Consider the following 56,411-nt stretch of genomic DNA (forward strand, 5'->3'; position numbering starts at 1 on the left):
CCGCCGCCCTGCCGCTGGAGGCCTCCCTCACCGTCGTCACCCACAGTCTGCCCATCGCCGCCCGCCTCGCCGACCACCCCGGCATCCAGCTGCACCTCGTCGGCGGCCGCGTACGGCACCGCACCCGCGCCGCCGTCGACGCCTGGGCGCTGCGGGCGTACGCGGAGATCCGCGCCGACGTGCTGTTCGTGGCCGCCAACGGCTTCTCCGCCGAACACGGCCTGACCACCCCCGACCTCGCCGAGGCCGCGGTGAAGCGGGCGGCCGTGGCCGCCGCCCGCCGGGTGGTGCTGCTCGCCGACTCCTCCAAGCACGGCCAGGAGCACTTCGCCCGCTTCGGCGACCTGGGCGACGTCGACCTGCTGATCACCGACAGCGGGCTGAGCCCCGAAGACGCCGTCGCGATCGAGCGCGGCGGCACGGAAGTAGTGCGCGCATGATCCTCACCGTCACCCCCAACCCGTCCCTGGACCGCACCTACGAGGTGCCGTCCCTCGACCGCGGCGAGGTCATCCGCGCCACGGCCGAGCGGATGGACCCCGGCGGCAAGGGCGTGAACGTCTCGCGCGCGGTCGCCGCCGCCGGGCGGCGCACGGTGGCGGTCCTGCCCCTGGGCGGCGCCCCGGGAGCGCTCGTCGCCGAGCTGCTCGACCAGCAGGGCATCGAGGTCGCCCCCGTCCCGGTCGCCGGAGCCACCCGCTCCAACATCGCCCTCGCGGAGTCCGACGGCGTCCTGACGAAGATCAACGCCCCCGGCCCGGAACTGTCCGGCGCCGAGCGCGAGTTGCTCCTGGAGACCGTACGCCGGCAGTCCCGCGAGGCCGCCTGGATCGCCTGCTGCGGCAGCCTCCCGCGCGGCCTCGCCCCCTCCTGGTACGCCGACCTGGTCGCCCGCAGCCACGCCGCCGGGGCCCGGATCGCCCTGGACACCTCCGGACCGGCCCTCCTCGCGGCCCTGCGCGAGCGGCCCGACGTGGTCAAGCCCAACGCCGAGGAACTGTCCGGGGCGGTGGGCCGCCCCCTGGCCACCGTCGGGAACGCCGTGAAGGCCGCCGAGGAACTGCGCGAGCGGGGCGCCCGGGCCGTCCTGGCCAGTCTCGGGGCGGACGGGCAGCTGCTCGTGTCGGAGCAGGGCACGTGGTTCGGCAGCGCCCGCGTCGAGGCGGTCCGCAGCAACGTCGGCGCCGGCGACTCCTCCCTCGCCGGGTTCCTCATCGCCGGCGGCAGCGGCTCCGAGGCCCTCGCCTCCGCCGTCGCGCACGGCGCCGCCGCCGTCCGGCTGCCCGGCAGCGTCATGCCGACGCCCGGCGACCTGGACCCGGCGGCGGTGACGGTCACCTCGGACGTCCCCTTCGACCGCGCGCTCCAGGAGCCGGTGTCATGACGTCGGCCCGGCAGCCCGTACGGACCCGGGAGCGGCGGGCCTCCCCGTCACTCGCCGCACCCGTCCCCCGCACCCCCCACCGCACCCCCGTCCCCTCCCCGCCCACCCCACCCACCGGGCGATACGCGTGCTAAGGAGCCCGCGATGAGCGACATGATCACGGCGGAGCTGGTCGACCTCGACCTGTCCGCCGACACCAAGGAGGCGGCGGCCCGCGCCCTCGCCGAGCGCATGGTGGCCCTGGGCCGGGTGACCGACCTGGACGGCTTCCTCGCCGACGTGGCCGCCCGCGAGGCCCAGATGCCGACCGGCCTCGACGGCGGCATCGGCATTCCGCACTGCCGCAGCGCGCACGTCACCGAGCCGACCCTCGCCTTCGGACGCAGCGCCCGGGGCATCGACTTCGGTGCCGCGGACGGCCCCGCCGACCTGATCTTCCTGATCGCCGCGCCCGCCGGTGCCGACGACGCCCACCTGACGATCCTGTCGTCGCTGGCCCGGCAGCTGATGAACAGCGCGTTCACCGACGCGCTGCGCGCCGTGGGCGACGCGGCCGCGGCGGCGGCGCTCATCCGCGGCGACGAGCCGGAGCCGTCCGCCGAGGCGGCTTCCACCGACCCCGTGGCGGCGGCGGGAGCGGCCTCTCCCACCGCCGCCACGGTCAGCTCCGACACCGGTGCCGAGGGCGGTGCCGGTGCTGACGACGACGATGGCGATGGTGCTGGTGCCGGTGCCAGCAGGGCTGCCGGTGCCGACGGGGAAGCGGGGACCGGGGGCGGCGAGGGCGCCGCGTCCGAGCCCACCGGGTCGCCCGGTCAGGCTCGCGAGCCCGCGTTCCGGATCGTCGCCGTCACCTCCTGCCCCACCGGCATCGCCCACACCTACATGGCGGCCGAGGCCCTGGAGAACGCCGGCCGGGAGGCGGGCGTCGACCTGACCGTCGAGCCGCAGGGCTCGGCCGGCTTCACCCGCCTCGACCCCGCGGTCATCGCCGCGGCCGACGCCGTGATCTTCGCCCACGACGTGCCCGTACGGGAGAAGGAACGCTTCGCCGGCAAACCGACCGTGGACGTCGGGGTGAAGGCGGGCATCAACCGCCCCGCCGAACTCATCGCCGAGGTCCGCGCGAAGGCCGCCCGCGGCGAGGTCACCTCCGGCTCCGCCCCGGCCACCCCGGTCGAGCGCGCGGGCGACTCCCACGAGGGCTACGGCACCAAGCTGCGCAAGTGGCTGATGTCGGGCGTCAGTTACATGGTCCCGTTCGTCGCGGCGGGCGGTCTGCTCATCGCCCTCGGCTTCGCGATCGGCGGCTACGAGATCAACAAGGCCCCGTCGGTGATGGACCACTTCGTCTGGACGCAGGCCGACAGCTGGGCGGCCCTGCTCTTCCAGATCGGCGCTGTCGCGTTCGGCTTCCTCGTCCCGGTCCTGGCCGGCTACATCGCCTACGGCATGGCCGACCGGCCCGGCCTCGTGCCCGGGTTCGTCGGCGGCTCGATCGCCCTCACCATCAACGCCGGGTTCCTCGGCGGTCTCGCGGCCGGTCTGATCAGCGGCGGTGTGGTGTTGGCGATTCAGAGGGTGCGGATCCCCGCCGCCCTGCGGGGCATCATGCCCGTGGTGGTGATCCCGCTGATCTCCTCGGCGATCGTCGGGTTCCTGATGTTCGTCGTGATCGGCAAGCCCATCGCCCAGGCGCAGAAGGCCATGACCGACTGGCTGGGCGGGCTGTCCGGCTCCAACGCCATCCTGCTCGGCGCCCTCCTCGGCCTCATGATGTGCTTCGACCTCGGCGGCCCGGTGAACAAGGTCGCCTACACCTTCGCCACCGCCGGCATCGCCGTCGCCACGCCCAGCGACTCGGCCATGAAGATCATGGCCGCGGTGATGGCGGCCGGCATGGTCCCGCCGCTGGCGATGGCCCTGGCGACGACCGTGCGCGGCAAACTCTTCACCCGGACCGAGCGTGAGAACGGCAAGGCCGCCTGGGTGCTGGGTGCCTCCTTCATCTCCGAGGGCGCGATCCCGTTCGCCGCGGCCGACCCGCTGCGCGTCATCCCCGCCTCGATGGCGGGCGGCGCGATCACCGGCGCCCTGTCGATGGCCTTCGGCGCCACGCTGCGCGCCCCGCACGGCGGCATCTTCGTCGTCCCGCTGATCGGCAACCCGCTGCTCTACCTGGTCGCCATCGCCGCGGGCGTCTGCGTCACGACCGCCCTGGTGATCGTCCTGAAGGGCCTGCGCAAGCCCGCCCCGGGCGGTACGACGGCCCAGGGCGAGGACGCAGCCGTCCCGGCCGCGCAGGCGAAGGAGCCGGTCGCGGCATGAGAGCCGGGAGTGTGACCGGGCTCGGCCCCCTTCGGCCTGTCTGAACGGTTCATGCCATCTGCGAGATAGATCACGAACATCACGGCCCGGGACCGGAGTTCCGGGCCGTGGTGTTCACTGGGGCGCATGCCCGAGCACGTCTCCCGATGGCCCGAAGGACGACCGCTCCCCGCCCTGCCGCAGCAGCGGCAGACGGGGCACCGGTCGGAGTCCGTGGAACTGACCCGCGAGGAGCGGGACGCCTTCGCCGAACTGGCCCGCCGCCTCGGCAACCGCCCCGCCTGAAGCAACCCGATCGCCTGAGACGCCCGGACCGCCCGGGGAACCGGACCGCCCGGCAAAGCCGTACGGACTGCCCGGGAAAGCCGGACCGCCCGAGGAACTGCGGAGCCGGACCGCCTACGAGAAGCGGCCCGAGTCGGAGGGGTGGTCGGTCAGCGCACGGTCCGTCACCGCACGGTCGTCCGTCATCGCACGGTCGTTCGTCACCGCACGGTCCGTCAGCGACCGCCCCGGCCAGGCGAACTCGTCCGCGCGGCGCTCCATCGCCTCCCGGGCCGCCTCCTCGCCGGCGTACACCTCGCACATGTGCCGCCCGTCCGGCGTCGCCGTGTGCTCGACCTCCCAGAGGGAGACCTCCTCGCCGTCGCGCAGCAGGAACGCGTGCTCGTACAGCGTGAAGGCCACCGTCGCCCGGCCCGCCCGGCTGGGGCGGCCGAAAGCCTGGGTGATCTGGTGACCGGCCGCCGTGGCCAGCAGGGCCGCCACGTCCGCACCCGGCCGGTCCGGGTTCTCCGCCCGGCGCAGTAAACGGCGCGCGTGGTCCGCCGAGCCCTCCCCGGCGTACGCGTGCCGCGGCGCGGCGACCGCCGACAGCTGGATGGCCACCGGCAGTTCGAAGTCGGGGGTGTCCGGCCGCAGCGGCAGCCGCGCGGTCGCGGCGCGCAGCTCCTCCTCGTCGGCGTACACCTCGTGCTGCGGCTCGCTGCCCGGCGTGGTGTTGTGCACCAGCTCCCACAGGGTGAGCGCGGAACCGTCCGCCAGCAGCCAGGTGTGGCGGTACGTCTCGCGGTGCAGGCCCTCGCTGTGGTGCGCGGAGTGCAGCGAGCCGTCGTGCGCCAGCGCGCAGTCGAGCAGCCTTATCGTCTCGTCGGGCAACTCGAAGGAGTTCAGGGCGCGGCCGAGGAGCCGCGCGAGGTGCTCCTCCGGAGACTCGGGCGAGTCATGGCCTTCGTACGCTGCCGTCTCGTACGGAACGCTCAAGGTTTCTCCCGGCGTTGCTGCATGTCACCTTGTGGGTGCATACCGTAGCCCCTCGGTCGGACATCATGTCCGGGAACCGAGAAAACGTACGTCCGGGAAAACGCGCGAGCCGCGCGAAAAGTTCCCGCGCGGCCCGGCCGATGCGTCAATAACCCCAGTCTGGGCGGTCGTTCACCCGGTCAGGAGGCGCTGCCCGCCACCCACTGGCTCCACGCCATGTTCCAGCCGTTGAGCCCGTTGTCCGGTGCCACCGTCTTGTCGGGGGAGTTCTTCACGATCACCACGTCCCCGATGAGGGAGTTGTCGTAGAACCACTTGGCGGGCGTGTCGCCCCCGGCGCCCCGGACGTCGGCGAGACCCACGCAGCCGTGGCTGGTGCCCTGGCGGCCGAACGGCGGGTTGCCCTTGTTGTACCAGTAGTTGCCGTGGAGGAACGTCCCCGAGGTCGTCAGGCGCATCGCGTGCGGCACGTCCGGGATGTCGTACTCGCCGCCCAGCCCGACCGTCCGGCTGTTCATCCGGGTCTGGGTGAACTTCTCGGAGATCACCATCTGCCCGTTGTACGTGGTGTGCTGCGCGTCGCCGGTCGAGATCGGGACCGACTTGAGCGTCTTGCCGTCCCGGACCACCGTCATGGTCTGGGTGTTCGCGTCGACCGTGGATACCTGCGAACGCCCGACGGTGAAGGTGACCGTCTTCTTCTGCACCCCGTACACGCCGTCGGCGCCCTCGACCCCGTCCAGGTCGATGTTCATCGTGACCTTGGAGCCGGCCCGCCAGTACTCCTCGGGCCGGAAGTCGAGCCGCTGGCCGTTGAACCAGTGCCCGACGACCTTCTGCCCGCTGCTGGAGGTCACCGAGATGTGCGACTGGACGGCCTTGCGGTCCGTGATCGCCTTGTCGAAGGTGAACGACACCGGCATGCCCACACCCACCGTGGTGCCGTTGTCCGGCGTGTACGTCCCGATGAAGCTGTTCGCGGTCGACACCGTCGTGAAGATGGAGTTGGCCGCGGCCGTCCTGCCGTCGGCATCCTTGGCGGTCGCCGATATCCGGTACTTCGTGCCGCGCTCCAGCTGCTCCTTCGGCTTCCAGACCTTGCCGTCGGCGGAGACCGCACCCGCGACGGCCTCACCGCTGTCCGCGACCGTCATCTTCACCTCGGTCAGCTTGCCGCCGCTGACCTTCACGCCGGTCTTGTTGATGGACGCGCCGGTCGCACCGTCCTTCGCCGAGATGGCGATCTTCGCCACGGACGTCTTGGCGCCGTTCCCGCCGTCCTTCTCGTCGTCCTTGGCGGTGGCGCTGCCCCCGCAGGCGGTGAGCGTGAGGGCGCCGACCATCAGGGCGGCACAGGCCCCCAGAGTGCGCCGCGCTGAAATGTTCGGCGTTGTCACGGGCTGCTCCCAGTTCGTGTGATGTGCGTGATCCGCTCCGGTACGCCAGGGAAGAGGGCCCGGGCCGCCGACCGGGTTCCGCCCGTGCGCGGTGAAGGCCATCACGTGACAGAACCGCGACAAAGTCCGGCTCTCCGGTCCCGACGGCCCCACCCAGCGGCCCTGCTTCAGCGACCTCCGTACAACTCCCCGTACGAGGGCCACGCCCCGCCCGGTCCGTCCACCGGCTCGGCGGCGCGCACCGCCCGCACGATCGCCCGGGTCACCACGTCCGCCCCGGCCGCGAGGATCTCGTTCAGGGCCAGCGGGTCCGCCGCGTCCAGGGCGCGCCCGCCCGTCGCCAGCGCGAAGACCGTGTCCCCGTCGTTGAGCAGGTGCACCGGCCGTACCGCCCGGGCGATCCCGTCGTGCGCGGTGCCCGCCAGCTTCTGCGCCTGCGCCTTGGTCAGGTCCGCGTCCGTGGCCACCACCGCCAGCGTGGTGTTGAGCGGGGGAGGCGCGTGGCGCGCCGCCGTCTCGGCCAGCCGCCCCGTCGCCGCCGCGTGCACGTGCGCCTCGGGGTACTCCACACGCCCCTGGAACAACTCCCCGTACAGCACCCCCGTCTCCGGATCCACCGTCGATCCCGCCGCATTGGCCACCACCAGCGCCGCCACCGTGACACCCGAGCCGAGCACCCTGCTCGCACTGCCGACGCCGCCCTTCACCACCCCCGTGACCGCGCCCGTGCCGGCACCCACGCACCCCTGCGCCACGGGAGCACCGGCCTCGCTCGCCGCCGCGGCCTCGACGGCGGCCCGGCCCGTGGCCGCGTCCGGCCGGGCCCGGAAGTCACCGCCCCGGCCCAGATCGAAGACACAGGCGGCGGGGACCACCGGCACCACGTGCCCGGGATCCGGTCCGACGCGGACCCCTCGCCCCCGTTCCTCCAGCCAGGCCATCACCCCCGACGCGGCGTCCAGCCCGTAGGCGCTGCCCCCGGTGAGCACGATCGCCTCGACCTTGCGCACCACGTTGCGCGGGTCCAGCGCGTCGGTCTCCTTGGTACCGGGGCCACCGCCGCGCACGTCCACCGCGGCCACCGCCCCGCCCTCCGGGGCGAGCACCACCGTGGTCCCCGTGAGCCAACCGTCACCGGCACGCGTCGCGTGCCCCACCCGCAGACCGGCGACATCCGTCAGAGCGTCAACTGTCATGGCCGACAGTCTTGTCCAGGCGCCCGCCGGTACACCGGTACGCGGTACGTCGGGTGTGCCGGTACGCCGGTGGGCCGGCAGGCGGCACCCGGCTGGGGCACCGTGCGGGCTGCTGCCCGCTGCCGGGCGGGGGGCGAGGGCGAGAGGACGCCGTCAGGCCGTCCGGGGCGCCGCTCCGCTGCTCCGCGTGTCCCGGCGCGTGGCCAGGACCTCTCCCGCCACCACCGACAGCGCGCACACCACGCCCGCCGCGAAGACCGCCCAGTCACCGAGGAACGTGCAGCAGATGACCAGCAGGGCCGTCGTCGGCAGCACCATCTGCTGGCCGATGCCCCGCTTGAAGTGCCGCGAGTGCAGGGCCCACAGCGCGAGCAGATAGAGCGCCGTCGGCAGCGTGACGGCCGCCGACGCCGACAGTGTGGAGATGTGTGCCTCGCCCACCGTGTGCTCCACCGCCACCTCCAGACCGGCGCCGATCGCGGCCGCCGAGGCCAGGATCACGTAGTGGCCGTAGCCCCACAGGAACGCCTGCCGGCTGGAGCGCAGGTGCCCGTGGATGGGCACCACGAAGTACAGCCACCACGCGGCGAAGATGATGAGCAGCCCGCCCGCCGCGATCGGGAGGAGCTCGCCCAGCGCGTCGTTCTCGTCGATGCCGGACTTCACGGCGACCGTGGCCGCGGCGATCGTCTCGCCCAGCACGATGATGGTGAACAGCCCGTACCGCTCGGCGATGTGACGCGGATGCCAGGTCGTGGAGCGGTGCCTCTCCGCGAACGGCGGTACGCACATCTCCAGCAGGGCCATCAGCAGGAACCACCACGGCCGGGCGTCCCCGGGCAGGAACAGCAGCCCCAGCCAGCCGACCTGGCAGACCAGCACCCCGCCCGCGTACCGCAGGGCCGTCGCACGCTCCGGGCCCTCGCTCGCACGCGCCACCCGCAGCCACTGCCACACCAGGGCCAGCCGCATGATGGCGTAGCCGAGCCAGACGACGAGGTAGTCGTGCTCCTCGAAGGCCCGTGACACCCCGGCCGCGAGGACCAGCACACCGGCGACCTGCACCAGGGTGACGAGCCGGTAGAGGACGTCGTCGTTGTCGTAGGCGGAGGCGAACCAGGTGAAGTTCATCCACGCCCACCACAGCGCGAAGAACACCATGGCGTAGTCGCGGATCCCCTCGCCCGCGTGCCCCTCGGCGACCGAGTGCACCAGCTGGAGACCCGCCTGGGCGACGGCCACCACGAAGCACAGGTCGAAGAAGAGCTCCAGCGGCGAGGCCGCCCGGTGCGCCTCGCCGCGGTCGCGCGCCCGGAGCGTGCGCAGCGGACCGCGACGGTCCGAGTCGCTTGTGCCGCCGGAACCGGCGGAGCCGCCGGAGGGGTCGGGTGGGGGAGCGGAGCTGGAGGTCATGATCCCCAGCACAACAGAAGGCGCGGGGATTTTCTCCGCGACCGTACCCTGGACGCATGAGTACCGCCCCCGAGTCAGCGCCCGAGCGCGAGCCGCGCGAGCCGAAGCCCGCGCTGGTCTTCGACGACCCGCTCGACCAGCAGTCCTCCGACGACACCGACCGCGGCTGGGGCGACCGCACCGACTCCGGCGGCGCCGCCGCCGACCTCCGCCGCTTCCTGGACGAGAAGCCGCCCCACCACCTGTGAAGCAGCCGGACCGCCGCCCGGCCCGCTACTGCCGGTCGTGTCCGGAGCCGCGTTGGGCGACCAGCGCGTCGCGGATCTCCTTCAGCACCTCCAGCTCGGTCACCTCCATGACCTCCTGCGCGCCCTCCTTCGCCTTGCGGCGGGCCTCCTGCCGGGCCAGGAACTTCGCCATCGGCAGGACCATCAGGAAGTAGACGACCGCCGCGGTGATCACGAAGCTGAGCGCGGCACCGAGAACCGAGCCCCACAGGATCTGGATGCCCTGCTCGCCCTCGCACGAGGAGCTCAGGCACGAGCTGTAGTGGTCGAGGTTCTTGGTCCCGATGGCCCCGACGACCGGATTGATGATCCCCTTCACCACCGCGTTGACGATGTTGGTGAACGCGGCACCGATCACGACCGCCACCGCCAGATCGACGACGTTCCCGCGCATCAGGAAGGCTTTGAAGCCCTGCCAGACGCTCGGTTCCTTCTTCTCGCTCACCTCGGGGCCTCTCCTCGCACACGCAGCCTGTGGAACAAAACGCTCCGCAACCTACGTCAACGCTGGGCCGAACGGCGCACTCGGGTCCCTCCGACGAGGGACGTGACGCGGGAGTCGACGAGACCCTGCACGAGACCTCCGCGGACATCACCACAACGTCACCGCCAACCGTCCGGCGGCACTCGCCCCGGCCAGCCGGGCGGCGGTGTCCCGCGGCACCGAGAGCACGACCAGGGCCCCCGCGTCCGGGGTGTCCTCCAGGGGCTCGGGAACCTTCGTCACCCTGACCCCGCGCGCGACCACCCGGGCATCACCGCCCCCGGCGGTCTCCGCGGCGGCGATGACGTCGACCCGGTCACCTGGCCGCAGCAGCCGCACGGTGGCCGCGTCGGCGATCCGGACGGGCGCCGTCACCCGCCCCGCGGCGGGATGCGCCGGCGCGGCACGGCTTCCGGACACCGGCGCCGTGTGCGCGGGAGGGCGCGCCCCGGGATGACCACGGGCCCCGTCGGCGTCACGCGCGCCCGCCACGGCGAAGGCGATCGCGATGAGCGCGAGCACCGCCGCGAGGAGCCGCCGCCGCTGCCGCCCGGGCCGGCCCGAGAGGCACATGCCGCCGCGCACCCGCACGGGGTCGAACCGCGGCACCTCACTAGTCGCGGGCACCTGCGCCTCCGGCGGCCCCGTGGCAGCGGCCCAGGAGGGGACCGTGGGAAACCTCGGGAGCGGACCGGAGGGGCGAGGGACAGCGCCGCCGGACAGTGGCGCACGGCCGGCCGGCGACGATCGTCCGGACGGCGAGTGAGCGGACGGCGAGTGAGCGGACGGCGAGGACGCCAGGGACACGGGAACCACCACCTGCGACGAGGGACCGGCTTGCGCTCCCACGATGAGGCTCCGCAGCGCCGCCCGCTCCCGCCTGTGGATGTACCATCGACCTGTGGACAACCCGCTCACCGGAAGGGTGACTTCCGCCCCCTCCCGTCCCGACCGGTGGCTCCCGACCTCGCAACAAAGCCTCGCGGCCCCAGCAGCGCCTCGTGGCCACAGCAAAGCCTCGCGGCCCCACACAACGCCTCGCGGCGCCCCAGCCAGCCGCAAACGCCGCCGACTACGGCAGCACGACCCCGGATCCCGCCGACTACGGCAGCACGATCCCCGGATCCATCCCACCCAGCGCCCCCACGCACAGGCAGTCCCGCTCACCGTTCCCCGGCAGCCCGGCCACCGCGTCGAACAGCACCCCGCGCATCCGGTCCACGTTCGCCGAGAACACCCGCAGCACCTCCTCGTGCGAGACGCCCTCCCCGGTCTCCGCGCCCGCGTCGAGGTCGGTCACCAGCGTCAGGGACGTGTAGCAGAGCTCCAGCTCGCGGGCGAGTGCCGCCTCGGGGTGGCCGGTCATGCCCACCACGGACCAGCCCTGCGCCTGGTGCCACAGCGACTCGGCGCGGGTGGAGAAGCGCGGCCCCTCGACCACGACCAGCGTGCCGCCGTCCACCGGCTCCCAGTCCCGGCCGCGCGCCGCCTTCAGCGCGACGGTCCGCCCGGCGGGGCAGTACGGGTCGGCCAGCGACACGTGGACCACGTTCGGCACCGACCCGTCGGGCAGCGGCAGTCCGTCGAAGTAGGAGTTGGCGCGGGCCTTGGTGCGGTCGACCAGCTGGTCCGGCACCAGCAGCGTGCCCGGGCCGTACTCGGGGCGCAGCCCGCCCACCGCGCAGGGGGCGAGGACCTGGCGCACACCGACCGACCGCAGGGCCCAGAGGTTGGCGCGGTAGTTGATGCGGTGCGGCGGCAGATGGTGGCCCCGGCCGTGCCGGGGCAGGAAGGCGACCCGGCGCCCGGCGACCTCGCCGAGGAAGAGGGAGTCGCTGGGAGGCCCGTACGGGGTGTCGACCTGGACCTCGGTCACGTCGTCGAGGAAGGAGTAGAAGCCGGAGCCACCGATGACCCCGACGTCCGCGCCCGCCCCCTCAGCCGCACCCGCGGAGCCCACCGCACCCGCGGACCCCGCGGAGCCCACCGCACCCGTCGCCTTCGCCTTGTTCGCCATGCCCGCACCCTAACCGCACGCGGAAACGCCGAGGACCCCGTCGCCCGGGGGCGACAGGGTCCCGTAAGAAGTGCGGTGAGGGCCGGGCCCTACGCGGCGGTGGTGCTGCTGCTGGACGAGCTGCTCGTGCTCGACGACGAGCCGGAGCCCGAGCCGGACGAGCCGGAGTCCGAGGAGGACGACGACGAGCTCGACGACTTCGACGCGGCCGGGGAGCTGCTCGACGAGGAGCCGCGGCTGTCGTTGCGGTAGAAGCCGGAGCCCTTGAAGACAATGCCGACCGCCGAGAACACCTTCTTCAGGCGGCCCTGGCAGTTGGGGCACTCGGTCAGAGCGTCGTCGGTGAACTTCTGCACCGCCTCGAGGCCCTCGCCGCACTCGGTGCACTGGTACTGGTAGGTGGGCACTGTCTTCCTCCTGGCACTCTCACTCGATGAGTGCTAACGACGGTCCATAGTGACGTATTCCGGCCGCTCAGTCCACTGCCACCGGCACGCGGTGACCCACGCCACGTGCCACCGTCCGTCCGGAGCCGCGTACGGACAGCCGGGAGCGCAGGGACAGGAGGGTCAGCAGGGCCAGGACCGTGCCGCCCATCGGCACCAGGAAACCGGCGCCGTCCCACAGGCGGTCCTCCAGCTGCCCGGCGACCGTGACGGCGGCGGCCTGGCCCAGCGCCACCGCGCCGGTCAGCCAGGTGAAGGCCTCCGTGCGGGCGCCGGCCGGCACCAGCGTCTCGACCAGCGTGTAGCCGGTGATCAGGGCGGGCGCGATGCTCACGCCGACCAGCAGGCCGAGGCCCGCGAGGACCAGCACCGAGTGGGCGGCCCACAGGCCCGACGCCGTGAGCGCGAGCGCGGTGTAGCCGACGACCAGGCGCCGCTGCGGTGCCACCTTCCAGGCGATCGCGCCGCACACCAGGCCGGAGAGCATGTTGCCCGCGGCGAAGACGCCGTAGAGGACGCCGTTCAGGCCCGGCTCGCCGATCGACTCGGTGAACGCGGCCAGCGAGACCTGCATGCCGCCGAAGACGGTGCCGATGCCCAGGAAGGTCACGATCAGCACGCGCACGCCGGGCACGCGCAGGGCGGAGGTGTGCTCCACGCGCGCGTGGCCGCCGCCGGAGACCGTCGGCTGGGTGCTCCTCTGCGCGGCGAACAGCAGACCGCCGACCAGGGTCAGGGAGGCCTCCGTGACCAGTCCCGCGGCCGGGTCGACAGCGGTGCACAGCGCGGTGGCCAGCAGCGGTCCCAGGACGAAGGTCAGCTCGTCCGTGACCGACTCGAAGGCGGCAGCGGTGGTCATCAGGGGGGAGTCGCCGAGCTTCACGCCCCAGCGGGCCCGCACCATGGGGCCGACCTGCGGGACGGAGGCGCCGGTCGGCACGGCGGCCGCGAAGACCGCCCACAAGGGCGCGTCCATGAGGGCGAGCGCGGTCAGCGTCAGCCCGGACAGGGCGTGCAGCAGGACTCCGGGCACCAGCACCGCGCGCTGCCCGTAGCGGTCGGCGAGGCGGCCGCTGTAGGGCGCGAACAGGGCCATGGAGACCCCGGTGGCGGCCGCGACGGCGCCCGCCGCCCCGTAGGAGCCGGTGGTGTGCTGCACCAGCAGCACGATGGAGATGGTGAGCATCGCGAACGGCTGGCGTGCCGCGAAACCGGGGAGCAGGAACGTCCAGGCGCCGCGGGTGCGCAGCAGCCGGCCGTATCCCGGGCGGGCGGAAGCCGTCGAGTTCTTCGACTGCTCCGAGGTGACCGTGGACTCCACGGCCCGTGCCTTTCTGCCGCCTGGTAGCGCCGGCCCCGTCGTGGGCCGTGCCGAGAGCTGTCCTCTTGCGCGGAACTGCGGTAGATGCCGGGGCCCGGTGAGGAGGGGTGTCCCGACCGCCATACGGTCGCGCCAGCTCTGCGTCAGGCAGAGTTGGTTCGATCTGGGTACGCCTTCATCTTACAGGGATCAAGAACAGGGCAGCCTGTGAAAGTGAGCACCATCGGCCGCCCGCCCTGCGATACCGAATCGGACAAAGCGTCCTCTCGTCCTCGGCGTGTCGGGCGGAGGGCCGCGGGCCCTCAGGTCGCCGGTCCGCCCGTGCCCAGCCAGCCGGCCAGCTTGCCGCCGTGCCCCACGGCCCGCAGCCGGCTCTCGGCCGCGTCCCGGACGGGGTCCGTGGCGATCACCAGGAGCTCGTCGCCGCGCTGCAGGATCGTCGTCGGCAGCGGCACGAAGGATTCGCCCCCGCGCACCACGAGCGTCACGGCGGCCCCGTGCGGCAGCCGCAGCTCGGCCACCTCCACGCCGTGCATCTTCGATCCCCGCGGGATCGCCACGGACAGCAGGTGCCCGCGCAGCCGCTCCAGCGGTGCCGACTCGATGCCGAGGTCCGCGGCCTCCGCGTCCTCGCCGAGGCGCAGCGTGCGGCCCAGCCAGGGCAGGGTCGGCCCCTGGACCAGGGTGTAGACGACGACCAGGACGAAGACGATGTTGAAGATCCGGTCGCTGCCGGCGACACCCTTCACCATCGGGATGGTCGCCAGGATGATGGGCACCGCCCCGCGCAGGCCCGCCCAGGACATCAGCGCCGACTCCCGCCAGGGCACCCGGAACGGCGTCAGGCAGGCGAACACCCCGAGCGGTCGCGCCACCATGGTCAGGACGAGCCCGATGACCAGCGCGGGCACGATGTCGTCGCCCAGTTCGTGCGGGGTGACCAGCAGGCCGAGCATGACGAACATGCCGATCTGGGCCAGCCAGCCGAGCCCGTCGGCGAAGCCGCGGGTGGCGGGCCAGTGGGGCAGCCGCGCGTTGCCCATCACCATGGCGGCCAGGTACACCGCGAGGAAGCCGCTGCCGTGGGCCAGCGCACCCGCCGCGTAGGCGACCACGGCGATGGCCATGACGGCGATCGGGTACAGGCCGGACGCGGGCAGCGCCACGTGCCTGAGCCCCCAGGAGCCCAGCCAGCCCACCGCCAGTCCGATGGCCGCGCCGATCGCCAGCTCCAGCAGGATCACGGCGAGCAGCACGTACCAGTGCTCGACCGGTCCGGCGGTGGACAGGGAGACGACGAGGATGACCACGGGGGCGTCGTTGAAGCCGGACTCCGCCTCCAGCGTGCCCTTCACGCGCGCGGGCAGGGGAATCTTGCGCAGTACGGAGAACACGGCGGCCGCGTCGGTGGAGGAGACCACCGCCCCGATGATGAGCGCCTGCCGCCACTCCAGCCCGACCAGGTAGTGCGCGGCCGACGCCGTCACCCCGACGCTCACCGCGACACCGGCCAGCGCCAGCGCCGTGGCGGCCGGCATCACCGGCTCGATCTCCTTCCACTTCGTGCCCAGGCCACCCTCGGCCAGGATCACGACCAGGGCCGCGTACCCGATGACCTGGGTCAGCTCGGCGTTGTCGAAGTGGATGTCGCCCACGCCGTCCTGGCCCATGGCGACACCGATCCCCAGGTACACGAGCAGGCTGGGGAGCCCGCTGCGCGAGGAGATCCGTACCGCTGCGACGGCGACGAGCAGGACGAGCGAGCAGACGAGCAGGAGCTGGTTGAGGTGGTGGACAGTCAGCGGCCGAATCCTTCCCTGGCCCGCACGCACGCGCGTGTGGGCTCTCGTACATCGCACATGACGCAGTGACGCATCGCGCCGACTACTTCGTTACCTTACCTAACTCTTGACGATTTCTTGACGCTCGAGAGGGCAAGATCGAACGCCCGTCCGTTCCGGTTCCCGACTCCGCGTCAAGCGGCGCAAGGCCCTGCGCCTATCGTTGCTCCAGCGCTCAGTTAAAAGCACAGCCGAACCTGCCGCTCGCGTTAGGACAGCAAGGACAGCGATGCCCACCGACACCACCGCCTCAACGGGTCAGCAGCCCGGCAAGTCCGGCAGGAGAAAGGGGCGCAAGGTCCGTCTCCTCGTGCTCGTCCTGGTGCTGGCCCTCCTCGGGGGCGTCGCCTTCGGCGCGTACTGGACCATCAGCACGGTCCGGGCCTCCTTCCCGCAGACCAAGGGCACCCTCACGCTCAAGGGCCTGTCGGGACCGGTCGAGGTCAAACGGGACGGCTACGGCATCCCGCAGATCTACGCCTCCTCCGACGCCGACCTGTTCATGGCGCAGGGCTACGTGCAGGCGCAGGACCGGTTCTACGAGATGGACGTGCGCCGCCACATGGCCTCCGGCCGGCTCTCGGAGATGTTCGGCGAGAGCCAGGTCGACAACGACGAGTTCCTGCGCACCCTCGGCTGGGACCGGGTCGCGGAACGCGAGTACGCGACCAAGCTCTCGGCCGACACGAAGAAGTACCTCCAGGCCTACGCCGAGGGGGTCAACGCCTACCTCGAGGGCAAGGACGGCGAGGACGTCTCCCTGGAGTACGCGGCGCTGGGCTTCACCAACGACTACAAGCCGCAGAAGTGGACCCCGGTCGACTCCATCTCCTGGCTGAAGGCGATGGCCTGGGACCTGCGCGGCAACATGCAGGACGAGATCGACCGCGCCCTGCTGACCAGCCGTCTGGGCCCGAAGCAGATCGCCGACCTGTACCCGCAGTACCCGTACAGCCGGAACAAGGCCATCGTGCAGGAGGGCCAGGTCGACCAGCTGACCGGCGCCTTCTCCCCGGGCGGCTCGGCCGCCGCGTCCGGCGGCGGAACGGCCGGGACCTCCGGCGCGGGCGGCACCGGCGGGACCGGCGGCACCGGCTCGGGTACGGGGGGCACTTCGGGCACGGCGGGCACTCCGGGTGCCTCCGGCACGGCGGGCACCTCCGCCGGGACGTCCGGCCCGTCCGGCACCTCGGGCGTGGAGAGCCAGCTCTCCGGCCTCACCCGGGTCCTGGACGACCTGCCCCCGGCCGTCGGCGTGAACGGCGACGGCATCGGCTCCAACTCCTGGGTCGTCGGCGGGGACCACACCATCACCGGCAAGCCGCTGCTGGCCAACGACCCGCACCTGTCGCCCTCGCTGCCGTCCGTCTGGTACCAGATGGGCCTGCACTGCCGCAGCGTCTCCAGCACCTGCCGGTACGACGTCAGCGGCTACACCTTCGCCGGCATGCCCGGCGTGATCATCGGCCACAACCAGGACATCGCCTGGGGCATGACCAACTCCGGCGTGGACGTCACGGACCTCTACCTGGAGAAGATCACCGGGAACGGCTACCAGTACGACGGCAAGATCAAGCCATTCACCACGCGCGAGGAGACCATCAAGGTCGCCGGCGGGACGCCCAAGAAGATCGTCGTCCGCGAGACCAACAACGGGCCCCTGCTGTCCGACCGCGACGAGGAACTCGTGACGGTCGGCCGCAAGGCCGCCGTCGACACCGCCGCACCCGACCGGGGCGACGGCTACGGCGTCGCGCTGCGCTGGACCGCCCTGCAGCCGGGCCGGACCATGGACGCCGTCTTCGCCATGGGCAGGGCGAAGGACTGGACCGGCTTCCGCAAGGCCGCGGCCCTGTTCGAGGTCCCCTCGCAGAACCTGGTCTACGCCGACACCGAGGACAACATCGGCTACACCCTGCCCGGGAAGATCCCCACGCGCGCGAAGAATCACGACGGGTCCGTCCCCGCACCCGGCTGGGACCCCGACTACCGCTGGACCGGCTACGTCCCGCAGGACGCGCTGCCCTACGAGTACAACCCGGAGCGCGGCTACATCGTCACCGCGAACCAGGCCGTGATCGACGCGGACACCTACCCCTACGCCCTCACCAAGGACTGGGGCTACGGCGCGCGCAGCCAGCGGATCACCGACCTGATCCAGTCGAAGATCAAGGACGGCGGCAAGGTCTCCACCGACGACATGCGGCAGATGCAGCTGGACAGCAGCAGCGAGGTCGCCCGGCTGCTGGTGCCGACGCTGCTGAAGATCGACCCGGAGAACAAGGACGTCCGCCAGGCGCAGAAGCTCCTCGAGGGCTGGGACTACACCCAGGACGCCGACTCGGCGGCCGCCGCGTACTTCAACGCCGTCTGGCGCAACGTCCTCAAGCTCGCCTTCGGCAACAAGCTGCCCAAGGAGCTGCGCCCCAAGGGCCAGTGCCTGTGGGTCAAGCCGGTCAACACCACCGGCCCCGCCGACGAGGCCGGTGAGGTCCGCGAGTGCGGCCGGCGCGACCCCGACCGGGCCCAGCCCGACGGCGGCGACCGCTGGTACGAGGTGGTCCGCAAGCTGATGGACCAGCCCGACAGCGACTGGTGGAAGACGCCCGGGGCGGGCACGCGCGACGGCGCCGCCGACCGCGACCAGCTGCTCAAGCGGGCCATGATCGACGCCCGCTGGGAGCTGACCGCCAAGCTCGGCAAGGACATCGACTCCTGGAGCTGGGGCCGGCTGCACCGCCTGTTCCTGAAGAACCAGACCCTCGGCACGGCCGGTCCCGGCTTCGTCCGGTACGCCCTCAACCGCGGCCCCTGGGAGCTGAGCGGCGGCGAGGCCACGGTCAACGCCACCGGCTGGAACGCCGCCGGCGGCTACGGGGTGGTGTGGGTGCCGTCCATGCGGATGGTCGTGAACCTCGGCGACCTCGACAAGTCCCGCTGGATCAACCTCACCGGCGCCTCCGGGCACGCCTACAGCGCCCACTACGTCGACCAGACGGACAAGTGGGCCGACGGCGAACTGCTGCCGTGGTCCTTCTCGGACCGGGCGGTGGAGAGCAGCACGAGCGACAAGCTGGTGCTCAAGCCCTGACCCGGCGGCACCGCCGGCACGACGGCCCTCCACGCACGCGTGGGGGGCCGTCCGCCGTCAGGGCGGCCGGCTCCGCCCCCGGCCGCCGTCCGGCGTCGCGGCCGACCGGGTCAGCCGCGTCGGCCGAACCGCCGCACCCCCGACGGTGTCACCACCGCGTGCACCGGGCGGTCGTGCGGCTCCTCCGGGACGTGCGCGACGACTTCGCTGTCGTACAGCAGCACCACCAGCGCCGGATGCGCGCCCGCGCGCTCCAGCCGTGCGAGCACCCGGTCGTAGGAGCCCCCGCCGCGCCCCAGCCGCATCCCGCGGGCGTCGACGGCGAGCCCCGGCAGCAGCACGGCGTCCGCCGCGGTCACGGCGTCCGGCCCGAGGCGCTCGCCCGCCGGCTCGTACAGGGCCATCCGCCCGCCGTGCCGGACCCGCGCCAGCGAGGCCCCGCCCTCGTACGCGCCCCAGTCGAGGTCGTTGTCCGGCAGCAGCACCGGCAGCAGCACGCGCACGCCCCGGGCGCGCAGAGCATCGAGGAGCGCAAGCGTCCCCGGTTCACTCCCCACCGATACGTAGGCCGCCACCGTCCTGGCGTCGGCCAACTCGGGCAGCTCCCCCGCCCACCCGGCCAGCGCGGCCGACGTCTCCCGCAGGTCATCGGCTGTCAACCTGCTTCTCATCTCAAGGAATCCACGTCGCAAGGCGCGCTTGCTAGCCTCGCCCGCACGTGCGAAGTCGCTCAATGGTTGCTCCCGTACCGTCGCAATCTGTTCATATGAGTGCCAATGAATCGGAGCCGCAGATTCCAGCACAATGCAGCGGCTAGGGTGTCCGGCATGACACAGTCCCACCCTCGGATCAGCAAGGCTGTCATCCCCGCGGCAGGCCTCGGCACCCGGTTCCTGCCGGCCACCAAGGCCACGCCCAAGGAGATGCTGCCGGTCGTCGACAAGCCGGCGATCCAGTACGTGGTCGAGGAGGCCGTCGCAGCGGGTCTCGACGACGTCCTCATGGTCACGGGCCGCAACAAGCGCCCGCTCGAGGACCACTTCGACCGCAATTACGAGCTGGAATCGGCGCTGCTGAAGAAGGGGGACGAGGACCGCCTCGCCAAGGTCCAGCAGTCCAGCGACCTCGCGACGATGCACTACGTCCGCCAGGGCGACCCCAAGGGCCTCGGCCACGCCGTCCTGTGCGCCGCTCCGCACGTCGGCGACGAGCCCTTCGCCGTCCTCCTCGGCGACGACCTGATCGACCCCCGCGACCCCCTGCTGCAGCGCATGGTCGAGGTCCAGGAGCAGCGCGGCGGCAGCGTCGTCGCCCTCATGGAGGTCGCCCCGGAGCAGATCCACCTCTACGGCTGCGCGGCCGTGGAGACCACCGAGGACAGCGACGTCGTCAAGGTCGGCGGCCTGGTCGAGAAGCCCGACCCGGCAGACGCCCCCTCCAACTACGCGATCATCGGCCGGTATGTCCTCGACCCGCACATCTTCGACGTCCTGAACCGCACCGAGCCCGGCCGCGGCGGCGAGATCCAGCTGACCGACGCCCTCCAGCAGCTCGCCGAGGACGAGAAGATCGGCGGCCCGGTGCACGGCGTCGTCTTCAAGGGCCGCCGCTATGACACCGGCGACCGCGGTGACTACCTGCGTGCCATTGTCCGCCTGGCGTGCGAACGTGAAGACCTGGGCCCGGAGTTCCGGACCTGGCTTCGCAGTTACGTAGCCGAGGAGATGTAGCACGTTGAGCAGCGCCGCGCCCCGCGTCACCGGCCACGACCACACCGGCCCCGGCCACCTGTGGTCGGTGGACGAGCACCTGGAGGACATCCTCGCCACCGTCCGGCCCCTGGAGCCCATCGAGCTGCACCTGCTCGACGCCCAGGGCTGCGTCCTCGTCGAGGACGTCACGGTGCCGGTGTCCCTGCCGCCCTTCGACAACAGCTCGATGGACGGCTACGCGGTGCGGGTCGCGGACGTGGCGGGCGCGAGCGAGGAGTTCCCGGCGGCCCTGGAGGTCGTCGGGGACGTGGCCGCCGGCCAGGCCGAGCCGCTCCACGTGGGCCCCGGCCAGGCCGCCCGCATCATGACTGGCGCCCCCCTGCCGCCCGGCGCCGAGACCGTCGTGCCCGTGGAGTGGACCGACGGCGGGCTCGGCGAGGGCCCGGTGCACGGCATGCGCGCCCGCAGCCTCGCCCCCGAGGGCGCCACCGGCACGGTGCACGTCCACCGCCCGGCCGGCCCCCGCGCGCACGTGCGCGAGAAGGGCAGCGACGTGAAGGCCGGCGACCGCGCCCTGGAAGCGGGCACGGTCCTCGGCCCGCCGCAGATCGCCCTGCTCGCCGCGATCGGCCGCGGCACCGTCCGCGTCCGCCCCCGCCCGCGGGTGGTGGTGCTCTCCACCGGCAGCGAACTCGTCCAGCCCGACACCGAACTGCGCACCGGTCAGATCTACGACTCCAACAGCTTCGCCCTCACCGCGGCCGCCCGGGACGCCGGCGCCCTCGCCTACCGCGTGGGCGCGGTCGCCGACGACGCCGAGACCCTGCGCTCCACCATCGAGGACCAACTGGTCCGCGCCGACCTCGTGGTCACCACCGGCGGCGTCAGCGTCGGCGCCTACGACGTGGTCAAGGAGGCGCTGTCCCACGTCGGCGACGAGGACGAGCCCGGCAGCGGCGTGGAGTTCCGCAAGCTCGCCATGCAGCCCGGCAAGCCCCAGGGCTTCGGCTCCATCGGCCCCGACCACACCCCGCTGCTGGCCCTGCCCGGCAACCCGGTGTCGTCGTACGTCTCCTTCGAGCTGTTCGTCCGCCCGGCCATCCGCACCCTCATGGGCCTGGACGACGTGCACCGCCCCACGACCCGGGCGACGCTCGTCGCGGACAAGGCCCTGACCTCGCCCAAGGGCCGCCGCCAGTTCCTGCGCGCCACCTGCTCCGGCGGCCGGGTCGCCCCCGTCGGCGGGGCCGGATCCCACCTGGTCGCCGCCCTCGCCCACGCGGACGCCCTCATCGTCGTCCCCGAGGACACCGAGTCCGTCGAACCGGGCACCGACGTCGAGGTGGTCCTGCTCGGCCGATAGCCCCAGGTTGGGGGTACCGTGTCGCGCACAGCAGGCCCCGCGCCGCACCGCGACGGGCCCGGACCGGGAGCGCCACACAGCATGAGCACGCAGGATCCACCCAGGCGGGACGGCCCCGCACAGGACCGGCTGACGCACATCGACGAGGCGGGCGCGGCCCGCATGGTCGACGTGTCGGACAAGGACGTCACCGCGCGCACCGCCCGCGCCAGCGGACGCGTCCTCGTCTCGCCCCGCGTGATCGAACTGCTGCGCGGCGAGGGCGTCCCCAAGGGCGACGCCCTCGCGACCGCGCGGATCGCCGGGATCATGGGCGCCAAACGCACCCCCGACCTCATCCCGCTCTGCCACCCCTTGTCGGTGTCCGGTGTGAAACTGGACCTGTCGGTCGCGGACGACGCGGTGGAGATCCTGGCCACCGTGAAGACGACGGACCGCACGGGCGTCGAGATGGAGGCCCTCACCGCGGTCTCCGTTGCCGCGCTCACCGTGATCGACATGGTCAAGGCGGTCGACAAGGGAGCGGTCATCACGGACGTGCGGGTGGAGGAGAAGACGGGCGGCAAGTCGGGCGACTGGAGCCGGGCATGACACACGACGCGCCCACCGGCGGCGCCACGCCGGCCCCGTACCGCGCCCTGGTCGTCACCGCCTCCAACCGGGCCGCCGCCGGCATCTACGAGGACAAGGGCGGCCCGCTGATCGCCGACGGCCTGAAGCGCTTCGGTTTCGCCGTCGACGGCCCCCAGGTCGTCCCCGACGGCGACCCCGTCGAAGCGGCCCTGCGCGCCGGGGTCGAGGCCGGCTACGACGTCATCGTCACCACCGGCGGCACCGGCATCTCGCCCACCGACCGCACCCCCGAGGCCACCCGCCGGGTGATCGACCACGAGGTGCCCGGCATCGCCGAGGCCATCCGGGCGTTCGGCCGCGACAAGGTGCCGACCGCGGCCCTCTCCCGCGGTCTGGCCGGAGTGGCCCGGAGGACGCTGATCGTCAACCTGCCCGGATCCAGCGGCGGGGTGAAGGACGGCCTCGCCGTCCTGGAGCCGCTGCTCGTCCACGCCGCCGACCAGCTGCGCGGCGGCGACCACCCGCGACCCGGCACTGGGGGTGCGAGCTGAACCGCCCGTCCTGGCCCGTCGAGCTGGTGGACGGCGACATCGTCCTCAGGCCCATAAAGCTGCGCGACCAGCGGGCGTGGCGCGAGGTCAACCGGCGCAACCGCGACTGGCTGCGCCCCTGGGAGGCGACGATCCCGCCGCCCACCCCGGGCGGGCCCCTGACCCACCGCCCGACCTTCCGCCAGATGGTGCGCCACCTGCGGTCGGAGGCGAACGCCGGCCGGATGCTGCCCTTCGTGATCGAGTACCGGGGCCAGCTCGTGGGGCAGCTGACGGTCGCCGGGATCACCTGGGGCTCGATGTGCTCGGGGCACATCGGCTACTGGGTGGACGAGGCGGTGGCCGGCCGCGGGGTGATGCCGACGGCGGTGGCCCTCGTGACGGACCACTGTTTCCGCTCCGTCGGTCTGCACCGCATCGAGGTCTGCATTCGCCCGGAGAACGGTCCCAGCCGCCGGGTCGTGGAGAAACTCGGATTCCGCGAGGAGGGACTGCGGCCGCGTTATCTCCACATCGACGGGGCCTGGCGCGACCACCTCGTCTTCGCGCTCACGGCCGAGGAAGTGCCGGACGGGCTGCTCAGGCGCTGGCACCGGGCGCGCTCGCAGAGTAATCCGGGAATGCGCCACCGCCCCGGAAATTGAATAAGTGTTCGAAATTGATCGTCGGATGACCGTCTCGGGGCCATGAATTCCCGGCCCGAGCGGTCCGCTGATCGCATCGGTCACAAGAAAAGTTCGAAATATCAGCCAGATCGTGCGACACACCGGCTCAATTGGCAGATGGCCTCACGCAAACCCCTCTACGGTGTGAGACGTGAGCAGCAGCGGCCTCATCTACGCAGTCATTGTCGGGGCCTGGGCCGCCTACTTGGTGCCGATGTGGCTCCGTAGGCAGGACGAGCTGAACGAGGCCCGTCCGACGGAACGCTTCAGCACCGCCATCCGGCTCCTGTCCGGAAAGGCGGCCATGGAGCGCCGGTACGCCAAGGACCTGCGGGCGCGCTCCGCCGAAGAGGAGGAGCAGGACGCCGACGACCTGGACGCCGCCACCGAGTCGGTGGACGTCCGGGCCTTCGCCGTGTCCACCACCCGTCCGCACACCCAGGTGCCCGTACCGCAGCCCGCCCCCGAGCAGCCGGCCCACCCGGATCCCGCACCGGAACCGGCCGGCCGCGACCTCGCCCCCGACCGCGCGCGCGTACCCGCCGCCCGGCGCGCCTCGCCGCAGGCCGAGGCGGCCGCGGCGCGGGCCCGGCGCTCGAAGGTCCTCGCGCGCCGCCGGCGCACCACGATCATGCTCTTCCTCGCCTTCACCCTCGGCGCGATCGTCGCCGCCGTCGGAGGGCTCGCGTTCCTGTGGGCCCCCGGGGTGCCCGCGGTCATGCTCAGCGTGTACATCGCCTACCTGCGCTCCCAGGAGCGCCGGCGGTTCACCTACCAGATGGACCGCCGCATGGCCGAGGCCGCGGCCCAGCGGCTGCGCGAGCGCCAGCGCCAGCCCCGCAGGCGCCTCGCGGCCGACGAGGAGGCCGGCGAGCCGGAGGCGGGGCCCGACCCGGTCGCCGACCCCGGCCTGTCCGCCCTCGCGGCCGACCGGCGCGCCCTCGTCGAGCAGACCGACCACGCCGAGTGGGTCGACCAGCAGCGCGAGCGCCAGCGGCGGCCCGGTCAGGGCGGCGACAGCTGGGAGCCGGTGCCGGTCCCGCTGCCGACCTACGTGACCGCCCCGGTCGCCCCGCGGGCCACCAGCGACGTGGACCTCGGCGCCCCCGACACCTGGAGCGCGGCACGCTCCAGCGCGGTCGCGCCGGACGCCGAGCAGGAGACCGCCGCCCCGGAACCGGCCGGGGCGGACCCCCGCCCGCAGGACGCGGCCGACGACGACGGGCGCAGCGACGCCCGCCGCGCCGCCTCCGCGCGCCGGGCCCGGGAGCGCGGCCGCACGCCGCTGTTCGATCAGTACGAGGACGGCGAGCGCCCCCGGGCGGCCAACGAGTAGTCCCGCGAACCCGCAGGTGGCCGCCCCTCCGGAACGGATTTCCAAGCAGGCCGATCGGGGTGCTAAAGTTTCACTCGTTGCAAGGGCCTGTGGCGCAGTCCGGTAGCGCACCTCGTTCGCATCGAGGGGGCCAGGGGTTCAAATCCCCTCAGGTCCACGCAGCTCAGAGCCCGGTCGGGAAACCGACCGGGCTCTGACGTATGTTCAGGGCCCGACCGGTCGGTGGGTGACCGCAGCCGGTCCGCGCCAGAGGTGACACGGGCCACAGCCGGGCCGCTCGCTGAGCCCCCGTCAGGCGCCCTCGGCGCCCGGCCGCAGGTCCTTGGCGAAGCAGCGGCTCGCCTCGTGATGGCGGTAGTAGCCGAACTTGGTGCAGGGCGCGTACCCACTGGACGTGTACAGGGCGATGGCCTCGGGCTGCTTCGTGCCGGTCTCCAGGACCATGCGGACCCGGCCCGCCGCGCGGGCGTCCTCCTCCAGGGCGGCCAGGATGCGGCGGGCCAGACCCCGGCCGCGCATCTGCTCGATCACGTACATCCGCTTGAGCTCGGCGTCCCCGTCGAGGTTGCCCTCGCCGTTGGCGTCCTGCCTGCGCCAGCCGCCCGAGGCGACCGGTGTGCCGTCGGCGTCGTAGGCGACCAGGTAGGTGCCGTTCGGCGGGTCGAAGTCCGCGGCGGCCATGGGGGTGGCGTCACCGTCGTCCCCGTAGCGGACGGCGTACTCGGCCTGGACCTGGTCGTTCAGCTTCATGGCGTCGGGGTGGTCGAAGGAGACCCGGCGAATGTGCATGACAGACACGGTATGCGATCCGGAACTGGACTCTGTCCAGGGTGCCGGTATCGTGCCGGGGTGCTGACTGTGACCTCTGTGAATGTGAACGGGCTGCGGGCCGCCGCGAAGAAGGGCTTCGTGGAGTGGCTCGCCGGGACCGCGGCCGACGTGCTGTGCCTGCAGGAGGTGCGGGCCGAACCGGAGCAGCTGCCCGAGCACGTCCGGGCGCCCGAGGGCTGGCACGTCGTGCACGCGCCGGCCGCCGCGAAGGGCCGGGCCGGGGTGTCGCTGTACAGCCGCCGCGAGCCCGACCGGGTGCGCGTCGGCTTCGGCTCCGCGGAGTTCGACGGCAGCGGCCGGTACGTGGAGGCGGACCTGCCGGGCGTCACCGTCGCCTCGCTGTACCTGCCCTCCGGTGAGGTCGGCACGGAGCGGCAGGACGAGAAGGAGCGCTTCATGGGCGAGTTCCTCGCCCATCTGAAGGAGCTGCGGCAGCGGGCCGCCGCCGAGGGGCGCGAGGTGCTGGTCTGCGGCGACTGGAACATCGCGCACGAGAAGGCCGACCTGAGGAACTGGCGCGGCAACCAGAAGTCCTCCGGCTTCCTGCCCGCGGAGCGCGCCTGGCTGACCAGCGTCCTCGACCCGGCCGACGGAGGCTACGTCGACGTGGTCCGGGCCCTCCACCCGGACACGGAGGGCCCGTACTCGTGGTGGTCGTACCGGGGGCGGGCCTTCGACAACGACACAGGCTGGCGCATCGACTACCACGTCTCCACGCCCGGGCTCGCCGAGCGGGCGGTCAAGGGGTTCGTGGAGCGGGCCGCCACGCACGCCGAGCGGTGGTCCGACCACGCCCCCGTCACCGTGGTCTACGACCGCTAGGCCGCGCCCCTCAGGGGCCGTTCTCGCGCATGCGGCGGTCCAGGGCCAGGGAGAGTTCCGCCTCGACCACGCTGCGGGCCAGGGGGCGCAGGCGGGGGAGGTCCTTGTGGTCGGCGTGGCGCAGGACCAGGGCGGTGAAGAGGTCGGCCAGGGCGTCGGTGTGGGTGCGGACCTCCTTGGCGGCGGCCAGGACCTCCGCGAGGGGGATGCCCTCGCGGACCAGGGCCGAGGAGACCTCCAGCAGGCGGCGGCTGATGTGGACGATCTCGCCGCCGTCGGTCCCGAGGTAGCCGAGGTCCATGGCGGCGGCCAGGTTCTCGGGGGTGGCCTCGCCGGCGAAGTGGTCGGCGAGTTCCTCGGGGGTGAGGTGGACCGGCTCCTCCTCGGTGGGCGGGCCGACGCCGAGGAGGTCGCCGACGTCCCGGCCGTGGTCGAAGGCCTCGGCCAGTTCCGCGATGCCGCTGAGGGTGTGGCCGCGCTCCAGCAGGGCCGTGATGGTGCGCAGGCGGGCCAGGTGGTCGTCGTCGTACCAGGCGATGCGGCCCTCGCGGCGCGGTGGCGGGATCAGTTTGCGTTCGCGGTAGAAGCGCAGGGTGCGCACCGTGATCCCGGCGAGGCGGGCCAGCTCTTCCATGCGGTATTCACGCTTCTCGGCCACCTGGGCACCTTAAGGCGTACCGGCGGTAACTTCCTCGTCCTGCCCCCTACCCATCGGTACGCTCCTGCCCTACGCTCCCATTGCGCCAGTGTTCACTGGCATGGTTCTCGTGGTGTGTGGAGGTGTCGGCATGGGCGAGCGCGAACGCGAGCACGTACGGGTCGCGGTGATCGGATCCGGGTTCGGCGGGCTGGGGGCCGCCGTGCGGCTGCGCCGGGAGGGCATCACCGACTTCGTCGTGCTGGAACGGGCGGGCAGCGTCGGCGGCACCTGGCGGGACAACAGCTACCCGGGCTGCGCCTGCGACGTGCCCTCGCACCTGTACTCCTTCTCCTTCGCGCCCAACCCGGACTGGCCGCGCACCTTCTCCGGCCAGGAGCACATCCGCGCCTACCTGGAGCACGTGGCGGACACCTTCCGGCTGCGCCCGCACATCCGCTTGGACACGGAGGTGAAGCGGATGGCCTGGGACGCCGAGCGGCTGTGTTGGGACATCGAGACCAGCAGCGGGAGCCTGTCCGCCGACCTCGTCGTGTCGGCCACCGGGCCGCTGTCGGACCCCAAGGTGCCGGACATCCCGGGCCTGGAGTCCTTCCCCGGCAAGGTGTTCCACTCCGCCCGCTGGGACCACGACTACGACCTGCACGGCAAGCGCGTCGCCATGGTGGGCACCGGCGCCTCGGCCATCCAGATCGTGCCGTCGATCCAGCCGCAGGTCTCCCGGCTCACCCTGTTCCAGCGCACCCCGCCGTGGGTGATGCCCCGGATGGACCGGGCCATCAGCGAGGCGGAGCGGTGGCTGCACCGGCGGCTGCCCTTCACCTCGCAGCTGCGCCGGGGACTGCTGTGGGGCATCCGGGAGCTGCAGGTCCAGGCGTTCACCAAGCGCCCGAACGAGCTGGGCTTCGTCGAGCAGCTGGCGAAGCGGAACATGGCCCGGGCGATCAAGGACCCGGCGCTGCGGGCCAAGCTGACCCCGGACTACCGCATCGGCTGCAAGCGGATCCTGCTGTCCAGCGCTTACTACCCGGCGATCGCGCGGCCGAACGTGGACGTCGTGGCGAGCGGTCTGGCCGAGGTGCGCGGGTCCACCCTGGTGGCCGCCGACGGCAGTGAGGCCGAGGTCGACGCGATCGTCTTCGGCACCGGCTTCCACGTCACCGACATGCCCATCGCCGACCGGGTCGTGGGCGCCGACGGGCGGACGCTGGCCGAGACGTGGCAGGGCGGCATGGAGGCCCTGCGCGGTGCGTCCGCGGCCGGCTTCCCCAACTGGATGACGATCATCGGGCCCAACACGGGACTGGGGAACTCCTCGATGATCCTGATGATCGAGTCCCAGCTCAACTACCTGGCCGACTTCGTGCGCCAGCTCGACGTCCTCGGCAGGCGGGTCGCCCTCGACGCGCGGCCCGAGGCCGTGCGGAGGTGGAACGACCGCGTGCAGGAGCGCATGAAGCGGACGGTGTGGAACACCGGCGGCTGCACCAGCTGGTACCTCGACGCGAGCGGCCGCAACACCACCATCTGGCCCGGGACGACCGCGGAGTTCCGGCGCGCCACGCGGCGGGTGGACCTCGCCGAGTACGACGTGCTGCGGCCGCCCGCGGCCGGCCGGGGGGAGACGCAGGACGCGGCGAAGGCGGAGGTGGACGCGTGAGCCGTCTCCTCCACGTCGACTCCGGGCCCTACGCCCCGCCCGCCCCGGTGCGCGAGCTGACCGCCGTCTCCGCCGACGGTGCCCGGCTGCACGTGGAGGTCCACGGCCCCGAGGGCGCCCCCGCGGTGGTCCTCGCCCACGGCTGGACCTGCTCCACCGCCTTCTGGGCGGCCCAGATCCGCGACCTGGCCGCCGACCACCGGGTGATCGCCTACGACCAGCGCGGTCACGGCCGCAGCCCCGCGAGCCGGGCGTGCAGCACCGACGCGCTCGCCGACGATCTGGAAGCCGTGCTGGAGGCCACCCTCGCCCCCGGCGAGCAGGCCGTGATCGCGGGCCACTCCATGGGCGGGATGACCGTCATGGCGGCCTCCGCCCGGGCCGGTTTCCGTGCCCGCGCGGCCGCGGTCCTGCTGTGCAGCACGGGCAGTTCGCAGCTGGTGGCGTCCTCCACCGTCGTACCGCTGCGGCCCGGGCGGCTGCGGACCTGGCTGACCCGGCGGATCCTCGGCTCGCGCGCCCCGCTCGGGCCGGTCACACCCCTGGCCCGCCGGATCCTCAAGTACGGGACCATGGGCCCCGCTTCGGCGCCGCACATGGTCGAGGCGTGCGCCCGGATCGTGCACGCCTGCCCCCGCGCGGTCCGGCACACCTGGTCGCAGGTGCTGGACCTGCTCGATCTCGACCACGCGGTCCGCGAGTTGCGGGTGCCGACGGCCGTCGTCGTCGGCGCGGCGGACCGGCTGACGCCGCCGTCGCATGCGCGGGCCCTGTGCGAGGCGCTGCCGCAGTGCACCGGGGTCACCGAACTGCCCGGCGTCGGCCACATGGCGCCCATCGAGGCGCCCGAGCCGGTCACCGGCGCGATACGCGAGCTCGTCACCACCCACATCCAGGTCGTCACCGAGGAGAGCGCATGAGCAGGGTCAGCCTCGAAGGCAAGGTCGCCGTGGTGACCGGAGCGGCGCGCGGCGTGGGGGAGTTGCTGGCGCGCAAGCTGTCCGCCCGGGGCGTGAGGGTCGCCCTGGTCGGGCTGGAGCCGGACGCCCTCAAGCAGGTCTCCGCGCGGCTGCACGGCGACAGCGACCACTGGCACGCCGACGTCACCGACCACGAGGAGATGGCCCGGGTCGCCGCGGCGGTGAAGGAGCGCTTCGGCCGGGTGGACATCGTCGTCGCCAACGCCGGTGTGGCGAGCGGCGGTCCGTTCGCCGACTCCGACCCGGAGTCCTGGCGGCGGGTCATCGAGGTGAACCTGATCGGCTCGGCGGTGACCGCCCGGGCCTTCCTGCCGGCGCTGCTGGAGAGCCGGGGCTATCTGCTGCAGATCGCCTCCCTCGCCGCGATCACCCCGGCGCCGATGATGACCGCGTACTGCGCGTCGAAGTCGGGCGTGGAGGCGTACGCGCACAGCCTGCGGGCCGAGGTGGGGTACCGGGGCGTGGGGGTCGGGGTCGGGTACCTGTCGTGGACCGACACGGACATGGTGCGCGGGGCCGACCAGGACGACGTGATGCGGGAGTTGAGGCAGCGGCTGCCCTGGCCCTCCAACAAGACCTATCCGCTGGGCCCGGCGGTGGACCGGCTGGTGGCGGGGATCGAGCGCAGGTCGAGCCACGTCTACGGGCAGTGGTGGCTGCGCGGGATGCAGGGGGTGCGCGGCTACCTGCCCGCGGTCATCGGGACGGTGGGCCAGCGTGAGATGCGGCGGTTCGCGGACCGGCTGACGGGCATGCGCACGGGCCTGGTCGGGGCCGGCGGCGCGGCCGACGAGCAGCGGCGCACTACGCTCCGTGAGTGATCGACATGCGCAGGGTCACCGCCCGTGTGAATCTGATCGAGCCAGATCCCCTCACCCCCAACGGGAGTGAACCCACATGGGTATGAAGGACCAGTTCCAGGAGAAGTCCGAGCAGTGGCAGAACCAGGCCCGTCAGAAGGCGGACCAGGCTCGCGAGCAGATGCAGGGCCGCGGCCGCCGGCGCGACGAGGAGATGAACCCCTCGCAGCCGCAGCGCGACCGTGAGCGTGAGCGCGAGCAGGAGGACCGCTTCGACCAGGACTTCGACGCCTGACGTTGCGTGCTGAGCGGACTGGGGCGCCCCGTGCGGGGCGCCCCTTTCCCGTGCCGGTCAGGGCCGGGGCGGCAGCTTCGGGCGGGAGCGGTCCGGCACGTCGCGGTAGGTGGGAGGGGTCGCGGGCGGGTTCGTCTCCAGCAGTTCCAGGGCGAGTCGGACCGCGTCGGTGAGCTGGGCGTGCCGTCCCTCGGCCCAGTCGAGCGGGGTGCGCAGCACGTCGATGTCGGGGGCGACGCCCTGGTTCTCCACCGACCAGCCGTAGGCGTCGAACCAGGCCGCGTTCATCGGCACCGTGATCACCGTGCCGTCGCCCAGCAGGTGCCGGCCGGTCATGCCGACGACCCCGCCCCAGGTGCGCTGCCCCACCACGGGCCCGAGCCCGAGCAGTTTGAACGCGGCGGTGATCATGTCTCCGTCGGAGGAGGTCGCCTCGTCGGCCAGGGCGACCACCGGGCCGCGGGGCGCGTTGGAGGCGTAGGACACGGGCTGGGCGTCCCGGGTGAGGTCCCAGCCGAGGACGGTGCGGCTGAGGGTCTCGACGACCAGTTCGCTGATGTGCCCGCCGGCGTTGCCGCGCACGTCCACGATCAGCGCGGGCCGGGAGACCTCCATGCGCAGGTCGCGGTTGAACTGCGCCCAGCCCGAGCCGCCCATGTCGGGGATGTGCAGGTAGCCGCAGCGGCCGCCGCTCAACTCGCGCACCACCTCCCGGCGTTTGGCCACCCAGTCCTGGTAGCGCAGTGGCCGTTCGTCGATCAGCGGCACCACCGCGATCCGCCGGGGCGGGCCCGTGCCCTCGGCGGGGGTGAAGGTCAGTTCCACCGTGGTCCCGCCCGCACCGGCCAGCAGCGGGTAGGGGCCCGTGCCGGGGTCCACCGGGCGGCCGTCGACGTGGGTGAGGACCGCGCCCTCCCGGATGCCCGTGCCGGCGAGGGGGGAGCGGGCCTTGGAGTCGGAGGAGTCGCCGGGCAGGATCCGCCTGACCGTCCAGCCGCCGTCCCGGCGTTCGAAGTTGGCGCCCAGCAGGCCTTGGCGGCGCTGGTAGTGCGGCGGGCCCTCGTTGCGCCGGGCCGCCGTGACGTAGGCGTGGGAGGTGCCGAGTTCGCCGAGGACCTCGCGCAGCAGGTCCGCGAACTCGTCGGGGGAGGCGACCCGTTCGACCAGCGGGCGGTACTGGTCCAGCACCCCGTCCCAGTCGATGCCGCACATGCCGGGGTCCCAGAAGTAGGCCCGGATCAGCCGCCCGGCCTCCTCGTACGCCTGCCGCCACTCGGCCGCGGGGTCGACGGTGTGCAGGATGCGGCGCGCGTCGATCCACACCGTGGAGTCGGAGTCGCCGGGCTCGTGGGACGGTACGGCGCGCAGTTCGCCCTCGTCGACGACCACCAGTCTGCTGCCGTCGCCGCTGACGGCGAACCAGTCGAGGTGCTGGGCGAGTTCGGACTTCCTGGCCTTGGTGAGGGCGAAGTGCTCCAGGGTCGGCCGGCCGCTGGTGTCGTCCGGGTTGGCGAAGGTCTCGCCGAGCGCGCCGGAGATGGGCCAGCGCAGCCACACCAGTCCGCCGCCGGCCACGGGGTGCAGCGCCGAGTACTTGGAGGCGGCCACGGGGAACGGGGTGACCCGGCTCTCCAGGCCCTCGACCTCGACGGTCACCGCCCCGTTGTCGCCGTTGGCGTCGTCCTCCACGGGATCCAGGCCCCCGGCGGCCGGGCGGCCCTCGGGGTTCACCGCGAACGGGGAGGGCGTCGCGGACGACAGCGGCACCAGGTAGGGGCGGCAGCCCAGGGGGAAGGACAGGTCGCCGGTGTGCACGTCGTAGACGGGGTCGAAGCCGCGCCAGGAGAGGAAGGCGAGGTAGCGGCCGTCGCGGGTGAAGACCGGGTTCTCGTCCTCGAAGCGGCCGTTGGTGACGTCGGTGACGAACCGGTCGGCGATCCGGGCCAGTTTGATCTGCCGCAGGGTCCGCCCGATCCCGGGGTGCGACCAGGTCAGCCATGCCCCGTCCGGGGAGAACGCGAGGTCGCGCACGGGGCCGTTGACCGACCGGATCAGCTCGGTGACCTCGCCGCCGGAGTCCTCGCCCACGTCGACCAGCAGCAGCCGGCCGTCGTGCGCGGCGACCGCGAGCCGCTCGCCCTCGGGGTCGGCGACCAGCTCCCGCACCCGCCCGAGCGCCCCGGACGCCAGCCGCCTGGGTGGCCGGGCACCGGTCGCCCGGGGCAGGAAGGCGATCTCGACGGCGTCCTCGCCCTCGGCGTCGGTCACGTAGGCGACCCGGCCGCTGCCGCCGAGCATCTCCGGCAGCCGCACCCGCACGCCCGGGGTGTCGGCGAGGGTGCGGGCGGGGCCGTCGCGGTGGGTGAGCCAGTACAGGGAGCCGCGCACGACGACCGCGCTGGCCCGCCCGGTCTCGTCGACCGCGACGCCGTCGACGTGTTGCGCTGCCGCCACCTGGTACGGGCGCCGTCCGGCCCGCGGTCCGCTCAGCCGGACGTCCAGCCGGCGCGGCACGGCGTCCGGCGACAGGTCGTCCACCAGCCACAGGTCGCCCGCGCACTGGTACACCACGCGGTGGCCGTCGCTGGAGGCGTGGCGGGCGTAGAAGGAGTCGTGGTCGGTGTGGCGGCGCAGGTCGGAGCCGTCGTGGGCGCAGGAGTAGAGGTTGCCGACGCCCTCGTGGTCGGAGAGGAAGGCGATCCGCCCGGCGACGAGCATGGGGGAGTGCAGATGGCCGTCGAGGCCGTCGAGCAGCCGTTCGCCGTGCAGCCAGAGCCGGCCGGTGGCCCCGCCGCGGTAGCGCTTCCAGGAGGCGGGTTCGTGCGGCGGGGTGCCGGTGAGCAGCAGCGACCGGCGCTCCCCGGCCAGGTCGGCGACCTGGATGTCGGAGACCGGGCCCCAGGGCAGTCTGCGGCCCGGGTCGTCCTCGGGGGCGAGCTTGTAGGCCCAGGTGAAGAACGAGAAGGGCTCGCCGTGCGAGGCCACGGCCAGGATGTCGCCGTCCGGGGTCCAGCCGCAGACGCGGGTGTCGGCACTGCCCCAGTGGCTGATCTGCCGGGCCGGGCCGCCGTCCACCGGGGCGAGGTGGACCTCGGGCACGAGGGTGCGCCAGCTCGTGAAGGCGATGCGGCGGCCGTCGGGCGAGAAGCGCGGGTGGCCCGCCTTGGTGCGGTCCACGGTGAGCCGCCAGGCGCGCCCGGGGCCGTCGAGGGGGGCGAGCCAGAGGTCGTCCTCGGCGACGAAGCACAGCAGGTCGTCGTGGAGGTGCGGCAGACGCAGATAGGTCACCCGACCATGCTTTGCCCGGGCAGGGGCACCAGCAAGTCGTGGCCGTCGCGGTGGCGTGGCCCACCACACGTACGAAACGGTTTCGTTTTTTTAGGGACTGGGGTACCGTGGTGGTGTACGAAACCGTATCGTTCCGGATCAGGAAGGTGAGCACGATGGCCGATGCCGTCGCCGCGCGTCGCAGCCGGATCACCCCCGAGCGCGAGGCCGAGCTGTACACGGCCGTGCTCGACCTGCTCCGCGAGGTCGGCTACGACGCCCTGACCATGGACGCCGTGGCCGCCCGCACGCGGTCCAGCAAGGCCACGCTCTACCGCCAGTGGGGCGGCAAGCCGGAGCTGGTGGCGAAGGCGATCCGGCACAACAAGCCGGGCGGCACCGCCGACGTCGACACCGGATCACTGCGCGGCGACCTGCACGCCCTCACCGCCCGTGAGGACGACTGCGCCATGCAGCAGAACGCCGCCCTGATGCGGGGCCTGTTCATGGCGGTCCACGGCAATCCCGACCTGCTCCAGGCGTTCAAGGAACTGCTCATCGAACCCGAGATGGCGGAGTTCCAGCTGGTGGTGCAGCGGGCCGTCGACCGCGGCGAGATCGAGGCCGGCCGCCCGGCCCTGGACTACATCGTGCACATGCTGGTGGGCGCGTTCGCCACCCGCACGCTGATCGACGAACAACCGCCCACCCGGGCCTTCCTCACCTCGTACATCGACGCCGTGGTCCTCCCCGCCCTCGGCGTCCCCACCACCGACTAGTCCCCCCGGCTGGCCCTCCACCTGACGTCACCGCTCACGTCGTCGGGCTGGTCCTCCCTGCCCTGAAGACCCCACGACCTGACCGGGAGTACGTTCTCGTGGCCACATTCCTCTACAAACTCGGCCGGCTCTCGTTCCGGCGGCGGCACCTCGTCGCCCTGATATGGGTGGCACTGCTGGCCCTCGCCGGGGCCGGCGCGGCCAGTGCCCCCACCGCGGGCAACAGCTCGTTCTCCATCCCCGGCACCGAGGCCCAGAAGGCCTTCGACCTGCTGGAGCAGCGCTTCCCCGGCACCAGCGCCGACGGCGCCACCGCCCGCGTCGTCTTCAAGGCGCCCGGCGGCGAGAAGATGACCGACCCCGGCAACAAGGCGACCGTCCAGGACACCGTCAAGGAGCTGTCCGACGGCTCCGAGGTCGCCGCCGTCACCGACCCCTACCGGGCCAAGGCCGTCAGCAAGGACGGCACGGTCGCCTACGCGCAGGTGTCCTACAAGGTCTCCGGCATGGAGCTGGACGACGCCGCCAAGGACGCCCTGGAGGAGAGCGCGCAGCACGCCCGGGAGGCCGGGCTGACCGTCGAGATCGGCGGTGACGCGCTGCAGGCGGTGCCGCACACCGGCTCCAGCGAGGTCATCGGCATCGCGGTCGCCGCGGTCGTCCTGGTCATCACCTTCGGCTCGCTGGTGGCCGCCGGACTGCCGCTGCTGACGGCGCTGATCGGCGTGGGCATCGGCGTGTCCACCATCACCGCCCTGGCCAGCGCCCTCGACCTGGGCTCGACCACCTCCATCCTCGCGATGATGATCGGCCTGGCGGTCGGCATCGACTACGCCCTGTTCATCGTCTCCCGCTACCGCGCCGAACTGGCCGAGGGCCGCGAGCGGGAGGAGGCGGCGGGCCGGGCCGTCGGCACGGCCGGCTCCGCGGTGGTCTTCGCGGGCCTCACCGTGGTGATCGCCCTGGTGGGCCTCGCCGTGGTCAACATCCCGATGCTCACGAAGATGGGTGTCGCGGCGGCGGGCACGGTGGCCATCGCCGTGCTGATCGCCCTGACCATGGTCCCGGCGCTGCTCGGCTACGCGGGCCGCAGGGTCAAGCCGATGGGGGAGAAGAGCAGGCTACGGGGCCGGGCCAAGGGCCGGGACGCCTCCGACCGGCCGGCCGAGCCCGCCAAGCCCAACCTGGGCACCCGCTGGGCCAGCTTCGTCGTCCGCCGCCCCCTCGCCGTGCTGCTGCTCGCCGTCGTGGGCCTCGGCGCGGCGGCCGTCCCGGCGGCCGACCTGGAGCTGGGCCTGCCCGACGACGGCTCCCAGCCCACCTCCACCACCCAGCGCCGCGCCTACGACCTGCTCTCCGAGGGCTTCGGCCCGGGCTTCAACGGCCCGCTGATGGTCGTGGTCGACGCCAAGGGCAGCGACGACCCCGAGGCCGCCTTCACCGCGGTCGGCGACGAGATCAAGGGCCTGAAGGACGTCGTGACGGTGACGCCGCCCGCGCCCAACAAGGCCGGCGACACCGCCACCATCACCGTGATCCCCGGCTCCAAACCGTCCTCGCTCTCCACCGAGAACCTGGTGCACGGCATCCGCGACGCGGGCGCCGGCATCAAAGCCGACACGGACGCGACCGTGCTGGTCACCGGCAGTACCGCCATGAACATCGACGTCAGCCAGAAGCTCAACGACGCACTGGTGCCCTACCTGGTCCTGGTGGTCGGCCTGGCCTTCCTGCTGCTCATCGTGGTGTTCCGCTCCATCCTCGTCCCGCTGAAGGCGGCCCTCGGCTTCCTGCTGTCGGTGACGGCGGCGCTCGGCGCGGTCGTCGCGGTCTTCCAGTGGGGCTGGCTGTCGGGCCTGATGGGTGTGGAGCAGACCGGCCCGGTCATGTCGATGATGCCGATCTTCATGGTCGGCGTGGTCTTCGGACTGGCCATGGACTACGAGGTGTTCCTGGTCACCCGCATGCGGGAGGCCTACGTCCACGGTGAGAAGCCGGCCCAGGCCGTGGTCACCGGCTTCCGCCACGGCGCCCGCGTCGTCACCGCCGCCGCCGTGATCATGATGGCCGTCTTCGCCGGCTTCATCGGCTCCTCCGAGTCGATGGTCAAGATGATCGGCTTCGGCCTCGCGATCGCCGTGCTGTTCGACGCGTTCGTCGTCCGCATGGCCATCGTCCCGGCGGTCCTGGCCCTGCTCGGCCGCAGGGCCTGGTGGCTGCCGCGGTGGCTGGACCGGGCCCTGCCCAACGTCGACGTGGAGGGCGAGGGCCTGCGCGCCTCCTCCGGTGACGACGACGGCGACAGGGAACTGGTCCGGGTCTGACCCGGCGGGACCGGCGAGGCCGGTGAGGGCACTGCCCTCACCGGCCTCGCCCGTGTCTCGGTGTGCCGGTCCTCAAGCCGCCTGCGGGTGCAGGACGACCTTGGTGTAGCCCTCGACGCGCTTGTCGAACTTCTCGTACGCCGACGACGCCTGGTCGAGCGGCAGTTCGTGCGAGACGACGAAGCTGGGCTTCGCGCGGTCCTCGATGATCAGGTCCCGCAGGTGCCGGTTGTACCGCTTGACGTTGCACTGGCCGGTGCCCATGCGCAGCCCCTTCTCGAAGAGGCGCCCGACGGCGACCACCAGCATGCCCTTCTTGGCCTGCTCGTCCGGACCGCCCGGGTCGCTCGGCACGTACAGGCCGGGCACACCGAGGGCACCGGTGGGCCGGACCGTGTCGACCAGCGAGTTCAGCACGACCGCCGGTTCCTCGTGGTCCCCGCTCTGCCCGTGCGCCTGGGCCTGGTAGCCCACCGCGTCGATGCCCTTGTCGGTTCCCTCGCCGCCGGTCTGCTCCCTGATCTGCTCCGCCGGGTCGCCCTGCGTGAAGTCGACCGGGACGGCGCCGATCTCCTCGGCCTTCTGCAGGCGTTCCGCCACCCGGTCGACGACGAACACCTTGCTCGCCCCGCGCAGCACCGCGGAGTAGGCCGCCATCAGGCCCACCGGACCGGCGCCGTACACGGCGACCGTGTCACCGGGGCGCACGTCGGCCAGCTCGTTGCCGTGGTAGCCCGTCGGGAAGATGTCCGCGAGCAGGACGAAGTCCGTCTCCTTCTCGGTGCCCTCCGGCAGCTTCAGGCAGTTGAAGTCGGCGTACGGGACGCGGACGTACTCCGCCTGGCCCCCGGTGTAGGGGCCCATCGCGACGTAGCCGTAGGCGCCGCCGGCGAAGCCCGGGTTCACCGTCAGGCAGAAGCCCGTGTAGCCGGCCGAGCAGTTCTTGCAGAACCCGCAGGCCACGTTGAAGGGCATGACCACCCGGTCGCCCTTGCTGAGTGTGGTGACTCCTTCCCCCGTCTCCTCGACCACCCCGAGGTTCTCGTGACCGAACACGATGCCCGGCTCGGCGGCCGTGCGGCCCTCGTACATGTGCAGGTCGGAGCCGCAGATGGCCGTCGAGGTGACCCGGACGAGCACGTCGTTCGGATGCTGGATGCGCGGATCGTCCACGTTCTCCACCGCTACCTCGAAGGGTCCCTTGTACACGACAGCCCTCATCGTCAAGCACCTCCGTCTGTGCCGTGGCTCATATACCAGGCTGGTGCATGATGAGAGGATTTGCACCCAGAGCAGAAAGGAAGTACGGCTTTGTCGCGTCGCATCGGCACCCTTCTCGTGGCGGTCTCCGGACTGTCCGGCACCACCTACCCGGTCGGCACCCGCGTGGCCATCCAGGGCACCGGAGGCTCCGTCGACGGCTTCGTCGACGGCGACTGGCTGCCACTGGCCTGGTGGGAGTTCGCGGACGTCCGCCCGGAGGACTCCACCGGCTGAGACGGTCGAGGAGCGGTTCGGGGCGCCCGGAGCGCGCGGCCGCGGCAGGGCCGGCGGGATGCGCTGCGGCACCTGGGAGGAGCACCCTGGAACCAAGCGTTCCGGAGGTGATCCTCATGATGCACACCGCAGTCGGATGGCACGTCGAGATGGAGTTCATGGAGGACGACCAGCGCACGCGGGCCGCCGCGATGGTCCGCCTGCCCGACGGCACCGAGGTACGGGCGCACGGGCACGCGCAGCGGCACCGGTCCGACGCGAACCAGCCCAGGATCGGGGAGGAGATCGCCGCGGCCCGGGCGCTCAACGAACTCGCCATGCAGCTGCTGACCAAGGCCCACGAGGAGATCGACCAGGCGTCCGGACGGGTCTCCCATCCGATCCACGTCTGACGCCGACCGCCGGCGGCCGCGTCCGACGCCGGTCTAGGGCAGGTCCAGCGCCTTGCGGACCGCCCGCAGGAGCCCCTGCGCCCGCGGGTCCGCCGTCACCGACGCGCGGAACCCGTTGGTGACGTAGCCGAAGGCGATGCCGGTCTCCGGGTCGGCGAGGCCCAGCGCCCCGCCGCGGCCCGGGTGGCCGAAGGAGCCCGGGGTCAGCAGGGGCGAGGCGCTGCCGTGCAGCATGTAGCCGAGGCCGAAGCGGGTGCCGACCACCAGGACCCGGTCGGGGCCCGCGGACTCCTCGGCCCGGGCGAGTTCCACCGTCCCCGGGGTGAAGAGCCGTTCGGACCGGTCCGTGTCGCCGATCAGCGAGGCGTAGAAGCGGGCCAGTCCGTCCGCCGTGGCGACGGCGTTGGTGGCGGGCAGGGCCGCGGCGAGGTAGGCCGGGTCGTTCTGCTCCGGGAACGGGCTGATCGCGGCGAAGGCCCGCCTGGTCAGGGACGCGGGGTCCGCGTAGGCCCGGGTCACCGAGGGCTTGGGGCGGGCGCGCAGACCCCCGGCCGGCTCGGCCCCCTCGACCGGGCCCACCCGCCCGGCCCGGCCGGCCTCGGAGGCGGGCAGGCCCAGCCAGAGGTCCAGACCGAGCGGACCGGTGACATGGGCCGTGAGCCACTCGCCGGCCGAGAGCCCGGTCACCCGCCGCACGAGTTCGTCGACCAGCCAGCCGTAGGTCAGCGCGTGGTAGCCGTGGTCGGTGCCCGGCTCCCAGGCGGGGGCCTGGGCGGCGAGCGCCTGCGGGCCCGCCGACGGGTCCAGGGCCTCCTGCGGGGTGAGCGGCCGGTCCAGGACCGGCAGGCCCGCCCGGTGGTTCAGCACGTGCCGGACCAGGACGCCTTCCTTGCCGCGCGCCTTGAACTCCGGCCAGTAGTGCCCCACCGGCGCGTCCAGGTCCAGCTGTCCGCGCTGGTGCAGCAGCAGGAGCACGGCGGCGGCCACGCCCTTGGTCGCCGAGCGTACGACCTGGGCGGTGCCCCGCTCCCACGGATCGGTGCCGTCGACGTCCTTCGTGCCGCCCCACAGGTCCACGACCCGGCGCCCGTGCCGGTACACGGCGACGGCCGCGCCCCGGTCCCCGAGCGCGCCGAAGTTCCGCGCGAACGCTTCCCCCACCGGCTCGAAGCCCTCGGCCACAGTGCCGTGCACGTCCACGTCCGTCACTCCTCGATCCCGCTGCGGTGGCGCTGTCTCCCTCTCACCCAAGCAGGATGGTCACGTCGATGTTCCCCCGGGTCGCGTTCGAGTACGGGCACACCTCGTGGGCGGCGTCCACCAGCCTGGTCGCCAGCTCCGTGTCGACGACCGGCAGGGAGATGCTGAGGGCGACCGCGAGGCCGTAGCCGCGCTGCTGGTTGGGGCCGATGCCGACCTTGGCGGAGACGGCCGAGCCGGTGAGGTCGTAGCCCTCGCGGTTGCCGACCAGGATCAGCGCGTTGTGGAAGCAGGAGCTGTAACCGGCGGCGAAGAGCTGTTCCGGGTTGGTGCCGTCGCCGTCGCCGCCGAGCTGCGGGGGCATCGCGACCTTCAGGTCGAGGTGCCCGTCGTGGCTGGTGACGTAGCCCGCGCGGCCGCCGTGGGCGGTGGCCTCCGCCACGTACATGATCTTCGTCGGGCGGGTGTCGGCGGCCGGGCCGTCCGTCATGCTGTCCTCCCCCGGAACACGGGTGTGCGCAAATAGATCGTGCACAAGGTACTGAGCGGTAACCGAGTGCTCGCCGCCAGGGGGTGGCAACCCGCGTAACACCGGAGCGCCAGGGGCGCCAGGGCTCAGAAGGCGCGGTCCGCCGCCGACTCCGCGCGCCCGGCCAGCCGCCACAGCTCCTCGCGCAGCCGCACGACCTCCGCCTCGCCGAGGCCCGTCGCCGCGAGCAGTGCGCCGGGCACCCGGCCCGCCCGCTCCCGCAGCTCCTCCCCGCGCCCGGTCGGCGCCACCAGCACCGACCGCTCGTCGCGCGCGGAGCGCTCACGCCGCACCAGGCCCGCCGCCTCCAGCCGCTTCAGCAGCGGCGAGACGGTGCCGTAGTCCAGGCGCAGGGCGGCGGCCAGCTCCTTGACCGAGGTCTCCCCGCGCTCCCACAGCACCAGCAGCACCAAGTACTGCGGGTAGGTCAGGCCCAGGTCGTCGAGGAGCGGACGGTAGGCCGCCGTCACCGCCCGCTGCGCGGCGTACAGCGCGAAGCACAGCTGCTCGTCCAGCAGCGGCGGACGCTCGGTCTCCTCGTCGGTCACGCGCCCATTGTCACGGACGGGCCGGGGCGGCCGGCACGGAACGCGGATCGAAGCCGAACGGCAGCTCCAGCCGGTGCGCCCGCATCAGCTCCTCGTCGGACAGCAGCTCGCCCGTCGGGCCGTCCGCCGCGATCACCCCGTCGCTGAGGACCAGGGCGCGGGGGCACAGCTCCAGCGCGTACGGCAGGTCGTGCGTCACCATCAGCACCGTCACGTCGAGCGAGCGCAGGATGTCGGCCAGCTCGCGGCGCGAGGCCGGGTCCAGATTGGAGGACGGCTCGTCCAGGACGAGGATCTCCGGCTCCATCGCCAGCACGGTCGCCACCGCCACCCGGCGGCGCTGGCCGAAGGAGAGGTGGTGCGGGGGCCGGTCCTTGAAGGCGCGCATGCCGACCCGCTCCAGCGCCCGGTCCACCCGCCGCTCCAGCTCCGCGCCCTTCAGCCCGGCGGCGGCGGGCCCGAACGCCACGTCCTCCCGCACGGTCGGCATGAACAGCTGGTCGTCCGGGTCCTGGAAGACGATGCCCACCCGGCGCCGGACCTCGGCCATGTGCCGCTTGTCCACGGGCAGCCCGGCCACCCGGACCGTGCCGGCCCCGCCGGTCAGGATGCCGTTGAGGTGCAGCACGAGCGTCGTCTTGCCGGCGCCGTTCGGCCCGAGCAGCGCGACCCGCTCGCCGCGCTCGATCGAGAAGTCGACGCCGAAGAGGGCCTGGTGCCCGTCCGGGTAGGCGAAGGCGAGGCCCGAGACCTCGAGGGAAGCAGTCACAGGGTCCATCCCAGCAGACAGACCACCAGGGCCGCGCCCGGGAGGGCCAGGGCGTGACGCCACTGCGCCCGGGACGCGGTCACCTCGTCGATGACGGGCATGGAACCGGCGTAACCGCGGCTGATCATCGCCAGGTGCACCCGCTCGCCGCGCTCGTAGGACCGGATGAACAGCGCGCCCGCCGACTTGGCGAGCACGCCCCAGTGCCGTACGCCCCGGGCCTCGAAGCCGCGTGACTCCCGGGCGATGCGCATACGGCGCATCTCGTCCGCGATGACGTCGCCGTAGCGGATCATGAACGACGCGATCTGCACCAGCAGCGGCGGGAGCTTGAGGCGCTGCAGGCCCAGCAGGAGTTCGCGCAGTTCGGTCGTGGCGGCCAGCAGCACCGAGGCCGCGACGCCGAGCGTGCCCTTGGCCAGCACGTTCCAGGCGCCCCACAGGCCGTTCACGCTGAGGGACAGGCCGAGCACGTCGACCCGTTCGCCCTCGGCCACGAACGGCATGAGCACCGCGAACGCGACGAACGGCACCTCGATCAGCAGCCGGCGCAGCAGGAACCCGGCGGGTACGCGCGCCGCGTACGCCACCGCCCCCAGCAGCACCGCGTACAGCCCGAACGCCCACATCGCCTCGCGCGGGGTCATCACCACGACGACCACGAAGGCGAAGACCGCGGCGAGCTTGGTGTGCGGCGGCTGACCGTGCACGGGGGAGTGCCCGTGCCGGTAGAGCTTGTGTGCGTGCCCCACCCCCATGTCAGACGCCCGTCGTGCCGGACCCGGCGCCCGCGGTGCTCGGCCCGGCCGGGGTGCTCGCCGTGTCCCCGCCGTCCGTGGCGTTCGCGGTGTTGGACGGGGAGGTGTCCCCGGTCCGACGGCGGCGGACGGCCCAGAAGACGGTGCTGCCCGCGACGACCGTGACGCCCACGCCGATGACGCCCGCCAGCCCCCCGGACAGGCGGGCGTCGTCGACGTCCTCGACGCCGTAGTCGGCGAGCGGGGAGTCGGCCGCCGGGTGCTCCTCGGCCTTCTCGTCGATGCCGTTGTCCCCGGCGACCTTCTCCAGGCCGTCGGGGTTCGCCGAGGCGTAGAAGCTGACGAAGCCGGCGAGGACCAGCGAGGTGACCAGACCGGCGGCCCACACCCTGCGGTGGGAGGACCGGGCGGCGACGGGCTCCGGACCGGCCTGCGGCGCGTCGACCAGCTCGCCGTTCACCCGCAGCTTCAGCCGCTGCGTGAGGCCCCGCGCCCCGTACACCAGGTCCGGGCGCACGGCGATGACCGCGCCGACGGTCAGCGCGGTGATGACGGCCTCCCCGATGCCGATGAGCAGGTGCACGCCGATCATGGCGGTGGCGACCTTGCCGATCGAGACGTCCGTGGTGCCGCCGACGGCGTACATCAGCGTGAAGGCCAGCGCCGCGGCCGGCACGGAGAGCAGCGCGGCGACGAAGGAGGCGGCGGTCACCGACCGGCGCGTGCGCGGCAGCACCGTGACCAGGCCGCGGAAGAGCGCGTAGGCGACCACCACCGTGACGATCGCCATGTTGGTGATGTTCACGCCCAGCGCGGTCAGCCCGCCGTCCGCGAACAGGATGCCCTGCATCAGCAGGACGACGGACACGCACAGGACCCCCGTGAAGGGGCCGACGAGTATCGCGGCCAGCGCCCCTCCGAGCAGATGCCCGCTGGTGCCCGCCGCGACGGGGAAGTTCAGCATCTGCACCGCGAAGATGAACGCGGCGACCAGGCCGGCCAGCGGGGCCGTGCGCTCGTCGAGTTCGCGGCGCGCGCCGCGCAGGCTCACGGCGATGGCGCCCGCGGCGATCACACCGGTGGCGGCGGAGGTGGGGGCGTCGAGGAATCCGTCAGGTACGTGCACTGTTCGATGATGTGGCTTGATGCGAACGATGTGCAAGAGCGTGCTGCTCGTTTTATCTCATCGGCGACAACTGCTGTCCCAAAGGGTGAAAACCAGAAAATATGGGACATTGGAGAGGTGGTGGCCGCACCTCCGCCACCTCGGTTGCGCACGGTGAAAGGGCAGTCCGATGTCCGTAGTCGAGCAGTACGCGCGAGCCCACATCGTCACGGAGACGTCGGTGCCCCTGATCGACGAACTCCAGGCGGTCCCGGTCACCCTGCGGTACGACCCCGATACCGACCCCCGGTGCGTCGCGATGCGGCTGCCCGGGGCCGGCGGACGCGAGTGGACCTTCGACCGCCGGCTGCTGGAGGAGGGACTGCGCAGCCCGGCGGGCAGCGGTGAGGTCCGCGTGTGGCCGTGCGGCCGGGTGCAGACCATCGTGGAGTTCCACTCCGCGCGGGGGGTGTCGGTGGTGCAGTTCGAGCGGCAGGCGCTGCTGCGGTTCCTGCGGCGGACCTACACGGCCGAGCCCGTCACCCACTGAGCGACTCCGTCACGCGAGCCGGCGGCCTCTGCCGCCGGCCTTCAGTCGCCGGCCTTCAGCAGGGCCGCCACGATCGGGCCGGCCGTGGAGCCGCCGTGCCCGCCCTTCTGGACCACGCCGGCCGCGGCGAGGTCGCCCCGGTAGGCGGTGAACCAGCCGTTGGGCTTCTTCTGCCCGTCGACCTCGGCGGACCCGGTCTTCGCGCCCGCGTCGCCGCCGACCCCGGCCATCGCCTCGGCGGCCGTGCCGTACCTGGCCGTGTACGACATCAGCTCGCGCAGCTGCGCCAGGGTGCGCGCCGACATCCTGCGGGACGCGGTCGCGAGCTCGCGCCCGTCGACGTCCGGGGAGACCAGGTAGGGCTGGTGGAAGGTGCCGGCCTTGACGGTCGCCGACACCGAGGCCATGTTCAGCGGGTTCATCCGCACCCCGCCCTGGCCGATCAGCGACGCCCCCATCTGGGCGGCCGACTGCACGGGCACCGAGCCGTCGAAGGACGGCACCCCGATCGCCCAGTTGTCCAGCCCCAGACCGAACACCTGCTGGGCCTGCCGGGTGAGGTCGTCGTTCTTCAGCTTCGGCGCCTGGCTGATGAAGGCGGTGTTGCACGAGCGGGCGAAGCTCGCCTTGAAGGTGCCGCCCTTGATCTCGAACTTGTCGTCGTTCTGGAACTTCCAGTTCCCGTAGGTGAAGTACTTGGGGCACGGGTGCTTCTTGTCCGCCGACGCCAGGCCCTTCTCGATCAGCAGCGAGGAGGTGACCACCTTCATCGTGGAGCCGGGGGCCAGCGAGCCCTGCAGGGCGGTGTTGAAGCCCCGGGAGGCGTTCGCGGCGGCCAGGATCTCGCCCGTCGACACCCGCACCACGGCCACCGAGGACCGGGCCTTGCGGGCGACCTGCCGCTCGGCTTCCGCCTGGAGGGCGGGGTCGAGGGTCGTCTTCAGGGTGCCCGGCGTGCCCTCGCTCAGCTCCAGCAGCGTCTTGTCGGACAGGTCCTTGCCCTTGGCGGCCTTCCCGCGCACGACGCGCAGCTCGATGCCGGCCCTGCCGCCGGCCTCCTTGCCGTACTTCTCGCGCAGGCCGTCCAGGAGCGGGCCGATCGAGGCGTACTTCGCGGTGGTGAGTTCTCCGCCGTCGCGGTCCAGGGCCTTCACCGGGGGCGTTCCCGCCTCGCCGGTGACCAGCCGGTCGCCGTCCTTCAGGTCCGGGTGGAGGACCGCCGCGTGCCAGTCGACCAGGGGCTTGCCGTCGCCGGTGCGGCGCACGACGGTCAGTGCGCCGTCGTAGGCCAGCGGCTTCTCGGTCCCCTTGTGGGAGACGGTGCCCTTGACGGAGAACGGCACCCTCGTGCCGGTGGGCCGGCCCGCGGTGAGCGTGACGTCCTTGATGCGGGCGTCCTTGGTGTAGCCGGTGAGCAGGGCCCTCGCCGCGGCCGTGTCGTCGGTGGCGGCGGCGGCCCGAGGGGCATCGCCGGACTGCCAGGCGGTCAGGAAGGCACGGGCGGCGCCGGTGACCTCGGCGCGGGTCAGCGGACCGGTCTTGACCTCGGGCTTCTCGTCCGACACCGCGTGCGAGCCGCTGTCGTCCGCGCTGCCGCCGCCGAACAGCGCGTAGGCGCCGAACCCGGCCGCGCCGACGACGCCGGCGAGCACTGCGCCGATCACCGCGGGGTTCGTCCTCCGTCGCTCGGCGACGCGCCTTCTGTTGCCCACTGCTGTTCGTTCCTCCGCAAGTCCCCAGGGCCCCCGCCGCCCTCGGCTGTCCCAACGACGGCCCCCACCCTAGAGTCCCGTCCGGTGGGGGTGAGATCAGCCTCCGGTTCGTAGCACGGCTGCGACAATCGGCCCGGCCGCGTCGCCGCCGTGGCCGCCCTGCTCGGTCATGGCCGCGGCCGCCACGTCACCCCGGAATCCGGTGAACCAGCTGTCGGACCGGGCGTTGCCCTCGACCTCGGCGGAGCCGGTCTTGGCGCCGATGTCGCCGCCGAGTCCGCGCATGGCGTCCCGGGCGGTGCCCCGGGTCGCGGTCAGCCGCATCATCTGCTTCAGCTGGGCGGCGGTGCTCGCCTTCAGCCCCTCGGCCCGGGCCAGCCGCCGGTCGTCCAGCCCGGGCGGGACGAGGTAGGGCTGGCGGAAGGCGCCGGTGATCGCCGTCGCCGTGACGGAGGCCATGGTCAGCGGGCTCATCTGCACCTGGCCCTGGCCGATGGCCCCGGCCGCCCGGTCCGGGCCTGCGACGGCGGGGACCCTGCCGTCGAAGGAGGCGATGCCGGTCTTCCAGTCGTCCCGTCCGAGCCCGAAGCGCCGCTCGGCCTCCTGGCTCAGCGAGGCGTCCGTCAGCGGCTCCTCGTCGATGAGCTTGACGAAGGCGGTGTTGCAGGAGCGCAGGAAGCTGTCGGCCAGCGTGGCCTCGCCGTTCGGCTTCATGCCCGTGAGGTTCTTGAACGTCTGGCCCTGCCACGTCGCCGTGTCGGGGCAGGGCGCCGGGCCGTTCATCGAGGTCACGCCGTTGTCGATGAGCATGGCGGCGGTGACGATCTTCATGGTGGACCCGGGGGCGGCCTGGCCCTGGAAGGCCGCGTTGAAGCCGTCCGCGCGGTGGTTGGCGACGGCCAGGACCTCGCCGGTGCTGGGCCGGACGGCGACCACCGACGACTCGGCGAACCGTTTGACCGCCCTCTCGGCCGCGGCCTGCGCGGTGGGGCTGATCGTGGTGGTCAGCTTGCCGGGCCGGCCCTCGGCGAGGGTGAGCAGCGGGGTGTCGGGAGCGCTCCCGCCGGCGTGCCGGACGACCAGTTCGACGCCGGGGGAGCCGCCGGCCTTCTCGCCGTACTTCTCGCGCAGGGCGTCCAGGACCGGCCCGAGCGAGGGGTACTTCTCCTTCGTCAGCCTCGACCCGTCCCGTCCGACGGCCTCCACGGGCGGGTCCTGCGACTCCCCGGTGACGAGGGTGTCGTCCTTCCTCAGCTCCGGGTGCACGACGGAGGGCTGCCAGTCGACCAGCGCCCGCCCGGTGGTCAGGCCGCGGACGACCTTCAGCCGGCTGCGGTAGGCCAGCGGCTCGGACCTGCCGCCGTAGGACACCTTCGCCTCGACCGTGTACGGCACGGCGGTGCCCTCGGCCGGGCCGGGGGTGATGCGCACACCGGTGATGTGCGCGTCGTCGGCGAAGGCGCCCAGCAGCCGGCCGGCGTCCGCGTCGTTGTTCGTGTACGAGGCCGCCCGGGCGGCCTCGCCCTTCTCCCAGGCCGCGAAGAACTCCCGCGTGGTCTCCTCGACCTCGTCCTCGTCCGGCGGCCCCGACTTCTTCCCGGCGGCGACCCCGCCGATGCCGCCGTCGCCGTCGAGGGCGCCGAGGATGTTGTAGGCGCCGTAGCCGGCGCCGCCCACCATCACCGCGCACACCCCGCCGATGACGGCGGCCTTGACCCCCTTGCCCATGGGCGCCCCTCCCTGTTGAGCCGCACGCGCCGTCGAACGCGTTCACCAGCTCGATCGGAGGGACTCTATGCGCAAGCGGTTACTGGAGGTACGAGAGTTTCGATTTTTGACCGAACACCGTTCACACCCAGGTGTCCAGCCACATCCGCGACCGCCAGTCGTCGATGGGGACGGCCTGGCCGGTGTAGAGGGGCCAGAAGTAGATGAAGTTCCAGGCGATCAGCAGGACCAGGACGCCCGCGGCCGTGGCGCCGGCGACGCGGCGGGTGTCGCCGGAACGGGGCGGGCCGACGATCGCGCCGAGCAGCATCGCCACCGCCAGGCACAGGAACGGCAGGAACACGACGGCGTAGAAGAAGAAGATCGTGCGCTCCTGGTACATGAACCAGGGCAGATACCCGGCCGCGATGCCGCAGGCGATGGCACCCGCGCGCCAGTCACGGCGGAAGAACCAGCGCCACAGCACGTACAGCACCGCGAAGCAGGCCACCCACCACAGCAGCGGCGTGCCGAGGGCCAGCACCTCGCGGGCGCACTTCTCGCCGGCGTCGGCGGGGCAGCCGTCCTTGCCGGGCGCCGGGGACTCGTAGAAGTACGACACCGGGCGGCCCAGGACCAGCCAGCTCCACGGGTTGGACTGGTACGTGTGCGGCGAGGACAGCCCGACGTGGAACTCGTACACCTGGTGCTCGTAGTGCCACAGGCTGCGCAGCCAGTCGGGCAGGAACGTCCAGCTGCCGCCCTTGCCGTCGGTCGCCGCCCAGTTGCGGAAGTAGCCGCCGGAGCCGTCGGTGGCGGACAGGAACCAGCCGGTCCAGGAGGCCAGGTAGGTGACCAGGGCGACCGGCACGGTGGCGGCGAACGCCAGGCCCGTGTCCCGCTTCAGCACCGCCGCGTACGGGTGCCGGGCACCGGCGACGCGGCGCGAGGCGACGTCCCACAGCACCGCCATCACGCAGAAGGCCGCCAGGATGTACAGGCCGTTCCACTTGGTGCCGATGGCCAGACCCAGCATCAGGCCCGCCGCCCAGCGCCAGGGCCGCCACCCCAGTCGGGCCGTCTCGGCGGTGTGCCGGTCGGGCCGGACCCGGCCGTCGGCGTCCACCGGCAGGGCCGCCGCCAGCCGGGCGCGGGCCCGGTCCCGGTCGACCAGCAGACAGCCGAACGCGGCCAGCACGAAGAACATCAGCACACCGTCGAGCAGCGCCGTACGGCTCATCACGAAGTGCAGGCCGTCCAGCGCCATCAGCGCACCGGCCAGGCAGCCCAGGAACGTGGAGCGGAACAGGCGCCGGCCGATCCGGCACAGCAGCAGCACCGACAGCGTGCCGAGCAGAGCCGTCATGAACCGCCAGCCGAACGGGTCGAACCCGAACATCAGCTCGCCCAGCCCGATGACGTACTTGCCGACCGGCGGGTGCACGACGTACGCCGCGTCGGTCGGCAGCTTCACGTTCCCGCCCGACGACAGCACCAGGTCGTTGGCGTTCTTCGCCCAGTTGACCTCGAAGCCGCGGTGGACGAGCGCCCAGGCGTCCTTGGCGTAGTACGTCTCGTCGAATATCACCGCCCGGGGGCTGCCGAGGTTCCAGAACCGCAAGGCCCCCGCCAGCAGCGTCACCAGCAGCGGGCCGATCCAGCCCGACCAGCGCACCAGCCGGCCCGCGAGGACGTGCGGCACGCCGAGCGCCGCCCACAGGCGCGGGGAGGGCTCGGTGTAAGGCGGCACCAGGCGGTCCCGGACGTCACGGTCGTCGCTGCCGGGCTGCCCCTGGTAGCCGAAGCGGCGCAGCCGCTGCTGCCAGGGGGGCCGCTGCTCGAGCGGCGCCTGGCCCTGCCGGGTGTCCGTGGAGGAGGCGGTACTGGTCACCGCGCCATCGTAGGGAACCGTGCTGTGTGAGTCCCGTGCATGGCCGGTATGCGTCCGCATCCTCCGCCCCTGGGAGGATGGGGGCGTGACCGGAACCCTCGTACTCGCAGGCACCCCCATCGGCGACATCGCGGACGCCCCGCCCCGGCTCGCCGAGGAACTGGCCGGGGCCGACGTCGTCGCCGCCGAGGACACGCGGCGGCTGCGCCGGCTGACCCAGGCGCTCGGCGTCACGCCCAAGGGCCGGGTGGTGTCGTACTTCGAGGGCAACGAGTCCGCGCGGACGCCCGAACTGGTCGAGGAACTGGTGGGCGGGGCGCGGGTGCTGCTCGTCACGGACGCCGGCATGCCGTCCGTGTCCGACCCGGGCTACCGCCTGGTCGCGGCCGCCGTCGAGCGGGACGTGCGGGTGACGGCCGTGCCCGGCCCGTCCGCCGTGCTCACCGCGCTCGCGCTGTCCGGCCTGCCCGTGGACCGCTTCTGCTTCGAGGGCTTCCTGCCGCGCAAGGCGGGCGAGCGGCTCGGGCGGCTGCGCGAGGTGGCCGACGAGCGGCGCACCCTCGTCTACTTCGAGGCCCCGCACCGGCTGGACGACACCCTGGCGGCGATGGCGGAGGTCTTCGGCGCCGGGCGGCGGGCCGCGGTGTGCCGGGAGCTGACCAAGACCTACGAGGAGGTCCGGCGCGGCGGCCTCGGCGAACTCGCCGAGTGGGCCGCCGAGGGGGTGCGCGGGGAGATCACCGTCGTGGTCGAGGGCGCGCCCGAGAAGGGGCCCGAGGACGTGGGGCCCGAGGAGTTCGTGCGGCGGGTGCGGTTGCGCGAGGAGGCGGGGGAGCGCCGCAAGGAGGCGATCGCGGCCGTCGCGCAGGAGGCCGGGGTGCCCAAGAGGGTCGTCTTCGACGCCGTGGTCGCCGCGAAGAACACGGCGGGCTGACCGGGCTTCGGGATGCGGGCCCGGCGTGCCGTGCGGGGCACGGGCCGTGCGGGGCCGATCCCGCGGTTCCCCGCGCTCCCGACCGGGCCCTGGCCACTCCTGAGCAGGGCGCTTGCCGTTTGAGCGCGCGCCCCATGCAGCGGTAAAGGCGCCGGGGGTCCGGGGCAAGGGACGCCCAAAACAGGGCCAACACTCGACAGGTCCGCTGCCATCCGTCCGGCCGGGGAGTCCACTGGGGTGCGGGGACGCGACCGTCCCCACGCCTCAGGGGAACAGGAGCCGGCATGAGTGAGATCGCAGGGCGGACCGGGCTTCGCGCCGGTGCGAGTGCCGTCGTCGACGAGTCCTACTCCTTCGCCTGCATGCGCTGCGGGCACGGCTGGGAGCAGTCGTTCGAGATAGAGCACCACACGGACGCCACGGGTCACGAGTTCGTCCTCTACGTGGCCGACGGCAAGGTCGTGCCCTCCCCGCTGAGCAGGCCCGCCTGCCGGAACTGCGACGGGCACGTCGTGCGGATCCTGCGGCCCGGCCGGGTCGCGTCGGCCCGGGACGCCGCCCACGGCTCCCACCGGGTGCCGCCGCCCGCCGGACCCGTCGAGGCGCCCGTCCCGCAGGCCGCGGCGGCCCGGGCCCCGCGCGCGCAGCACCACTGGCACCTGTCCGACCTGCTGCACCCCTTCCAGCGCAAGGCGAGCTGACCCGTCCGGCTCTCCTCGCCGTCGGCGCCCTCCCCGCCTCCTCCCCGGTGAGGGAGGGCGTCGCCCTTCCGTAGGATCGGGGCATGCCTGCCAACGACCCCGACAAGCACACGGCGCCCCCGCTGCCGGACCCCCTGCGGGTACCGGTCGCCGACTCCCACACCCACCTGGACATGCAGTCCGGCACGGTCGAGGAGGCGCTGGCGAAGGCCGCGTCGGTCGGAGTGACGACGGTCGTCCAGGTCGGCTGCGACCTCGCGGGCTCGCGCTGGGCCGCCGAGACGGCCGCCGCGCACGACGCCGTCCACGCCACCGTCGCGCTGCACCCGAACGAGGCGCCCCGGATCGTCCACGGCGACCCTGGGGGCACCTCCCGGCCCCCTGGGGCCGGGGGAGGACGGTCCCGGCAGGGCGCCCGCGCACCGGGCGGCCCGGCGGCCCTGGACGAGGCCCTCGCCGAGATCGACCGGCTGGCCGCGCTGCCGCAGGTCAAGGGCGTCGGAGAGACCGGACTCGACTACTTCCGCACCGGGCCCGAGGGCATGGAGGCGCAGGAGCGGTCCTTCCGCGCCCACATCGAGATCGCCAAGCGGCACGGCAAGGCCCTCGTCATCCACGACCGCGACGCCCACGCCGACGTGCTGCGCGTCCTCAAGGAGGAGGGCGCCCCCGAGCGGACCGTCTTCCACTGCTACTCCGGCGACGCCGAGATGGCGGAGATCTGCGCGGCCGCGGGCTACTTCATGTCCTTCGCCGGCAACGTCACCTTCAAGAACGCGCAGAACCTGCGCGACGCGGTGGCGGTGGCCCCGCTGGAGCTGCTGCTGGTGGAGACCGACGCGCCCTTCCTCACGCCGGTGCCCTACCGGGGGCGGCCCAACGCCCCCTACCTCGTGCCGATCACCGTGCGCGCCCTGGCCGAGGTGCGCGGCATCGACGAGGACGCCCTGGCCACGGCCCTCGGCGCGAACACCGCGCGCGCGTTCGGGTACTGACCCCCGCCGCTCTCCCCGCACGACTGTGCGTAGTCGAGCCGCTTTGGAGAGTGACGACCGCTCCGCTAGGTTCTGGGGGCCCGATCGGGACCCCTCTAACCCCTCCGGACTTCCCCCGGCCACTGGAGCGTGTCGGCGTGAGCAGCCCGCAGTACGAGACGTACGAGACGTACGGCCCGGCCTACGCCGAGGCGGCGTACGGCGGCTTCGCCGTGCCGCCCGCCGATCTGCACAGCGCCGAGACCCTCGCCCACGGCACCCCCGCGCCCGGCGCCTACGCCGACCCCTACCGGCCGACTCACGCCGACACCCATCGGCCCGCCTACGCCGACCCCTACCGGCCCGCCTACGCCGACCCCTACCGGCCCGCCTACGAGGGGCCGACCCTGCCCGGCCTGCCCCGGCAGGGCGCGCCGGCCGGCGACCCGGCGCCCGCGTACGCCGAGCGTGACCAGCCGGACGGGCAGGCAGCGGTGCGAGCCGGATCACGGGCCGCGTCCCGCACCGGCTCGCACCGCAGGTCCCCGCGCCGGCGCCGCACCCCCCTCGTCGAACGCCCCGACAGCTCCGTCCTGCGGCTGCTCCCGCAGGCCCTGGTCGTGGCCTTCCTGGCGGGCGGCACCACGGCGTTCGTCGCCGAGGACAAGGCGATCGAGCTGACCGTCGACGGCCGGGAGCGCACGCTGCACACCTTCGCCGACGACGTCACCGAACTGCTCGCCGAGGAGGGCGTGGAACTCGGCGCGCACGACGTCGTCACCCCGGGGCGCGGGGCCGGCCTCGGCCACGGCGACGAGGTCTCCGTGCTCTCCGCCCGCCCCCTCCGGCTCACCCTCGACGGCCACCGGCGCGAGGTGTGGACGACGGCCCGCACGGTCGCGGGCGCCCTGCGCCAGCTGGGCGTGCGGCAGGAGGGCGCGTACGTCTCCACCTCCCGCTCCCGGCCCATCGGACGCGAGGGACTCGCGCTGGACGTCCGCACCGAGCGCACGGTCACGATCATGGCCGACGGCCGCGCCCGCACCGTCCGCACCAACGCCGCGACCGTGCGGGAAGCCGTCGAGCAGGCCGGGATCACCCTGCGCGGCCAGGACACCACCTCGGTCGCACCGGCGAGCTTCCCGCGCGACGGGCAGACCGTCACCGTCCTGCGCATCACCGGGGGCCGGGAGATCCGCGAGGAGGCCATCCCCTTCCAGGTCCGGCGCACCGACGACCCGACCCTGTTCCGGGGCACCGAGGTCGTCGAGAGCGCCGGCGAGCCGGGTCTGCGCCGGATCACCTACGCCGTGCGCACCGTCAACGGCGTCCGGCAGAGGCCGCGCCTGCTCACCACCGAGGTGGTGCGCGTGCCGCGCGCCCAGGAGGTGAAGGTCGGCACCAAGCCCCGCCCCGAGTCGGTGCGCGGCGCCGACCACCTGAACTGGCAGGGCCTGGCCGCCTGCGAGTCCGGCGGCCGGCCGGACGCCGTCGACCCGTCGGGCACCTACGGCGGCCTCTACCAGTTCGACACCGACACCTGGCACAAGCTCGGCGGCCGCGGCCGCCCCCAGGACGCCCCGGCGGCGGAGCAGACGTACCGGGCGAAGAAGCTGTACGTGCGCCGCGGCGCCAGCCCCTGGCCGCACTGCGGCGGCCGCCTGCACGGCTAGCGGGAGCCGGAGGGGGCGGACGGGCGGGTGCGCGATCCGCCGTACCGGCCCCCGTACCCTTGTCCCCGTGACCAGCCCCGCCCCCGACGCCCTGCTCGGCCCCGCCGACGTCCGAGAACTCGCGGCAGCCCTCGGCGTACGCCCCACCAAACAGCGCGGACAGAACTTCGTGATCGACGCGAACACCGTCCGCCGCATCGTCCGCACCGCGCAGGTCCGCCCCGACGACGTGGTCGTCGAGGTCGGTCCGGGGCTCGGCTCGCTCACCCTCGCGCTGCTGGAGGCCGCCGACCGGGTCACGGCCGTGGAGATCGACGACGTGCTCGCCGCCGCGCTGCCCGCCACCGTCACGGCCCGCATGCCCGAGCGCGCCGACCGGTTCGCCCTCGTGCACTGCGACGCCATGCACGTCACCGAGCTGCCCGGGCCCGCCCCGACCGCGCTGGTCGCCAACCTGCCCTACAACGTCGCCGTCCCCGTGCTGCTGCACATGCTGGACACCTTCCCGACCATCGAGCGGACCCTCGTCATGGTCCAGGCGGAGGTCGCCGACCGGCTCGCCGCCGCCCCCGGCTCCAAGGTCTACGGCGTCCCCTCGGTCAAGGCCAACTGGTACGCCGAGGTCAAGCGCGCCGGTGCCATCGGCCGCAACGTCTTCTGGCCCGCGCCGAACGTGGACAGCGGCCTGGTCTCCCTGGTCCGCCGGAGCGAGCCCCTGAAGACCACCGCCTCCAAGGCCGAGGTGTTCGCCGTGGTCGACGCGGCCTTCGCCCAGCGCCGCAAGACGCTGCGGGCGGCGCTCGCCGGCTGGGCGGGCTCCGCGGCCGCCGCCGAGCAGGCCCTCGTCGCCGCGGGCGTCTCCCCGCAGGCGCGGGGCGAGTCCCTGACGGTGGAGGAGTTCGCGCGGATCGCCGAGCACAAGGCGGGCCGCGGGCAGGAGGAGTCCGCGTGAGCGTCACGGTCCGCGTCCCCGCCAAGGTCAACGTCCAGCTGGCGGTGGGCGCCGCCCGTCCCGACGGCTTCCACGACCTGGCCAACGTCTTCCTCGCCGTCGGCCTCCACGACGAGATCACCGTCACCCCGGCCGAGGAACTCCGCGTCACCTGCGACGGCCCCGACGCGGCCCAGGTCCCCCTCGACCGCACCAACCTGGCGGCGCGCGCGGCGATCGCGCTGGCCGAACGGTACGGCCGCAGCCCCGACGTGCACCTCCACATCGCCAAGGACATCCCCGTCGCCGGCGGCATGGCGGGCGGCAGCGCCGACGGCGCCGGCGCGCTGGTCGCCTGCGACGCGCTCTGGGGCACCGGCGCCTCCCGCGAGGAACTCCTGGAGATCTGCGCCGAGCTGGGCAGCGACGTGCCGTTCAGCCTGGTCGGCGGGGCGGCCCTCGGCGTCGGGCGGGGCGAGCGGCTGACGCCCCTGGAGGTCGGCGGCTCCTTCCACTGGGTGTTCGCCATGGCGGAGCGGGGTCTGTCCACCCCGGCCGTCTTCCGCGAGTTCGACCGGCTGGGCGAGGGCACGGACATCCCCGAGCCGGTCGCCTCGGCGGAGCTGATCGCCGCCCTCGCCAAGGGCGACCCGGACGCGCTCGCCGCGACCGTCTCCAACGACCTGCAGCCCGCCGCGCTGTCCCTCTTCCCGGACCTCGCGGGCACCCTGGCCACGGGCCGCGCCGCGGGCGCCCTGGCCGCCCTGGTGTCGGGCTCCGGCCCGACCACGGCCTTCCTGGTCCGCGACCCGGAGTCGGCGGCCGCGGTCGCCCAGACCCTGCTCGCCTCCGGAACCTGCCGCACGGTACGCACGGCCCCGGGCCCGGCCCCGGGCGCGACGGTCGTCCAGCGCTGACCGGCCGCCCCCTCCTGAACACCGCCGCCGGAGCACCTCCGTGCCGGACTACCCTGGAGGGTCGATCCATCCCCCTTGGCAGGAGAGAAATGGCCGTCAACCTGGTCAATGTCGAGAACGTCAGCAAGGTGTACGGCACCCGTGCCCTGCTCGACGGCGTCTCCCTCGGCGTCTCCGAAGGGGACCGCGTCGGTGTCGTCGGGCGCAACGGCGACGGCAAGACCACCCTCATCCGCATGCTCGCCAAGCAGGAGGACGCCGACACCGGCCGCGTCACCCACTCGGGCGGGCTGCGGCTCGGCGTGCTGACCCAGCACGACTCCCTCGACCCCGAGGCCACCGTCCGCCACGAGGTCATCGGCGACATGGCCGACCACGAGTGGGCCGGCGACGCCAAGGTCAGGGACGTGCTCACCGGCCTGTTCGGCGGGCTCGACCTGCCCGGCTTCCCCAAGGGCCTGGACACCGTCATCGGCCCGCTGTCCGGCGGTGAGCGCCGCCGCATCGCCCTCGCCAAGCTCCTCATCGAGGAGCAGGAC

52 protein-coding genes, 1 tRNA gene and 1 pseudogene (2 of these 54 only partly in view) are annotated in these 56,411 nt (G+C 73.1%); 30 read left to right on the forward strand and 24 right to left on the reverse strand.

Going from position 1 to position 56,411, the window contains the following annotated elements:
- The 4 genes from ACFYWG_RS28680 to ACFYWG_RS28695 all read left to right on the forward strand — a co-directional run.
- A protein-coding gene (locus ACFYWG_RS28680; RefSeq protein WP_383502918.1) for a DeoR/GlpR family DNA-binding transcription regulator crosses the window boundary here: on the forward strand, window positions 1–440 show its 3' portion. 322 nt of this gene lie to the left of the window's left edge; 440 of the gene's 762 nt are visible here — the last part of the coding sequence; its start codon lies off the left edge, out of view; the stop codon is at window positions 438–440.
- On the forward strand, window positions 437–1,384 hold the full coding sequence (pfkB, locus tag ACFYWG_RS28685; RefSeq protein ID WP_389204120.1) for a 1-phosphofructokinase: 948 nt from the start codon (window positions 437–439) through the stop codon (window positions 1,382–1,384). The genes ACFYWG_RS28680 and pfkB overlap by 4 nt, the downstream gene beginning before the upstream one ends.
- Before the next feature lie 144 nt (window positions 1,385–1,528).
- Window positions 1,529–3,712 (forward strand): fructose-specific PTS transporter subunit EIIC, encoded by a 2,184-nt coding sequence (locus ACFYWG_RS28690; RefSeq protein ID WP_389204121.1) that lies wholly within the window; start codon window positions 1,529–1,531, stop codon window positions 3,710–3,712.
- Between the two features lie 126 nt (window positions 3,713–3,838).
- Window positions 3,839–3,997, forward strand: coding sequence for a hypothetical protein (locus ACFYWG_RS28695; protein WP_376326804.1), 159 nt, complete (start codon window positions 3,839–3,841; stop codon window positions 3,995–3,997).
- A gap of 246 nt (window positions 3,998–4,243) precedes the next feature.
- On the opposite strand, the pseudogene ACFYWG_RS28700 reads toward ACFYWG_RS28695, so the two are convergent.
- From ACFYWG_RS28700 to ACFYWG_RS28715, 4 genes and pseudogenes are all read right to left on the reverse strand, one after another.
- A pseudogene (locus tag ACFYWG_RS28700) lies at window positions 4,244–4,975 on the reverse strand (DUF6227 family protein); the annotation flags it as partial.
- Window positions 4,976–5,154: 179 nt separating this feature from the next.
- The gene (locus ACFYWG_RS28705; RefSeq protein WP_376326801.1) at window positions 5,155–6,372 is read right to left on the reverse strand and encodes an Ig-like domain-containing protein; all 1,218 of its coding nucleotides are present in this window, start codon (window positions 6,370–6,372) and stop codon (window positions 5,155–5,157) included.
- Window positions 6,373–6,539: 167 nt separating this feature from the next.
- Window positions 6,540–7,568, reverse strand: a complete 1,029-nt coding sequence (locus ACFYWG_RS28710) for a P1 family peptidase (RefSeq protein WP_389204122.1) — start codon at window positions 7,566–7,568, stop codon at window positions 6,540–6,542.
- Between the two features lie 153 nt (window positions 7,569–7,721).
- Window positions 7,722–8,981 (reverse strand): low temperature requirement protein A, encoded by a 1,260-nt coding sequence (locus tag ACFYWG_RS28715; RefSeq protein WP_389204123.1) that lies wholly within the window; start codon window positions 8,979–8,981, stop codon window positions 7,722–7,724.
- A gap of 56 nt (window positions 8,982–9,037) precedes the next feature.
- On the opposite strand from ACFYWG_RS28715, the gene ACFYWG_RS28720 reads away from it, so the two are divergent.
- On the forward strand, window positions 9,038–9,229 hold the full coding sequence (locus ACFYWG_RS28720) for a hypothetical protein (RefSeq protein WP_383502934.1): 192 nt from the start codon (window positions 9,038–9,040) through the stop codon (window positions 9,227–9,229).
- 25 nt (window positions 9,230–9,254) lie between these two features.
- On the opposite strand, the gene mscL is transcribed toward ACFYWG_RS28720, so the two are convergent.
- The 6 genes from mscL to ACFYWG_RS28750 all read right to left on the reverse strand — a co-directional run bounded on the left by mscL (window position 9,255) and on the right by ACFYWG_RS28750 (window position 15,368).
- A complete protein-coding gene (gene mscL / locus ACFYWG_RS28725; RefSeq protein ID WP_383502937.1) occupies window positions 9,255–9,713 on the reverse strand; it encodes a large conductance mechanosensitive channel protein MscL in 459 nt (152 codons plus the stop codon).
- A gap of 147 nt (window positions 9,714–9,860) precedes the next feature.
- Window positions 9,861–10,379 carry an RcpC/CpaB family pilus assembly protein gene (locus ACFYWG_RS28730; protein WP_389204124.1) on the reverse strand — a complete coding sequence of 173 codons (519 nt, stop codon included), beginning with the start codon at window positions 10,377–10,379 and terminating at the stop codon, window positions 9,861–9,863.
- Window positions 10,380–10,854: 475 nt separating this feature from the next.
- Complete coding sequence (locus tag ACFYWG_RS28735; protein ID WP_389204125.1) at window positions 10,855–11,769, reverse strand: S-methyl-5'-thioadenosine phosphorylase; 915 nt, start codon at window positions 11,767–11,769, stop codon at window positions 10,855–10,857.
- An 89-nt stretch (window positions 11,770–11,858) separates the two neighbouring features.
- Entirely contained in the window at window positions 11,859–12,176 is a 318-nt protein-coding gene (locus tag ACFYWG_RS28740) for an FmdB family zinc ribbon protein (RefSeq protein ID WP_383502946.1), read from the reverse strand.
- Window positions 12,177–12,243: 67 nt separating this feature from the next.
- On the reverse strand, window positions 12,244–13,536 hold the full coding sequence (locus ACFYWG_RS28745; RefSeq protein ID WP_389204126.1) for an MFS transporter: 1,293 nt from the start codon (window positions 13,534–13,536) through the stop codon (window positions 12,244–12,246).
- 302 nt (window positions 13,537–13,838) lie between these two features.
- Window positions 13,839–15,368 (reverse strand): potassium/proton antiporter, encoded by a 1,530-nt coding sequence (locus ACFYWG_RS28750; RefSeq protein ID WP_383502952.1) that lies wholly within the window; start codon window positions 15,366–15,368, stop codon window positions 13,839–13,841.
- 238 nt (window positions 15,369–15,606) lie between these two features.
- Between ACFYWG_RS28750 and ACFYWG_RS28755 the strand changes: the two genes are divergently transcribed.
- On the forward strand, window positions 15,607–18,468 hold the full coding sequence (locus ACFYWG_RS28755; RefSeq protein ID WP_389204127.1) for a penicillin acylase family protein: 2,862 nt from the start codon (window positions 15,607–15,609) through the stop codon (window positions 18,466–18,468).
- Between the two features lie 110 nt (window positions 18,469–18,578).
- Here the strand turns inward: ACFYWG_RS28755 and ACFYWG_RS28760 are convergent, their stop codons facing one another.
- Window positions 18,579–19,139: a 5-formyltetrahydrofolate cyclo-ligase gene (locus tag ACFYWG_RS28760; protein ID WP_389204128.1), complete on the reverse strand. Its 561-nt coding sequence runs from the start codon at window positions 19,137–19,139 to the stop codon at window positions 18,579–18,581.
- 156 nt (window positions 19,140–19,295) lie between these two features.
- Here ACFYWG_RS28760 and galU point away from each other — a divergent pair, with 156 nt between their 5' ends.
- The 7 genes from galU (at window position 19,296) to ACFYWG_RS28795 (ending at window position 24,825) form a co-directional block, all read left to right on the forward strand.
- The gene (gene galU / locus ACFYWG_RS28765; RefSeq protein ID WP_376326781.1) at window positions 19,296–20,198 is read left to right on the forward strand and encodes a UTP--glucose-1-phosphate uridylyltransferase GalU; all 903 of its coding nucleotides are present in this window, start codon (window positions 19,296–19,298) and stop codon (window positions 20,196–20,198) included.
- Window positions 20,199–20,202: 4 nt separating this feature from the next.
- On the forward strand, window positions 20,203–21,543 hold the full coding sequence (gene glp, locus ACFYWG_RS28770; RefSeq protein ID WP_389204129.1) for a gephyrin-like molybdotransferase Glp: 1,341 nt from the start codon (window positions 20,203–20,205) through the stop codon (window positions 21,541–21,543).
- Between the two features lie 81 nt (window positions 21,544–21,624).
- Window positions 21,625–22,134, forward strand: coding sequence for a cyclic pyranopterin monophosphate synthase MoaC (moaC, locus tag ACFYWG_RS28775; RefSeq protein ID WP_376326778.1), 510 nt, complete (start codon window positions 21,625–21,627; stop codon window positions 22,132–22,134).
- Window positions 22,131–22,667 carry a molybdenum cofactor biosynthesis protein B gene (locus ACFYWG_RS28780; RefSeq protein ID WP_389204130.1) on the forward strand — a complete coding sequence of 179 codons (537 nt, stop codon included), beginning with the start codon at window positions 22,131–22,133 and terminating at the stop codon, window positions 22,665–22,667. Before moaC ends, ACFYWG_RS28780 begins: the two co-directional genes overlap by 4 nt.
- 23 nt (window positions 22,668–22,690) lie before the next feature.
- On the forward strand, window positions 22,691–23,311 hold the full coding sequence (locus ACFYWG_RS28785; RefSeq protein ID WP_376327054.1) for a GNAT family N-acetyltransferase: 621 nt from the start codon (window positions 22,691–22,693) through the stop codon (window positions 23,309–23,311).
- A gap of 172 nt (window positions 23,312–23,483) precedes the next feature.
- Window positions 23,484–24,668: a gephyrin-like molybdotransferase receptor GlpR gene (gene glpR / locus ACFYWG_RS28790; protein ID WP_383502967.1), complete on the forward strand. Its 1,185-nt coding sequence runs from the start codon at window positions 23,484–23,486 to the stop codon at window positions 24,666–24,668.
- Between the two features lie 83 nt (window positions 24,669–24,751).
- A tRNA-Ala gene (locus ACFYWG_RS28795) sits at window positions 24,752–24,825 on the forward strand.
- A 134-nt stretch (window positions 24,826–24,959) separates the two neighbouring features.
- Here ACFYWG_RS28795 and ACFYWG_RS28800 read toward each other — a convergent pair.
- Entirely contained in the window at window positions 24,960–25,457 is a 498-nt protein-coding gene (locus ACFYWG_RS28800; RefSeq protein WP_376326772.1) for a GNAT family N-acetyltransferase, read from the reverse strand.
- Window positions 25,458–25,517: 60 nt separating this feature from the next.
- Here ACFYWG_RS28800 and ACFYWG_RS28805 point away from each other — a divergent pair, with 60 nt between their 5' ends.
- The gene (locus ACFYWG_RS28805; protein ID WP_376326771.1) at window positions 25,518–26,321 is read left to right on the forward strand and encodes an exodeoxyribonuclease III; all 804 of its coding nucleotides are present in this window, start codon (window positions 25,518–25,520) and stop codon (window positions 26,319–26,321) included.
- Between the two features lie 10 nt (window positions 26,322–26,331).
- Here ACFYWG_RS28805 and ACFYWG_RS28810 read toward each other — a convergent pair whose 3' ends face one another.
- The gene (locus ACFYWG_RS28810) at window positions 26,332–26,955 is read right to left on the reverse strand and encodes a MerR family transcriptional regulator (RefSeq protein WP_376327052.1); all 624 of its coding nucleotides are present in this window, start codon (window positions 26,953–26,955) and stop codon (window positions 26,332–26,334) included.
- A 154-nt stretch (window positions 26,956–27,109) separates the two neighbouring features.
- On the opposite strand from ACFYWG_RS28810, the gene ACFYWG_RS28815 reads away from it, so the two are divergent.
- From ACFYWG_RS28815 to ACFYWG_RS28830, 4 genes are all read left to right on the forward strand, one after another.
- Complete coding sequence (locus ACFYWG_RS28815) at window positions 27,110–28,639, forward strand: flavin-containing monooxygenase (protein ID WP_385412358.1); 1,530 nt, start codon at window positions 27,110–27,112, stop codon at window positions 28,637–28,639.
- Window positions 28,636–29,559, forward strand: coding sequence for an alpha/beta fold hydrolase (locus tag ACFYWG_RS28820; protein ID WP_383502977.1), 924 nt, complete (start codon window positions 28,636–28,638; stop codon window positions 29,557–29,559). Before ACFYWG_RS28815 ends, ACFYWG_RS28820 begins: the two co-directional genes overlap by 4 nt.
- The gene (locus tag ACFYWG_RS28825) at window positions 29,556–30,440 is read left to right on the forward strand and encodes an SDR family oxidoreductase (RefSeq protein WP_383502980.1); all 885 of its coding nucleotides are present in this window, start codon (window positions 29,556–29,558) and stop codon (window positions 30,438–30,440) included. The genes ACFYWG_RS28820 and ACFYWG_RS28825 overlap by 4 nt, the downstream gene beginning before the upstream one ends.
- Window positions 30,441–30,516: 76 nt before the next feature.
- Window positions 30,517–30,714: a hypothetical protein gene (locus tag ACFYWG_RS28830; RefSeq protein ID WP_376326764.1), complete on the forward strand. Its 198-nt coding sequence runs from the start codon at window positions 30,517–30,519 to the stop codon at window positions 30,712–30,714.
- Window positions 30,715–30,771: 57 nt separating this feature from the next.
- Here the strand turns inward: ACFYWG_RS28830 and ACFYWG_RS28835 are convergent, their stop codons facing one another.
- Window positions 30,772–34,002 (reverse strand): S41 family peptidase, encoded by a 3,231-nt coding sequence (locus tag ACFYWG_RS28835; RefSeq protein WP_385412351.1) that lies wholly within the window; start codon window positions 34,000–34,002, stop codon window positions 30,772–30,774.
- A gap of 155 nt (window positions 34,003–34,157) precedes the next feature.
- On the opposite strand from ACFYWG_RS28835, the gene ACFYWG_RS28840 reads away from it, so the two are divergent.
- Together ACFYWG_RS28840 and ACFYWG_RS28845 are read left to right on the forward strand one after the other, a co-directional pair.
- Window positions 34,158–34,760, forward strand: coding sequence for a TetR/AcrR family transcriptional regulator (locus ACFYWG_RS28840; RefSeq protein WP_383502986.1), 603 nt, complete (start codon window positions 34,158–34,160; stop codon window positions 34,758–34,760).
- 98 nt (window positions 34,761–34,858) lie between these two features.
- Window positions 34,859–37,084, forward strand: a complete 2,226-nt coding sequence (locus ACFYWG_RS28845; RefSeq protein ID WP_376326760.1) for an MMPL family transporter — start codon at window positions 34,859–34,861, stop codon at window positions 37,082–37,084.
- Between the two features lie 72 nt (window positions 37,085–37,156).
- On the opposite strand, the gene ACFYWG_RS28850 is transcribed toward ACFYWG_RS28845, so the two are convergent.
- Window positions 37,157–38,305: a glutathione-independent formaldehyde dehydrogenase gene (locus ACFYWG_RS28850; RefSeq protein WP_383501833.1), complete on the reverse strand. Its 1,149-nt coding sequence runs from the start codon at window positions 38,303–38,305 to the stop codon at window positions 37,157–37,159.
- 90 nt (window positions 38,306–38,395) lie between these two features.
- Between ACFYWG_RS28850 and ACFYWG_RS28855 the strand changes: the two genes are divergently transcribed.
- Complete coding sequence (locus ACFYWG_RS28855; protein ID WP_383501830.1) at window positions 38,396–38,581, forward strand: hypothetical protein; 186 nt, start codon at window positions 38,396–38,398, stop codon at window positions 38,579–38,581.
- Window positions 38,582–38,697: 116 nt separating this feature from the next.
- Window positions 38,698–38,973, forward strand: coding sequence for a DUF1876 domain-containing protein (locus tag ACFYWG_RS28860; protein WP_376330881.1), 276 nt, complete (start codon window positions 38,698–38,700; stop codon window positions 38,971–38,973).
- A gap of 33 nt (window positions 38,974–39,006) precedes the next feature.
- On the opposite strand, the gene ACFYWG_RS28865 is transcribed toward ACFYWG_RS28860, so the two are convergent.
- The 6 genes from ACFYWG_RS28865 to ACFYWG_RS28890 all read right to left on the reverse strand — a co-directional run bounded on the left by ACFYWG_RS28865 (window position 39,007) and on the right by ACFYWG_RS28890 (window position 43,903).
- Window positions 39,007–40,173, reverse strand: coding sequence for a serine hydrolase domain-containing protein (locus ACFYWG_RS28865; protein ID WP_383501824.1), 1,167 nt, complete (start codon window positions 40,171–40,173; stop codon window positions 39,007–39,009).
- 43 nt (window positions 40,174–40,216) lie between these two features.
- Entirely contained in the window at window positions 40,217–40,663 is a 447-nt protein-coding gene (locus ACFYWG_RS28870; RefSeq protein WP_389204132.1) for an organic hydroperoxide resistance protein, read from the reverse strand.
- A gap of 125 nt (window positions 40,664–40,788) precedes the next feature.
- Window positions 40,789–41,250 (reverse strand): MarR family winged helix-turn-helix transcriptional regulator, encoded by a 462-nt coding sequence (locus tag ACFYWG_RS28875; protein WP_376330886.1) that lies wholly within the window; start codon window positions 41,248–41,250, stop codon window positions 40,789–40,791.
- 10 nt (window positions 41,251–41,260) lie between these two features.
- On the reverse strand, window positions 41,261–42,028 hold the full coding sequence (locus ACFYWG_RS28880) for an energy-coupling factor ABC transporter ATP-binding protein (protein ID WP_383501816.1): 768 nt from the start codon (window positions 42,026–42,028) through the stop codon (window positions 41,261–41,263).
- Window positions 42,016–42,777, reverse strand: a complete 762-nt coding sequence (gene cbiQ, locus ACFYWG_RS28885) for a cobalt ECF transporter T component CbiQ (protein WP_389204134.1) — start codon at window positions 42,775–42,777, stop codon at window positions 42,016–42,018. The genes ACFYWG_RS28880 and cbiQ overlap by 13 nt, the downstream gene beginning before the upstream one ends.
- A gap of 1 nt (window position 42,778) precedes the next feature.
- Window positions 42,779–43,903, reverse strand: coding sequence for an energy-coupling factor ABC transporter permease (locus ACFYWG_RS28890; protein ID WP_389204135.1), 1,125 nt, complete (start codon window positions 43,901–43,903; stop codon window positions 42,779–42,781).
- 169 nt (window positions 43,904–44,072) lie between these two features.
- Between ACFYWG_RS28890 and ACFYWG_RS28895 the strand changes: the two genes are divergently transcribed.
- A complete protein-coding gene (locus tag ACFYWG_RS28895) occupies window positions 44,073–44,432 on the forward strand; it encodes an SsgA family sporulation/cell division regulator (RefSeq protein ID WP_383501807.1) in 360 nt (119 codons plus the stop codon).
- Window positions 44,433–44,473: 41 nt separating this feature from the next.
- Here the strand turns inward: ACFYWG_RS28895 and ACFYWG_RS28900 are convergent, their stop codons facing one another.
- The 3 genes from ACFYWG_RS28900 to ACFYWG_RS28910 all read right to left on the reverse strand — a co-directional run bounded on the left by ACFYWG_RS28900 (window position 44,474) and on the right by ACFYWG_RS28910 (window position 49,742).
- Window positions 44,474–46,144: a penicillin-binding transpeptidase domain-containing protein gene (locus ACFYWG_RS28900; RefSeq protein WP_383501804.1), complete on the reverse strand. Its 1,671-nt coding sequence runs from the start codon at window positions 46,142–46,144 to the stop codon at window positions 44,474–44,476.
- A gap of 96 nt (window positions 46,145–46,240) precedes the next feature.
- A complete protein-coding gene (locus ACFYWG_RS28905) occupies window positions 46,241–47,872 on the reverse strand; it encodes a penicillin-binding transpeptidase domain-containing protein (RefSeq protein ID WP_389204136.1) in 1,632 nt (543 codons plus the stop codon).
- Window positions 47,873–47,993: 121 nt separating this feature from the next.
- Window positions 47,994–49,742 carry a dolichyl-phosphate-mannose--protein mannosyltransferase gene (locus ACFYWG_RS28910; protein WP_385412327.1) on the reverse strand — a complete coding sequence of 583 codons (1,749 nt, stop codon included), beginning with the start codon at window positions 49,740–49,742 and terminating at the stop codon, window positions 47,994–47,996.
- Between the two features lie 85 nt (window positions 49,743–49,827).
- On the opposite strand from ACFYWG_RS28910, the gene rsmI reads away from it, so the two are divergent.
- The 7 genes from rsmI to ACFYWG_RS28945 form a co-directional block, all read left to right on the forward strand.
- Entirely contained in the window at window positions 49,828–50,676 is an 849-nt protein-coding gene (gene rsmI / locus ACFYWG_RS28915) for a 16S rRNA (cytidine(1402)-2'-O)-methyltransferase (protein WP_389204137.1), read from the forward strand.
- A 284-nt stretch (window positions 50,677–50,960) separates the two neighbouring features.
- Window positions 50,961–51,377 carry a hypothetical protein gene (locus tag ACFYWG_RS28920; protein WP_383501793.1) on the forward strand — a complete coding sequence of 139 codons (417 nt, stop codon included), beginning with the start codon at window positions 50,961–50,963 and terminating at the stop codon, window positions 51,375–51,377.
- Window positions 51,378–51,460: 83 nt separating this feature from the next.
- A complete protein-coding gene (locus tag ACFYWG_RS28925; RefSeq protein WP_383501790.1) occupies window positions 51,461–52,372 on the forward strand; it encodes a TatD family hydrolase in 912 nt (303 codons plus the stop codon).
- A 137-nt stretch (window positions 52,373–52,509) separates the two neighbouring features.
- Complete coding sequence (locus ACFYWG_RS28930) at window positions 52,510–54,024, forward strand: ubiquitin-like domain-containing protein (RefSeq protein WP_389204138.1); 1,515 nt, start codon at window positions 52,510–52,512, stop codon at window positions 54,022–54,024.
- Window positions 54,025–54,091: 67 nt separating this feature from the next.
- Window positions 54,092–54,976, forward strand: coding sequence for a 16S rRNA (adenine(1518)-N(6)/adenine(1519)-N(6))-dimethyltransferase RsmA (gene rsmA / locus ACFYWG_RS28935; protein WP_385412318.1), 885 nt, complete (start codon window positions 54,092–54,094; stop codon window positions 54,974–54,976).
- Window positions 54,973–55,872, forward strand: a complete 900-nt coding sequence (locus ACFYWG_RS28940; RefSeq protein WP_383501781.1) for a 4-(cytidine 5'-diphospho)-2-C-methyl-D-erythritol kinase — start codon at window positions 54,973–54,975, stop codon at window positions 55,870–55,872. Before rsmA ends, ACFYWG_RS28940 begins: the two co-directional genes overlap by 4 nt.
- Window positions 55,873–55,961: 89 nt before the next feature.
- On the forward strand, window positions 55,962–56,411 hold the beginning of the coding sequence (locus tag ACFYWG_RS28945) for an ABC-F family ATP-binding cassette domain-containing protein (protein WP_383501774.1). 1,365 nt of this gene lie beyond the right edge of the window; the window shows 450 of its 1,815 coding nt (coding positions 1–450); its start codon is at window positions 55,962–55,964; its stop codon lies beyond the right edge, outside the window.

The organism is Streptomyces sp. NPDC003456 (assembly GCF_042878735.1).
In the GTDB taxonomy this organism is placed as follows: domain Bacteria; phylum Actinomycetota; class Actinomycetes; order Streptomycetales; family Streptomycetaceae; genus Streptomyces.

Excerpts from the sequence above, each read along its gene's own strand:
- pfkB (WP_389204120.1), top strand. The coding sequence starts at position 437 with ATGATCCTCACCGTCACCCCCAACCCGTCCCTGGACCGCACCTACGAG.
- ACFYWG_RS28690 (WP_389204121.1), top strand. The coding sequence starts at position 1,529 with ATGAGCGACATGATCACGGCGGAGCTGGTCGACCTCGACCTGTCCGCC.
- ACFYWG_RS28695 (WP_376326804.1), top strand. The coding sequence starts at position 3,839 with ATGCCCGAGCACGTCTCCCGATGGCCCGAAGGACGACCGCTCCCCGCC.
- ACFYWG_RS28710 (WP_389204122.1), bottom strand. The coding sequence starts at position 7,568 with ATGACAGTTGACGCTCTGACGGATGTCGCCGGTCTGCGGGTGGGGCAC.
- ACFYWG_RS28715 (WP_389204123.1), bottom strand. The coding sequence starts at position 8,981 with ATGACCTCCAGCTCCGCTCCCCCACCCGACCCCTCCGGCGGCTCCGCC.
- ACFYWG_RS28720 (WP_383502934.1), top strand. The coding sequence starts at position 9,038 with ATGAGTACCGCCCCCGAGTCAGCGCCCGAGCGCGAGCCGCGCGAGCCG.
- ACFYWG_RS28735 (WP_389204125.1), bottom strand. The coding sequence starts at position 11,769 with ATGGCGAACAAGGCGAAGGCGACGGGTGCGGTGGGCTCCGCGGGGTCC.
- ACFYWG_RS28755 (WP_389204127.1), top strand. The coding sequence starts at position 15,607 with ATGCCCACCGACACCACCGCCTCAACGGGTCAGCAGCCCGGCAAGTCC.
- ACFYWG_RS28760 (WP_389204128.1), bottom strand. The coding sequence starts at position 19,139 with ATGAGAAGCAGGTTGACAGCCGATGACCTGCGGGAGACGTCGGCCGCG.
- galU (WP_376326781.1), top strand. The coding sequence starts at position 19,296 with ATGACACAGTCCCACCCTCGGATCAGCAAGGCTGTCATCCCCGCGGCA.
- moaC (WP_376326778.1), top strand. The coding sequence starts at position 21,625 with ATGAGCACGCAGGATCCACCCAGGCGGGACGGCCCCGCACAGGACCGG.
- ACFYWG_RS28780 (WP_389204130.1), top strand. The coding sequence starts at position 22,131 with ATGACACACGACGCGCCCACCGGCGGCGCCACGCCGGCCCCGTACCGC.
- ACFYWG_RS28800 (WP_376326772.1), bottom strand. The coding sequence starts at position 25,457 with ATGCACATTCGCCGGGTCTCCTTCGACCACCCCGACGCCATGAAGCTG.
- ACFYWG_RS28810 (WP_376327052.1), bottom strand. The coding sequence starts at position 26,955 with ATGGAAGAGCTGGCCCGCCTCGCCGGGATCACGGTGCGCACCCTGCGC.
- ACFYWG_RS28815 (WP_385412358.1), top strand. The coding sequence starts at position 27,110 with ATGGGCGAGCGCGAACGCGAGCACGTACGGGTCGCGGTGATCGGATCC.
- ACFYWG_RS28825 (WP_383502980.1), top strand. The coding sequence starts at position 29,556 with ATGAGCAGGGTCAGCCTCGAAGGCAAGGTCGCCGTGGTGACCGGAGCG.
- ACFYWG_RS28830 (WP_376326764.1), top strand. The coding sequence starts at position 30,517 with ATGGGTATGAAGGACCAGTTCCAGGAGAAGTCCGAGCAGTGGCAGAAC.
- ACFYWG_RS28840 (WP_383502986.1), top strand. The coding sequence starts at position 34,158 with ATGGCCGATGCCGTCGCCGCGCGTCGCAGCCGGATCACCCCCGAGCGC.
- ACFYWG_RS28850 (WP_383501833.1), bottom strand. The coding sequence starts at position 38,305 with ATGAGGGCTGTCGTGTACAAGGGACCCTTCGAGGTAGCGGTGGAGAAC.
- ACFYWG_RS28860 (WP_376330881.1), top strand. The coding sequence starts at position 38,698 with ATGATGCACACCGCAGTCGGATGGCACGTCGAGATGGAGTTCATGGAG.
- ACFYWG_RS28870 (WP_389204132.1), bottom strand. The coding sequence starts at position 40,663 with ATGACGGACGGCCCGGCCGCCGACACCCGCCCGACGAAGATCATGTAC.
- ACFYWG_RS28880 (WP_383501816.1), bottom strand. The coding sequence starts at position 42,028 with ATGGACCCTGTGACTGCTTCCCTCGAGGTCTCGGGCCTCGCCTTCGCC.
- cbiQ (WP_389204134.1), bottom strand. The coding sequence starts at position 42,777 with ATGGGGGTGGGGCACGCACACAAGCTCTACCGGCACGGGCACTCCCCC.
- ACFYWG_RS28895 (WP_383501807.1), top strand. The coding sequence starts at position 44,073 with ATGTCCGTAGTCGAGCAGTACGCGCGAGCCCACATCGTCACGGAGACG.
- ACFYWG_RS28905 (WP_389204136.1), bottom strand. The coding sequence starts at position 47,872 with ATGGGCAAGGGGGTCAAGGCCGCCGTCATCGGCGGGGTGTGCGCGGTG.
- ACFYWG_RS28920 (WP_383501793.1), top strand. The coding sequence starts at position 50,961 with ATGAGTGAGATCGCAGGGCGGACCGGGCTTCGCGCCGGTGCGAGTGCC.
- ACFYWG_RS28925 (WP_383501790.1), top strand. The coding sequence starts at position 51,461 with ATGCCTGCCAACGACCCCGACAAGCACACGGCGCCCCCGCTGCCGGAC.